Here is a 57,671-nt window from a genome sequence, read left to right on the forward strand (position 1 = left end):
GTATTTCTGGGATTAATCCCTTTCGTTTTTTCAAAAAGGTTTTACCAGTTTTAACATTTGCTTTTAGCAGTCGTTCAAGTGCTGCAAGTATTCCTTTGAATATTGAAGCGCAAACACAGTGGATAGGTGTACCACAATCCATTGCGAGTTTTGCAGCTTCTTTTGGGGCAACAATTGGACAAAATGGTTGTGCTGGTCTTTATCCAGCGATGCTTGCGACCATGATTGCACCCTCTATGGGTATTAATCCTCTTGATCCTACTTGGATTGCTACGCTTATTGGTGTTGTAACATTGAGTTCTATTGGTGTTGCTGGTGTGGGGGGAGGTGCTATTTTCGCTGCATTGATTGTGTTACCAATTATGGGGCTTCCTGTTACTTTGGTTGCTGTACTTATCTCTATTGAACCGCTAATTGATATGGGACGGACTGCTCTAAACGTGAGCGATTCAATGATAGCTGGAACGGTCACTAGTCAAATATTACGGACAACAGATAAAAGTATTTTAAAAAAATAATTTTAGGTTATATTTTTTTGGGCTGTAAAACATCTGTAAGAGATATTTGCGCTGAACCAGGTTGTAGGGGTTTTTGTTGGTTGGGATGAGGAGCCCAACCAGAGAGCCAGATGAAAGAAAAATGTGCACGAATACGTCCATCAGGATCACTAAATTGTTGTGCATAGATTTCAGCTGCGCGGAGAAAAAAACGTTTGGATACAGGGCGTCGTGAACGATTGATGAGTGCATTTTGCATTCCCATAGCTTTAAGATCGTGCATAAGGTCAAACATTGTATTATAACGTATTGTGATATCTTCAACGTCTGCTACAGGCAGGGCAAAGCCAACACGCTGTAAAAGAGCGCCTGCATCACGAATGTCGGCAAAAGGGTAGATCCTAGGGCTTGCTCCACCATAAATTTCACTTTCAGCTTGCAGCAGGCTTTCCCGCAATTCTCTTAATGTACCAGCTCCTGCCATAACAGCAAGAAATAAGCCATCTGGTTTAAGGGTATTTTTTATCTGGCTTAGAACACCAGGGGTATCATTGGTCAATTGTAATGAAAGAAGTGAAACAATAAGGTCACAGTAACTTTGAGGTAAATCAAGAAATTCTCGATGACGTAAATAGAATTTTTTATCATGGCTTTGATAAAGCGTATCGGTTTCAATGCGTTCTATGGAACAAACTTTTCCAGATTTCATTAAAGCTTGCGCAGCAAGGTCTGTATGGCTGTGTAAATCAAGAGCTAATGTAAAGAGGCGATCAACAGTGCTAAGGCGTTTATAGAGATCTTCTGCCATGTGAGAGAGTAAAAAGTCACATCCTTTTTTTGCTTTTTGAAAGGCACGTTTTCGGAATTGTTCAATGCGGTTATGATCAAAAATTAAAGGATGCGACATATTGTGGAACACTTTCGATCTATGAAAGAATATATTTTGAAAAGGTTCATTATTTGTGCAAGCTCTGTCAAGTTTATAATATGAAAGAAAATAAATTTATAGAAGGTAAGAGTTTTTAAAGGAATTAAAATTATAAATTGAGGAAATACAAAGGAACTTTTGTTCTGAGGGAAACTTGTAAAAGCCTAAATTTATAATGTTGTATTTTCGAGAAGCGGCGTTAAATAGCGGGGATATACTAAGTAAGTTCGTTGAACGCTTGAAAACGATGCTTTATCCACCAATTTGTCCTGGATGTAAGCAAAATGTTTCTACTTATGGTACGATTTGCTCCGAATGTTGGAAAGACCTTCAATTTATCACGAAACCTTATTGTCCTGTTATGGGGACTCCTTTTGTTTGTGATATGGGGGATGGTTTTCTTAGTGGTGAAGCACTCCGTAATACTCATCCTTTTTCACGTGTTCGCTCAGTCATTGTTCATAAAGGGCTTGCACGAACTTTAGTAACGCGCTTAAAATATGGTGATCATATAGAATTGGCATCATTTATGGCCAATTGGATGATGTTTGCTGGACGCGAGGTTATTGATGATTGTGATGTTATTATTCCCATTCCATTGCATTTTCGTCGTTTTTGGGAGAGGCGTTATAATCAATCTGCTGAGCTTGCACGTTATATTGCAGCATCACAAAAAAAGCTTTTAAAACCGAGTTGGCTTGTTCGTTGTCGGCATACCCGTCCGCAGGTTAGTCTTTCTTCAAGAGAGAGAAAACTTAACGTAAAAAATGCTTTTAAGGTTTCGCATAAAGTTAAAAAATATCTCAAAGGATGTTCTGTTTTGCTGATTGATGATGTATTTACAACGGGTGCAACAGTTACAGCAGCAGCTGCTGCATTAAAAGATGCAGGTGCACGACAGGTTGATGTGCTAACATTTTCGCGTGTTCTCAAAGAAGATTCTATTTTTCCCTCTTCTTAAGAGGAATTTAAAATGAATATTATTAAAAAATATTGGAGGATAATACTATGAAAGAGATAATAATTTATACACGCCCTAACTGTCCTTATTGTACAAAAGCACGTGATTTGCTTAATAAAAAAGGCGTAAAGTATACAGATATTGATGCTTCCACATCCCTTCGCCAAGAAATGGTACAGCGTGCAAATGGACGTAATACATTTCCACAAATTTTCATAGGTGATTATCACGTTGGCGGTTGTGATGATCTTTATGCTTTAGAGGCTGAGGGAAAGCTGAATTCTTTATTACAAGGCATATAATATTTGTAAATTACATATCCTTACGACCTTTTTGCGAGAAGGAGATAGTTAACACCCATGTCTTTTGAGCGATTCCAGCTGTCATTTAAAGGGTTATAAGTAATACCTATCTCATCAATGACAGTCAGAGCGTTTTTTGATAAGAAATTTTTAAGTTCTAGAGGTTTTAGGAATTTTTTATAATCGTGGGTTCCTTTAGGAAGCCAACGTAGAATATATTCAGCGCCTACAATAGCAAGCCCCCATGCTTTCCATGTGCGGTTGAGTGTTGAGACAAACATCAACCCTTGTGGTTTCAACATTTTTGCTGTAGCTGCTATGAAGAGATTAACGTCAGCGACATGTTCAACAACTTCCATATTAAGGATAATATCAAATTTTTCTCCTTCATTGGCAAGTACTTCTGCTGTCGTCGTGCGGTAATCAATGGAAAGGTCATTTTGAGCAGCATGGTTTTTTGCGACTTCAATATTTGTTTGTGCAGCATCAACGCCTACAACCATAGCACCAAGACGTGCCATTGGTTCAGATAACAAGCCTCCTCCACAGCCAATATCAAGAATTTTCAAATTGTGAAAGGGCGTAAGTGAAGAAGGGTCACGATTAAACTCTAAACAGATTTTTTCTCTGATGTAAGCAAGGCGTGTTGGGTTAAATTGGTGAAGAGGTCGAAATTTTCCTTGTGGATTCCACCATTCTGTAGCAATACGTGAAAAGTGATCAATTTCACTTTGATCAATAGTTGTTTGTGTTTCATCGATCATGTTGCCTTCCTTTTATTTTTAATGATCAGGTCAAGTAGATTTTATACAAAGTCAAGAGAAATTAATATAATCATAATGAAACTTGCACAAATGATAGATATTCGCTATGTCGAGAAAATGGTTAGTTGATACAGCATCTAATTCTCATTACTGTTTGAGATAAGAGATGTAAAGGTAAGAGTGTTATTAATGGCGCGCATTGTCATGAAATTTGGTGGAACATCTGTAGCAAACATTGAATGTATTCATAATGTTGCACGGCATGTCAAAAGAGAGGTTGATGCAGGCAATGAGGTTGCCGTTGTCGTATCTGCGATGGCTGGTAAAACAAATGAACTTGTTCAGTGGACGAGTGATGCTTCCTCCATGCATAGAGATGCTCGTGAATATGATGTTGTGGTTGCTTCTGGTGAACAGGTTACTTCAGGATTGTTGGCTTTGACACTTCAAGAAATGGGGGTGAATGCACGTTCATGGCTTGGTTGGCAAATTCCTATTCATACAGACAATGCGCATGGCCGTGCACGTATTACTAATATTGATGGATCTTTTTTAATCGAGTGTTTTCAGGAAGGTCAGGTTGCCGTTATTGCTGGTTTTCAGGGGTTAGCTCCGGATAACCGGATTTCTACCTTAGGGCGTGGGGGATCAGATACAAGTGCTGTTGCTATAGCCGCTGCTGTACAAGCTGATCGCTGTGATATTTATACGGATGTGGATGGTGTTTATACAACGGATCCACGTATAGAACCGAAAGCGCGTCGTTTACCAAAAGTAGCTTTTGAAGAAATGCTAGAAATGGCTTCTCTTGGTGCAAAGGTTTTACAGGTTCGTTCTGTTGAATTAGCAATGGTTCATAAGGTTCGTACCTTTGTGCGTTCAAGTTTTGAGGATCCTGATGCGTTAGGCATGGAGGATTCAATGAGTTCTTCTGGAACACTTATTTGCGATGAGGATGAAATTGTGGAACAACAAAATGTTACTGGTATTGCTTTTGCCAAAGATGAAGCACAAATTTCCCTTCGTCGGCTTGCCGATCGTCCAGGGATTTCGGCAGCAATTTTTGGTCCCTTGGCTGAAGAACGCATTAATGTTGATATGATTGTGCAAAATATTTCTGAAGATGGCTCAAAAACTGATATGACTTTTACTGTACCATCATCAGATGTAGAAAAAGCCGTTACACTTCTTGAGAAGAATCGCAAAGAAATTGGATTTGATGTTCTCCAATTTGAAGGCGATCTCGCCAAGGTATCTGTGATTGGTATTGGAATGCGTAGCCATGCAGGTGTTGCCGCTACAGCATTTAAGGCTTTGGCTGAAAAGGGTATTAACATTCAAGCAATTACGACTTCAGAAATTAAAATTTCTATTTTGATTGATAGTGCTTACACTGAACTTGCGGTTAGAACATTACATGCTGTTTATGCTCTTGATAAGGGATAAGTATTTTTTAGTTTCAACAAGGTTTCAATAACATAAAGCTTTAATATATGTTAATAATTTTTGTTAAGAACAATTTATATTTTTAACTTAAATAGAATATTTAATACAGCAAAACTCTCTCATTTTAAACTTGTTCATGATGAATTTAAAAATGGTCACTTATACATTACAAGAGAAAGATGTTTGGGTAAAAAACTGTTTAAGAAGGGATAAAAAATATGCCGTCTATAAACGTTTTAGAGCCTATAGAGAGGGATGGAGAAGTCTTTACGATAAGCCTTAATGGAATAAGGAGCAGTGCACAGTGTTTATTCAAAAGATGCATGTTGCATGAGGGACAGCCCCGTCAATACAGATTTAATATTATAAATCTTAGAGAAATTAGAGCTCATTAGATTAGTGATGGAATTACCAAAAGTAAAATTGATGATGTATTTTCTATAGATGTTTAGTTTATCTTCAAATGATTGTTTATGACTTTATATGTATCTTGAAAAGTTAATTTTTTCCATATTATGAGGCAATAAAAAAATCTATCTCTATAGACAATATTTATGTTTACGCTATACGTTATAAAATTACTATATCTTATGCGTTTATAGCTTCTTCAGAAGTACTTTTCATAAAATTATGTAACTATAGATCAAAATTAATGATAATGTTACAAGTGTGTTGCTTTTATTAATTAAATTTTTTTCATGTCTATTTCTCTTTTTTGAATTATAATTAAGATTTTCAAAGTTTTTGATACCTCCATATGTTCTTTAGGTTAACTTTCTTCCCTTAACTACTCTATTATAAGTATTTTCTGTGTCATACTGCCAACCACGCATGAAATACATTCTTCCGTTTTTTCAGTATATCGTGCTAGTTTCTTTATCGTGTTTACATATTTTGCAAATGGTGGTCTTTGTAAGCAAAACTCTTCTTGTGAGAAATATAGCCATATTATTTTACTCTTTTTGTATTTTATGTGGCGTTGTATAAATTCGAAAGTCTCGGAAATATTGCTTTTTAAATTATCTGTGAAGAGTATTTTATGGTATCAAGAAATATAGAGCGAGCTCTTTAAACAAAAAGAAAATAAATATCAAATAAGAGCGCGAAAAGGGGAGAACAACGATATACATGCTCTATTTTTCCACCAATCATATGTTTTAGAATAGTCTAAATGACTAGGGTTTTCTTTTTTCCCGCGAGTTAATTACGTAAACTAGAGTGCTTCCTATGGAAGCATGCTTCAAGTTTAATTCTTTCATGGAGTGAGACAAGTGATGTGTCGATGATAAAAAACGGGAATATTTTTATCCAAAAATAATGTGCTTTTAAGAAGATAAAAATTAAAGTTGTTTAGAATACCGGCAATAAAATCAATAACGAGGAGGGTGGTTTATTGGGAAAAATAAGCCATGGAATTACTTAACTGATTATTGAACTTTGCTTATTCTTATCTTTTTCTTATTATTAAACATAAGATATTGATTTATAATAATTAAATTCTTCTTTATAGTGAATCATAGTCCCAATAAAAAACAGCTTTTCTGAAACCACGAAGCCTTTATTGAAACAATTAAAACCATTTCTGTGTATATCATGAGTGGAGCTGGTACATGAGTAAAAGATTATTGAAGAAAGGAATAAAAATATCTCTTATGATTCCTCTCGAGTGTCAAAGGTTGTTGCAACATTAGAGGCTAGTAAATAGTATGATGACGTTAGTTTTCTCCTTCATAAGTGTAAAGATGAGGCGAGACAACGGATTTTACATTAAATATCGTCCGAATCGAACAAATGGGCAAAATTACTTTTTAGAATTTCTGCATAAAAATGTATTTTCAGTTAGTTTGTTAGGAACTATGAGAAATTCCTTTATTGCGCTTAATATAAATAAATCCATATCCCAGACCGATAAGGGCAGATAAACCAGAGCCACAAAGGACCCCAATTTTTGCCGCATCAAGCAGAATAATATCTTTAAAAGCGAGCATTGAAACAAAGATAGACATTGTAAAGCCAATTCCTGCTAAAAAACCAATGAGTAAAACACCTGTCCAGGTCATATGAGGGGGTAGGCGGCATAGTCCTGATTTTACAGCTATATAACTGGCAGTGATAATACCAAGAGGCTTACCGATGAAAAGACCAATGACAACACCCAGAACAATCAAGAATGATTTGTCAGAAGAAAGATCAAAGTTTGCAAAACTTACTCCTGCATTTGCGAAGGCAAAAACCGGCATGATAACGTATGCAACCCATGGATGCAATGCTTTTTGAACACGAGTTACTGGGGCAATCATGGCCCGTTGTCCTTTGCGCATCTTTTTTAATGCTGTTGAAATATGATGCAGATCTGTTTTTGTATTTTTTTCTTGAAGAATTTGCATAGCGTTACTGAGCATGGTGAGTGGCGCTACAAGAGTACGGGTAGGAAGAACGGGAGTCATCATCCCTAAGATTACGCCAGCAAGCGATGGGTGAACGCCTGTTGCCATTAAACCCCACCAAATGATTGCACCAGGTAAAATGTAAAGCCATGCTGATGCAAGCCCGATCCACTGAAAAAATAGTACCAAAGCAATACCCGCTCCTGCAATCATTAAACCGCTAGGATCAATGTTTGTTGAGTAGAAAAAAGCAATAATAAGAACAGCGATAATATCGTCAATAATCGCTAATGATAGAAGAATAATATGAAGATTAGAAGGAATTTTTTTTCCTAGAAGAGCAAGAATACCTAGAGCAAAGGCAATATCTGTTGCTGTTGGCACAGCCCAACCGCGCATATGTCCCTCGTTAAAATTGAAGATAAAGTAAATAATTGCAGGAACACAAACGCCCCCTATTGCAGCAACAATTGGTAAGATTGCTTGTTTAAAATCGGCAAGAGCACCTTCATGAATTTCTCGTCGAATTTCCATTCCTGCGACGAGAAAGAAAATAGTCATAAGGGCATCATTAACCCAGAAATGTAAATCCCATGAAAGAGTGAAATGACCCAAATTAAAGCCAAGAGGTGTATGCCAAAAAGATTCATAGAAAGCAGCATATTTAGAATTGGCAAAAATAAGTGCAGAAGCAGCAGCTAATAAAAGAACAACACCACTAAGAGCTTCAATATGGAGAAAACGCTCGATAGCAGAAAGCGCTTGATTGGTGACACGAGAAGCGCGATTAGGCAGGCGATTTGAAGATAAACCAGACATGAACAACTCCAAGCATCGACAATTTTAGATTCTATATTCTCTGTATAAATAACTCTGTATGATACCTTCTGTATCATATAAAAGAAAAAAGAGGAATAAAGTTCTTAATTTATAGACAAGATCATCATGTTTAAAGCACAAAATGTTTAAGGCGATGCTTCATTTTTAATAGTAAGATGTACTTTGCTTAAAGCCTTGGATAGATCATTTTGTAGAGCAGATTCGAGATCAACTATTGCGAGACCTTTATTATCTTTTGCTTTAATTTTCACGATCAATGTTTGTGGATTTTTAGCAAATTCTCCTAAGGATTTTGAAATTTTTTCTGCTTCGTCATGATTTTTTAGCAGAATTTTTGGGGTCTGCGTCATCATTAGATAGAAATCGTCATAAAGTTCCTTTTTAAGATCATGTTGGCTGTCATTAAGATTTTGCGCAAGATAAGAAAAAAGCTTATCAATGAAACCTGCATCAGTATATTGTATATCAATTTCATTGATGCCAAGATCTTGAGACGCAGCAATCATTATATTTTTCTGACCAGAAAAAAGCTTTTCATCAACATCAATAACCTTAGCCGAGATGTTCCCAGATCCAACGTTTTTCATATTGAAAGACATTGTATCAAGAAAGAGCATACGTTTTTTTTCATCGTAAGAAATATCAATTTTTCCTGAAACATTAAAGCGCTCAAGATTGATTTTTTTAAGCAAATTTAAGTCTTTTTCATTCATTTTTTTAGGTAAAATTGAAAGATTGTTGAAAGAAATAAGAAGTTTTTTTGGTATAGGCTGCTTCCATAAGCTTTGTTTGAATTGGAATGACTCAAGTGTTTCTTCAAGCTCTGGTGCATCAAAGGCGAAGTTACTCACTTCTGCATCAGTTAAGGTAATGTTAGAGAAGTTATTTATAATAATATCATGCAGAGCTTTTTTTTCAGCTACAGAATTATTTTTTTCTCGTGCATTAAGGTAAGCGTCAAACAATTTTTGAGGTGTTTGTTTGAACGATCTCATTTTAAAGCCGGATGTTTTAAATGCACCAATAGCCAGAGAAGTGTATTTCTCTTTTCCTTTGAAAATATCAGTTATTAGATTTTTTAGAGAAATAGAACCAGTAATGTTTTTTACTTGATTGACAGAATTAGCTTTTCCTAGAAGAATAGCATAGGCATAGTTTATATCAATATCATGTGCTTCTATTGCATCACTTTTAGTTATCATATGCATCTGTTTGTCATCATCTATAATGATCGCTTTAAGGTCCATATTTTTGATGCCAATAGAACGAATCCGACCATTTCTAAAATCAGAAAGTCGGAAATTTTTGACTTCAAACGTTTCTGTTCGTTCATTTGGATTGTCTATAAAAAGTTGTATATTAGGAGCAACGATTGAGGAAAGCTCAATGCGCATAATTGACTGCAAAAGGCGCGACGTGATTGTACTATCCTTTTCCTTTAAAAAGACGCTATTGAGAGAAATTTGGGGTATTTTTATACGAATATTATTAAGCTTATCGTTATATTTTAAATCAACATTATAAAATGTAAAAGTTCCGGGAATAAAGGAAAGAGGAGGACGGGCAGAAATGGCACCAATTTTAAGTGATGTACCAGCTGGAACGGGTAATGTCACATTCTTCAAGTTGACTTTACCTAGAATGCTTACTTCAGATGTTTCGGCTTTTATGGCACGACGGGCTATTTCTTGTCTTACAAAACTGTCAAGATAGGGTTTTGCGATATAAAATCCACCAACAATTATAATTGCCAAGATAGCAACAAATCCAATAATGCAAGTGAGCCAATATCTGAGGTTACTTTGATACCCACTATTAAGATTGACCATTCTTTCTTCTTTCATTTTTATCACTCTGTGAATTGAGAGTGAAGATAAATTCTTTTAAGCAACGACAAAGGTTTAAATATAGCGTGTACCAGTTTCAACAATTATCTACGCTCTATATTAGAGTTATTCTCATCTTTTTTGCAATATAGCTTTATCAACTTTTATCAATTTTCTTTGGGTTCAGCACTTTATAGAAAAGCACGCATAATAAGGAGAGGTGAGTTTATGCGCATCATAATTTTTTATCACTTTAAAATTATCCTAAAATATTCCGATGTCTGCTTTTATCTTGCTGCTGTTTATAGGAATATTTAAAACATAAAAGATATGTTTTTGTTCATTATAATTTAATGGGGAGAAGTGAGTGTTATGACAGAAAATCAAATAATGGCCTTTTCGATCATTGGTCTCATGATGGTTGTTTTTATTTGGGATCGATTTCGTTATGATCTTGTTGCTATTTGTACATTATTAATAGCTTGTGCCCTTGGTCTTGTTAGCCCGAAGGAAGCGTTTAGCGGTTTTAGTAATGATATCGTTATTATCGTGGGGAGTGTGTTTGTTGTCAGTACTGCTGTATCTCGCTCTGGTATAATGGAATTTATTATTCAACGGATATGGCCCGATGTGAAATCGGTGCGTCTTCAATTAGCTTTTTTGGTTCTTTCTGTTGTCGTATTATCAATGTTTGTTAAAAACATTGGTGCTTTGGCGATTATGCTTCCGATAGCTTTTCAGTTTGCACGTCGTTCTCAGGTTTCTCCTTCTGTCTTTTTGATGCCCATGGCCTTTGGTTCTTTGTTGGGAGGGCTTATGACACAGATAGGAACATCTCCTAATGTTGTTATTTCAGCGATGCAAGAGCGTTTAGCAGGAACACCTTTTACTATGTTTGATTTTACACCAGTTGGTGCGGTTATTGCGACGGCTGGTGTTGTATATTTGGTCTGTTTTTATTGGCTTTTGCCTGTGCGTGTGCGTTCAGGTGTATCATTTGATGATGCCATTGATATCCGTAATTATGTTGCAGAAGCGCATATTCCAATAAATTCACCGATTGTGGGGAAAAATATTGTTGATTTGGTTAAGCCATCAAGTGGTGATGTTATGGTAATTCAAATTATCAGAAACAAAGTATCTATTTCACCATTACCAGATTTTGTTTTGTCTGAAAATGATATTATTTTGCTGGAAGGGTCACATACAGGGTTAGATAGCGTGATGAACTCTGCTCGTTTAGAGTTTTCTAAGGGGCGAACTATTGCTGCAGGTGATAAGGACAGTGACATTGATATTATTGAAGCAGTCATTACCCATAATTCACCTCTTATTGGTATTAGTGCGAAAGAGTTTTCCCTATTTGATCGCTATAATGTAAATTTACTTGCGTTAAGTCGTCAACATGAAAGGGTGCGGGGAAGACTTGATGATATTATTTTCCATCTTGGAGATGTGATTGTTTTGCAAGGACAGGATGCAATTATTCCCAATTTATTAAGAGAATTGAAATGCTTGCCCCTAGCAAAACGAAATATTGTGTTTGGAAATTTACGACATGGTTTCATCTCTTTAGCTGTTTTATTTATAGCAATTATTTTTACAGCTTTTCATATTGTTCCAGTTGCTTTTTCTTTCTTTTCTGCTGCTGCTGCAATGGTGATCTTTCGTGTTTTGCCCGCGCGTGATCTGTATCAGGCATTAGATGGTCCAATACTCGTACTATTAGCGGCTCTTATTCCAGTGAGTGAAGCGTTAGAGAAAACAGGATGTACGGATCTCATTGGTCAATGGCTGAGCCAATTGGCAATATTTTTCCCGCCATCTGGTGCTTTAGCGCTTATGTTGGTGACAGCTATGTTGGTTACGCCATTTTTGAATAATGCAGCAACAGTGATGATGGTAGCACCAATTGCGTCAAGTTTTGCTCATTCCCTTCATTATAAGCCTGAAGCTTTTTTGATGGCTGTTGCAATTGGTGCGGGATGTGAGTTTCTTACACCTATTGGACATCAAAGTAATATGCTCGTGATGGCGCCAGGAGGATATCGTTTTAGTGATTATCCACGTTTGGGTGCTCCATTGGCGGTGTTGATCGTTATTATTGCTGTTCCAATGCTTATGTGGGTTTGGCCCTTACAATAGGATATTTTTAGAAACTTTAAGGATCAATTACAAAAGGTTGTTAATCGTATGAAGATAAGTTGAAGGGATACACTTTATATAAAGAGCTTTAACTGAAGATTTGGAATTATACCACACTTTAATCATGGCGCTTCGGTATTTTTGATACAGATAAAAATTTATTTATTGGGTTTTAAGGGACTTTCATGGAAATTTACCTTTTTTCAAGAAGTGGTTTTTCTATTATAATTCTATAATCCAATACAACCAACGATTGCGGTTGAAGACTTTAAAAGATTATCTCTCTATATAATGGGGAGAAAATCTGCTTGAGATGATAGGCAATCATGATAAATATTAAGGCAGTGAATTTTTCATAAGACTCAATATATGTAAAAGCTGTAATATGTACAAACAGGGTGCTTATATCATTTTCGATTAAGACTGTTGCAAAAATCCGATTGAATTGGCTACATGTTGATTTAAAATAAATAAACGAGCAATTTAAAGATTTTTAGTTAATTAGGACTACCATCTTTATCCATTTATGCGTAAAAGCACAGATAAAGTAACTTTTTTCAAGGTATGATATATGTCGTATGATAGTTTTATTGCTGAAGTGAATGCAGAATTTCGTCAGGAAAAGGCGCTTGCTTTTTGGAGACGGTATGGTTTTTCAATTATTGGAGCAGTTATTCTTTTTATATTCATGATAGTTGCTTATCAAGTTTATCATCATACGCAAATAAAGAAAGCTGGTTATATTGGTGATGCATTTGTAAAGAGTCTTGATCTTGCGAATACACGTGATTTTGATAAAGCGATAAAGCAATTAGAAACTGTTAAAACCTCTCATTTTGGGGGGTATCCTTTTCTTGCTCGTTTACGTGAGGCTTCTTTACTCATGGAGAAAGGTGATATTATTAAGTCAGTGGAGATCTTTGATTCTGTTGCAGCGGATGAGAAAGCACCGCAGATTTTGCAGAAAGTTGCAAAAATTCGGGCGGCTTATATTCTGGTTGATACAGGGACATTAGCTGATGTTGAAAAGCGCATCAAAGATATGGCAAGTGATACCGATCCTATGCGTATGTCTGCAAGAGAAGCTTTAGGCTTAGCTGCCTATAAGGCGGATAAAATGGATGAGGCGGTTTATTATTTTAAAAAAAATTCTGAAGAAGGTGCTTTGGGTTCAAAAATAACAGATCGGGCTCGAATGATGCTTGAGCTTATACAAGCTGAGGGCAAGGCAAATAAGGAATAAATCGATGAGCCTTACCATTGCTATCATTGGTCGTCCCAATGTTGGGAAGTCGACACTATTTAATCGTTTGGTTGGGCAAAAATTGGCTTTGGTTGATGATAAGCCTGGTGTAACACGTGATCGGCGTATTCATGCGGCAAAACTTCAAGATCTACGTTTTGATGTGATTGATACGGCTGGGCTGGAAGAAGCAGGTGATCATACACTCGAGGGGCGTATGCGTTCTCATACAAAAGTTGCAATTGATGAAGCGGATCTTATTTTATTTGTATTTGATGCAAAGAGCGGAATAACACCAAGTGATTTAAATTTTTCTTCATTGGTTCGCAAATCAGGAAAGCCAATTGTGCTTGTTGCCAATAAGTCTGAGTCAAGAGCGGCAACAGGAGGAGAGTATGAGGCGTGGTCATTAGGTTTGGGAGAGCCGTGCCCAATATCGGCTGAACATGGTTTGGGACTTAGTGATCTGCGTGATGCAATTATAGATGCTGTTGGGTCAGAGCATGCTTTTGGCAACAACAAAGAAGAAAATAGGATGATACAGCCTGCATCTGTTGGTGATGATGTAAAGGATTTGGAAGAAGAGGAGCTTATTTACGATGAAAGTAAGCCCATTAGGATTGCGATTGCGGGGCGTCCCAATACAGGAAAATCCACTCTTATTAATAGTATGTTGAAACAAGAGCGATTGTTAACAGGACCAGAAGCAGGACTCACGCGTGATTCTATTTCTGTAGATTGGGAATGGCGTGGTCGTCATATTAAACTTTTTGATACTGCGGGTTTACGTCGAAAATCGAGAATTCAAGAAAAATTAGAAAAACTATCTGTTGCAGATACTTTGCGTGCTATTCGTTTTGCAGAAGTGGTGGTCATTGTTTTTGATGCAACGATACCTTTTGAAAAGCAGGATTTACAAATTGCTGATCTTGTGATTCGTGAAGGGCGTGTTCCAGTTATTGCTTTCAATAAGTGGGACCTTATTGAAAACAGTCAGACTACATTGATTGATTTGCATGAAAAATGTGCTCGATTTCTTCCTCAAGTTCGTGGTTTGAGAGCCGTTCCTTTATCAGGACAATATGGTCAAGGGATTGATAAACTGATGGAAAATGTCATGATGATGCACCGTGTATGGAATCGTCGCATTTCGACGGCTAAATTGAACCAATGGCTTGGAACTGTTGTGGCACATCATCCACCTCCTGCGGTTTCTGGACGTCGACTTAAGGTTAAATACATCACACAGGTTAAGACACGTCCTCCTGGATTTATGATTTCTTGCTCGCGTCCCAAAAGTATGCCACAGTCGTATTTGCGTTATCTTGTCAATGGGTTACGTGAAACATTTGATATGTCTGGTATACCCGTTCGCATATCATTACGAGCCTCTGATAATCCTTTTGCGACACGTTCCAAGAAGAAATGATAACTCTTTAATTTTTTGAGTGAATGAAATCTATACTTAAGAATCTTAAAAGTAAGTTTTTTCAATGATCTTTCTTTTCATAAAATTAAAATTTTATTTGCTAAAGTTTTAATTTTATTGATGATCATTTATTTGCATGTCATGAGAAGAGTGTGATAGGGAGTATTTAAGAAAGAGTACATAATCCTCTTAATGGGTTATTTAAGTGCAAGAATAGATGCAATATGAGGGTAGGGGAATATAATTATGATGCTTGTGTGAAAAGCAGTATTAGATTATCGTTTCATAAAAATAAAGATTATGAATAAGCGCTTTTGCTTACGATAGTTTTGTCTGAATAAAAAGCAAAAATACTTGCTAAATCTACCGATATTCAATTGTAAAGAGCGAAGTTCATAAAAGTGGATTAAAATTGTATAAAGTGGTATGGTAATCGTATTTAAATTTTATTGTGTTCTATTGGCTTAATCTATTTGAAATTTTAGATTTATTAATATCTTGTATTTAAAGGAACTTCTCTTAATACCCTCAAGCTCATTTCGTGATGGGGCCTGTAATGGCATATGTAAAATACTTTGCGAATAGGATCATATAGAAACCATTGATTATTATTTTCATAAAATAAAAAGTGCAAGTTTATTTGAATAAAAGGTGTAAACTAACGCTCTCATACTGTTTTTTAGCTTTCTATGTTCTCTTTCAAAACTAGGATTGATATAACATTGGGAGCCGGAAAATAAGATGGTATCAGTTGACACCTTTCGTTAAGCGTAAAAATGGTTGTTCTATGAGTTTTATATTATTCACGGGAACTTTTGTTATACATTCACGGGTGCTGTCGTGAAATCGGTTTAGGTGCTCAGAATATCTTTTTAAGAAAGCATGTAAATTGAAAAATACGTTATTTCTGCAATAAAATTTATACGATAACTTGTGATAGATTTCTTTTAGTATCTTGACGAATAAATTCGGGAACAATATGATGCACACGGTTTTATGAAATGTATTCTTACGTTGCTTTTTAATTAAGGAGCCAATGATGGCGATGGGCGAGAAACCCGTTATGAGCCGTAAGGAGGCTGAAGAGGAAAAGCAAGGAGAGTGTCTTCATTCAGAGGATTTGGAATGTCGTAGTAGGAATTTAAGCGTAGCTTTAGTGCGCAAGCAAGCATTAAAGAAGCGGGAGCATAAGAATAAGCGGGAAAAATCACAAGGAAGGATGGCAGGCGCAATTAAGCTTTCCAGTGAGTTTCTGGCAAGTGTTATAGTTGGTATTGTTTTGGGGTTGGGGTTTGATAAGTTAGCAGGTTCATGGCCTTGGGGATTAGTATTTTTTCTCTTCTTTGGGTTTGCTGCTGGTGTATTGAGTATTCTTCGGTCTGTGGGGTATGTTTCCTCCAGTCAATTAGGAAAAAAAGGCGCATTGCGCCAAAAACAAGATAAAGGGGCCAATGAGAGGTCCGATAAATGAGGTTGAAGTGACAACGCACGCTCCAGATCCTATTCATCAGTTTGAGGTTTCAAGGCTGATTAAGATTTCCATAGGAAATATGGATTTATCGTTTACAAATGTATCATTGTTTACAGTCCTTACGGTTGTTGTAACTTCTATTTTTCTCTTCATTTCGTCATCGAGTCGTGGATTGGTTCCAACGCGGATGCAGTCTCTTTCGGAAATGGCATATGAATTTGTAGCATCGACTCTGCGGGAATCATCTGGTGTGCAGGGGATGCAGTTTTTCCCTTTAGTTTTTTCTCTGTTTACTTTTATTTTAGTTGCTAACTTTATTGGTCTCTTTCCTTATTTTTATACGGTTACATCTCAAATCATGATCACGTTTTCGTTAGCAATGGTGGTGATTTTGACGGTGATTGGTTATGGCTTTTATAAGCATGGGGTCAGTTTTTTGAAACTGTTCGTTCCCAGTGGAGTTCCTGTTGTGGTTTTGCCTCTGGTGACAATGATTGAGGTTATTTCTTTTCTCTCCCGTCCAATTAGTCTTTCTCTTCGTCTTTTTGCGAATATGCTTGCTGGTCATATTACGCTTAAAGTGTTTTCTGGGTTTGTTGTTTCAATGATTGGGGTAGGACTCGTAGGTGTGGGTGGTTCGGTTTTACCGCTTATTATGACTGTAGCAATTACTGCACTTGAGTTTTTGGTCGCATTCCTTCAGGCTTACGTCTTTACGGTTTTAACTTGTATGTATCTTAATGATGCAATTCATCCAGGACATTAATAAAACTGGCGGTTATTCCGTCGAATAATGCAATTTCGCTTTAAAGGAGAATAACATGGAAATGGTGCTTGCAGCAAAATATATTGGCGCTGGTCTTGCTTGCTTTGGTATGGCTGGAACAGCTTTAGGACTTGGTAATATTTTTGGTAGCTATCTTTCTGGTGCATTACGAAATCCATCAGCAGCAGATAGTCAGTTTGGACGTCTCGTCTTTGGTTTTGCTGTAACAGAAGCTTTGGGAATTTTTTCATTGCTCATTGCTTTATTACTTCTTTTTGGGGTTTGATCATCATCAAAAGGGTATATCTGTTCTTGCATGAGGAAAGATTTACCCTTTTAGCTCTTAACCAGAGAGATGCCAGAGAGATGTCAGTCAGTTATCATCGGTTATAGAGGGCTTTAATAAGCTATTTAAAGGATGAAAGAAGATGTTTGTTTCAAGCGCTTATGCACAGAACACTGAAACGTCGATAGAACATATTAAAAAGGTGGCAGAGCATGCAAATCGTGTGTTTCCGCCTTTTGATTTTGTGCATTTTGGTTCGCATTTTTTCTGGTTGGCAATTTCTTTCGGTCTTTTTTATCTTTTTATCTCTCGTGTAATTGTACCACGTATTGGTGGTGTTATTGAAACACGGCGAGATCGAATCGCATCTGATTTAGATCAGGCAATGCGCATGAAGCAGGAAGCAGACATTGTCGTTGAAACTTATGAGCGGAAATTAGCAGAAGCGCGTTTGAATGCGCAGGCTATAGCGCAGGTAGCTAGTGAAGAATTAAAAGAAAAGGCAGAGCTTGAACGGAAAGAAATTGAAGAGAGTTTAGAGAAAAAACTCGCAGATGCTGAAAAACAGATAGCAAAAATTCGGGATAAAGCGATGCAAAATGTTGGTTCTATCGCTGAAGAAGTAGCTCTTGAAATTGTGAAAAAATTGATTGACGTTGATATTAGCAAAGAGGCTGTTCGTTCAGTTGTTAAAACTGCGGATTATTGAGGAAGACAAAGATGACTGATACTTTTTGGGCATTTGTTGGGTTAGTTCTTTTTTTGGCTCTTTTAGTCTATTTCCAAATTCCACAAAGGGTTATACACCATCTTGATGCGCGTGCGAAGCGTATCAAAGATGAACTGGATGAGGCTCTGCGTCTTCGTGAAGAGGCACAGGAAATATTAGCTGAATATCAACGCAAACATGCAGAAGCAGAAAAAGATGCGCAAGAAATTGTTGCAGCAGCAAAGCATGAAGTTGAATCTATTATTGCTGAGGCCCGTGCAAAAGCAGAAGAATATGTAAAAAACCGTAATAAATTGGCAGAACAAAAAATCGCTCAAGCAGAAGCGGATGCAATACGCATGGTTTCTTCATCGGCTATTGATTTGGCAATTTCTACAGCACGTACCCTTATTGCAAGGGAAATAGATTCTAACAAGGCAGATGAACTTATTAAAGAGTCTCTTGAGAAAGAATCGTTTATCAAAATGAAAACATATCTTAATTAATGATATTTGAGAGATAAAGAACACTCTCTTTGGTTGCATAATTTTCTCAGTATTAATTAATAAAAGTCATAAAAAAGAAAAATTTATCTTTATTGTTTTTACCAGTTAATAGGCTCTTTGATTTTAAATGACAAGTTTTGAGAAGTCTGCAACTGATTGTGTAACAATGTGAGTGCGTTTGAGAAGAGCAAGACGGTTAGCACGAACATCAGGTTTTTTATCATTCACCAATACTTTTTCAAAAAATATATCGATCAATTTTCCAAGTGGCGCTAGCACACTGAGTGCAAATGATAAATTTGTTGCATTGATGGGAGCAAGACCCTTTCTTTCTACTTCACAGATTGCATGATAGAGCTGCTTTTCTTCTTTCTCGATAAAGAGCTCAGGATTAATTTCATTCGCTATTGTTGTGCTTTTTTGAAATTCATTTTCAAGAATATTGGCAGTACGTTTTACAGAGGCTACAAAGTTCATTCCATCATGGGTATTGATAAAAGCGATAAGCGATTCGACACGACGTGCAACCAATAAAAAATCATCAGAATCTTTATTTAAAACGGCTTCAAGGGCATCGTAACGAGCGCCTTCCTCTTTTAGATAGATTTTCAAACGGTCATGAAAAAAGAATAACAGATCTGATAAAATATATTCTGTTTTTTCTGGAAGCAGATTCTGCAATTGTGAATTTTCTCTTTGAGAGATTTCATGTTTGTTTTTTTGTTGTAAGAAAAGATTCGTTGCTAACTGAAACAGTGGCATAAGATTGATTTTCCAATCTCGCGAAAGTACAAGCCTAATAATTCCCAATGCTGCTCGTCTTAACGCATAGGGATCTTTTGAGCCCGTTGGTTTTTCATTAATGAGCCAAAAGCCAACGAGCATGTCAATTTTGTCGGCGAGCATAACGGTTATAGCAAGTGGTTCTTGTGGAAGACGATCTGTTGGACCTTGAGGTTTATAATGGTCTTCGATTGCTACAGCTACGTGAGGATCTTCCCCTTGAAGAAGGGCGTATTTTTTCCCCATAACACCTTGTAGTTCAGGAAATTCTCCGACAATTTCTGTTTGCAAATCAGCTTTTGCAAGGATGGCTGCACGTTTTGCTAAAAGAGGATCTGTTTGTATCAAAGGGGCAATTTCTTGTGCGAGTGTAGCAATGCGTTCTACCCTTGCACCTTGCGTACCCAATTTAGCATGAAAAGTTACATTCAAATGATCAAGTCGCGCCATTCTTTGATCGAGAGGTTTTTTTATATCAAGTTCAAATTTTTTTATAGAAGATTCCAATTGTTGAAGATCAGGCAAATCACGCTGATCAGTTTGCCAAAAATGAAGTGCATCGGAAAGACGGGCACGGACAACCTTACTATTTCCTTTCGAAATTTCTTTGCCTTCATCATTTGCAAGAATATTAGAAACGAGAATAAAATGATGAGAAAGTTTTACGTTTTCTCCTTGTTTACGGGTGACAAAACATTTTTGATTGGCTCGAATGGTCAAGCGAATAATTTCTGGAGGAATATCAAGGAATGATTTTTCAAAATCACCCATCAGGATAACAGGCCATTCAACAAGAGCAGCAACTTCTTCTAGGAGAGGATTATCTTGAACCAGTTCTAAACCGTTTGCAAAGCAGAGATTTTGGGCATCAGCTAAAATAATATTCTTTCGTCTCTCGGCATCCAGAATGACTTTATGAGTTTCAAGTTGAGTAACATAATCATCAAAGCGGCGCACTTGAAATGGCTTTCCATCACTTAAGAAACGATGACCATAAGTTAAATTATTGCTTTTAAGAGAACCAATTGTAAATGGAATAACATGTGTTTCACCAATTTCTGGTCCGAAAATACAAAGAATGTTTTGTAAAGGTCGAATCCACTTCAAAGTACCACTTTGTGCTGAATCTTTTCCCCAACGCATAGATTTCGGCCACGGAAAGTTGCGGATAATATCCGGTAAAATATCGGCAATAATTTCTTCTGCTGCTCGACCTTTTTTAACAATTTTAGCAATATAAAAATGACCTTTTTTATCATCATGTCCAATATGCGCTTCAGAAATATCGTTTAATCCTGTTGCACGTAGAAAACCATCAATTACATGCTGTGGTGATTTTATACTGGGACCTTTGCGTTCTTCATGGATATCTTTTGAGCGTGTGGAAAGTCCGCGTATGTCCAATGTTAGCCGACGAGGTGTCCAATATTCACGAGCAGCTTCATAGATCAATCCAGCATTCACAAGTTGATCTGTAACAGATTTTTTAAGATCAGCAGCAGCTTTTCGTTGCATACGTGCGGGGATTTCTTCACTGAAAAGTTCAAGAAGAAGATCAGACATTAGGCTTCTCCAGTGTATATTTGTCCAGCTTCTGTGAGTAAGAAGGCTTCCCCACAACGGCGCGCGAGATTACGAACGCGAAGAATGTAATTTTGTCGTTCGGTTACAGAAATAACGCCACGTGCTTGCAAAAGGTTAAAGATATGGCTCGCTTTAATACATTGATCATAGGCAGGAAAAACACAGCGATGGAATACATTTTCTTTATTTGGTTTTCCAGCATCAAGAAGTGCGCTGCATTCGCGTTCTGCATCGATAAAGTGCTGATGGAGCAGTTTTGTATCAGCAAATTCAAAATTATAATATGAGTATTCCTGTTCTGCCTGTAAAAAAATATCTCTATAACTTATTTTGTTGTCTCCCTCCAAACCATTAAAGTTAAGGTCATAGACGTTATCAACCCCTTGGATATACATCGCTAGACGCTCAAGACCGTATGTGAGTTCCCCTGAAACTGGAGCGCATTCAATGCCGCACACTTGTTGAAAATAAGTAAACTGAGAGACTTCCATTCCATCGCACCAGCATTCCCATCCGAGCCCCCAAGCACCAAGAGTGGGACTTTCCCAATCATCTTCAACAAAGCGAATATCATGCAGTTTTGTATCAAGCCCGATAGCTTGTAGCGACTTTATATAAAGTTCTTGTAGATTGAGCGGAGAGGGTTTGAGAAGCACTTGGAATTGATAATAGTGTTGTAAACGATTTGGATTCTTACCATATCGGCCATCTGTTGGACGTCGAGAGGGTTGGACATAAGCAACTTTCCAAGGGCGTGGACCTAGAGAGCGTAATGTTGTTGCTGGATGAAAAGTCCCAGCTCCGACTTCCATATCGTAAGGTTGCAAAATTGCACATCCATAGTGTGCCCAATAATTTTGCAAAGTTAAGATTAGTCCCTGAAAAGAACGTTTGGGGTTAAGATGTTCAGGCAGTTTCACGCTTTATACTCTTTATATTGGACTAAACAAAAAACCAAAGTAATTTTAGTTTCTCTATTTATTATTTCATGTGGTTTATGGTTAAGCATCATTTATTGCAAACCAAATTTCAACTTTTCTTGAATTTGTTCAGAATTTTCTGGTTTTCCGTCAATTGCGTGGTTCCATTGAAAGATTGCTTCACGTTTACGTCCAACTTTCCAATAGGCATCCCCTAAATGATCATTCAGTGTTGGGTCCTCAGGTTGTAATCTGACAGCATTTTCTAATATTTGCACTGCTTTATTATATTCTTTTAGTTTATAATAAGCCCATCCTAAAGAATCGAGAATATGACTGTTGTGAGCTTGCAAAGCAGAAGCTTTTTGCAGCATACGGAGCGATTCTTCAAGCTTCTCACCACGTTCCACAAGGGAATAGGCTAAATAATTAAGAACTTGCGGTTGGTTTGGGAAAAATTCAAGTGATTTTCGCAAGTCAATTTCTGCTTTTGGCCATTGCTTTAAACGTTCAAAAGCAATACCACGTTGATAAAAGAGTTTCCAATCGTCCTGCTGAAAGTTTTTTATCTTTGTAATAGCGTAGTCTAGAGTTTTAATGGCCTCAAGAAATTTATTGTCCTGCATATAAAAAGCAACGAGTGTTATCAAAATATTACGATCATTGGGAAATTTTTTATTTAACAATGTGAGTAATTTTATTGCTTCTTTGTAATTGTTGTTATTGGCAAGAAGGAATGCAAGATGAAGTTGTCCATCTTTATAATAAGGAGATTTAGGGGATAAAGCGCGATAAAGTTTAATTGCTTGATGTGGATCGTTCAATTTAGCAGAAATGTGTGCGAGCTGAAACAGTGTTGCGTCATTTTGAGGGTATAATGCGAAAGATAATTGCTTAAAAATACGTGCAATTCGCCCTGAGTTTTTGTAGTTGAGGGCTGTTCCAAAATTATATAATACCTCGGCTGCTCCTTGTTGAGGTGTTTTAATAACTCTCTCTAAGAAAGCATTTTTTTCAATTTTTTCTCGAAAGTTTTTAAGGACTTCGCGACCTGACAACATTTGTTCGCCATGCTGGATTGTTTGAAGAGCTTGGTTGCGCATACTATGGCGCAATTGGAATGAGGCATAGGCTATGATAATACGCTCATAAGTATTAGGAGCGATAAGAGTTCCCTGTTTGTTACTCAGTGCTTTAATGAAATATTTTTTTGCATCCTTTGGCCGTTCTGCAAGGTCGCTCATAAGTGCTAGATGATAAGATATAAAAAGGTCATACCAGACAGGACCTTTGAGTTTCTTAAGATCAGCGATTGCTTGAGATTTTTGTCCAGATCCAAATGTAATCCAAGCGCCGATGAGTTCAGGTATTGGATTATTGGACGTAGGAAGTTCTTTTAATTGGAGAAGAGTCTTGGCATTCTTATAGTCTTTTTTGATGAGACTTTCTACTGACAAAGTTAAGGAAACAAAGGGAGTTATAACATCGTTCTCTTTGAGTTTTTGGGCTTGTTGGACAGCTTCTTTAAAGTTTCCGACCGAGAGCATAGCTTCAAGGAGCTCTTTTTGTGTTTCAATGTTATCAGGTTGATAAACCAGTGCTTGTTTAAAATAATTGATAGCAAGTTCTGTTTTATTTTCATGATTTGCAACCCTTCCAGCTAAATAAGCACCTGTAAATGAGCTTGTATGAGTTGCTGCACTTATTTTACTGTAGGTGGGGGATGGCATCAGCATGATACCCACGATAAAAAGGGCAAAAAGTCGAGATACCGTTGCAGAGCACATGGAGCTAATCCTTTTCAAGATAATCAATTGATGGTGTTGTTTATAGATCATATCTCATTACTTTGTTGAGAAATACTGCGATTCTTGCAAAGAATTCAGTTTACGCGTGAAATACAAAATTCAACAGTCTCAACGAGAGCATTGTAAGCAAGATTTTCATTCATGGGAACAAGAGCATCAATTGCATATTTTCCATAGATGCGTGCTTGTTCTATTGTATCTGTGATACTATCATACTTTTCCATTAAGTGTTGCGCGTGTGCAAAGGATTCATCATTATTATTGCCATCTTCAAGCGCTTTTTTCCAGAAATCTTTTTCTACCATATTCCCACGCTCATATGCGAGAATAACAGGCATTGTGATTTTTCCTTCTCTAAAATCATCCCCTATATTTTTTCCTAAGTTTTGAGCACTACCGCTATAGTCAAGTGCATCATCAATTAATTGGAAAGCTAAACCTAAGGATGTTCCATATTCACGTAATGAAGAACGCTCTTTATTTCCATAGCCAGCAATAATGGGTCCTACTTCAGCGGCTGCTGAAAAAAGTGCTGCTGTTTTTGCATTGATGATTTTGAGATATTCTGAAGGGCTGGTTTTTATATTTTTTGCGGCAGAAAGTTGCATAACTTCTCCTTCAGCAATAATTGCAGCAGCGTTGGCTAGGACAGAGAGCGCTTCTATGGAACCGACATCGACCATCATTTTAAAGGCCTGGCCCAATAGGAAATCACCAACAAGTACACTTGCTTGATTCCCCCAAATCATCCGTGCTGTAGATTTTCCACGTCGTAAATTACTTTCGTCAATCACATCATCGTGTAGTAATGTTGCTGTATGCATAAATTCAACAGCTGTTGCGAGTTTTATATGCCCGTCACTTTGATAACCGAACATATGAGCAGAAGCGAGCGTAATCATTGGGCGTAATCGCTTTCCACCTGATGAAATAAGATGGTTAGAAATTTCAGGGATCATCTCAACCTCTGATTTTGCCATAGAGAGAATAAATTGATTTACGCAATCCATATCTTTTTGAGTAAGATTGACAAGAGATTGAAGAGAAATTTGATTATTTCTTATTTGTTTTAGTTTGATAGCTGCACTCAATGTGTTTACTCCTAGAGTATTGCAATGGACATATATAAAAATTACTTTATTCATTAGCATAAAGGGGGTTTGGTTTTGACTCAAGCTTTTGATGTCGTTTAAAAGTGTTAGCTTGGAATGTTATTGGCAAGAAATGTTCTTTAGCGAGTGTAATCTTATTGTTATGAAATAATAAAAAATTTAAAATAGCAGCTGAATGGCAAAAATGCAGTTTATAAAGATGAACATTAGGCTTTTAAATGAATAAAGCAGCGAATCAAATTGGTGAAACAATTGACAGTTTTCACCGCGGAAAATTTTATTTGGTTCAACCCCATAAATATGGTCATCGTTCTGGAATGGATGCGATGTTATTAGCTAGTTTGGTTCCAAGTGATTTAAAGGGCAAGGTTGTTGATTTAGGGGCAGGTGCTGGAGCTGCAGGGTTGGCTGTTGCTTCGCGTTGTCTGAAAGTTCATGTTACCTTAGTTGAACGTTCAGCTTTTATGGTATCTTACGCTCAAAAAACGCTTATGCTAAAACAAAATAAACAATTTGCTAGCCGAATTTGTTTGCTAGAAGCAGATGTTACCTTCAAAGGGAATGCCCGTATAAGAGCAGGTTTGATAGATAATAGCTTTGATTTTGCGATTATGAATCCACCTTTTAATAATCCCACCGATCGTAAGACACCTGATAAACAAAAATCTGAAGCACATGTTATGTCTGAAGCGATGTTTGATAACTGGTTGCGGAGTGCAGCAGCCATTGTTAAGCCAGGTGGATACTTAGGGCTCATTGCGCGTCCACAATCGCTGACAGATATCTTGCGTGCTTTAGAAGGGCGTTTTGGTGGTATTTGTATAATTCCTGTGCATGCACGTGCGAAAACAGCAGCAATTCGTCTTTTATTTTACGCAAAACGAGGAAGCAGAGCAGCTTTATCTGTTTTGCCGGCATTGGTTATACATGAAGGTAATGACCATACTTTTTCACCACGGGTTGATGCAATTAATAATGGATATATAAGCTTGTGGGAACTTTTCTAATAGTATCTTGTGTTTTTTAGTTTATTATTTAGAGTCCAAACTTTGTTATTAGGGAGGTTTGACTTTGGGTGAAGTTATATTTCTGCTTGTAATGTGGGGATTGATTGGCGCTTTTGGATATTATCGCGTTCTTCCTTTTTGTTGTCCTTTCCTATTTAATTGTTCTTAATTTATAAGGAGATTTTGTTTTGATGGATTTTATTAAAAGTTTTATTCCACGCCGTTTTTCTTCCGATAAACTTGAAATTCCTGTGGTGCGCCTTCAAGGAGCAATTATGGATTCATCAGCGTCTATATCTCGTACTCTTTCCCTCAGTAGGTGTGCAAATCTTTTAGAGAAGGCTTTCGGACACAAAAAGTCACCGGCTGTTGCACTTATTATTAATTCTCCTGGTGGTTCACCTGTACAGTCGCGTTTTATCTTCAAGCGTATTCGTGATTTGGCAGAAGAAAAAAATAAAAAGGTTCTTGTGTTTATTGAAGATATTGCAGCATCCGGTGGTTATATGATTGCTTGTGCGGGGGATGAAATTTTTGCAGATCCTTCTTCAATTGTTGGTTCCATTGGAGTGGTTTCAGCTTCCTTTGGTTTTCCGGAACTTTTGAAAAAAATTGGTATCGAACGGCGTGTCTACACAGCAGGAAAGAACAAAGTTACATTAGATCCATTTCAGCCAGAAAAAAAGGCGGATATTGAGCATTTGAAATCTCTCCAACTTGAAGTGCATCAAACTTTTATCGATTTGGTTAAAGAACGGCGTGCTGAAAAATTATCAGATGATTCGAATCTCTTTACAGGAATGTTTTGGAGTGGAAAACAAAGCGTTGAGCTTGGTCTTGTTGATGGATTGAATGATGTACGTTCTGTTATTAAAGAGCGCTTTGGTAATGATGCAAAACTTCGACTTATTACGCCTCCAAAAAGTTTTTTAGGACCTAAAACGCCTTCAGGAGTGACGGCACATACGGTTTATACAGTCATTGATAGTGCATTGATGGCAGCAGAAGAGCGAGCACTTTGGCAGCGTTATGGTTTGTGATGGAAAGGATCATTCAAGCCAGAGAGATTTTTATCTAAAAACAGATGCTAGAAGAAAAAAGGCTTGAAATGATACGAATGAGAACATGTCGTTTGTTTTGTATGAGAACTCTTTATATTTATTGTTTTTTAGAAAACGATTAAGAATATTCCAAGCTGTTTATAGTGCTAGTGCTAAAAGTGTGGATAAAAGGGGGGAATTTGTAAAAGAACCCTATACAGGTTAATATTACGTCATATGATGCCAAATGTACAAGCTTCGTTCCAAAGACATTCCTATTTATTTACACCTATTAAATTGAATTTAGCTCTACATGTTGTGGGGCAACGTGCTGATGGGTATCATTTAATAGAAAGTTTGGTTTATTTTAGTCTTAGCGGTGATTGTCTACACTATGCACCTTGTGAAAATAATCAGTTTGTTTTGACGGGGCCGTTTGCAAAAGGACTTGTTTCTCATTTAGACAATTTGGTTATTCGCGCACGGGACTTTATGCATAAGACTTTTCCGGAATGTGCTCAACCTGCTTTTTTTCGGCTTGTAAAAACATTACCTGTTGCTTCAGGCATTGGTGGCGGCTCAGGTGATGCAGCTGGGGTTATCAGCATGTTGCGTCAACAGTGGAATCTTGATTGCCCTTACGAAGAATTAGCAAAAAAGAGCTTAGTTCTTGGTGCTGATGTTCCCATGTGCCTTTGTGCATTAGAATATCAGCAGCCGCTTTTGGTCAAAGGAATTGGTCAAGAGATGATACAAATAAAAGGAGCCTGTTCTCTTGCAATAGTATTGGTTAATCATGGACAAGAGATTTCAACACCAACTGTTTTTAAAGCGTTAGAGAAGCGTCATAATCCTTCTTTAAAAATTAATACAGACGCTTTAAAAAGTGTTGATTCATTGGTTAAAGCTTTACAAGAAACGCGTAATGATCTTTTTTCTCCTGCATTAAAAATAGCACCTCAGTTAGCTGAAGTGTTATCTATATTAGATGAATGTGGAGCTCTTTTTTCCCGTATGTCTGGAACGGGAGCAACTTGCTTTGGCATTTTTAAAAATAAACAAACGGCGCAACAAGCAGCTCTTTTTATCAAATCAATGCACCCAAATTGGTTTGTAAAACCTATCATGACTTTAGGAAATATTTGATAAATAAATATAAAAGCTTTTATTTCATCATGATTTTATTATACATAATGAAAGAGGGGAACCAAAGAAATGTGCTTTTTATCTTTTGTGTAAGAGTTCGCAGAATATTTGAAGAGCCATTTAAAACTGTAATGCTTGCAAAAAATGATCAGGCTACAGAAATAGATGTATGTTTGTTGTATGTGTGATTTATCAAAGATGTTTAATTTGCCGCTTCAACCAAATTTTTCGTGCGAATTGGATTTGCAAAAACAGGGTTTTTTTCATATAGCAGGTGTTGATGAAGTAGGACGGGGGCCTCTCGCGGGACCTGTGGTAACAGCAGCCGTTATCTTGGATAGAGATCGTATTCCTAATGGGTTAAATGATTCAAAAAAACTTTCTTTTTTCCAACGAAATAGACTTTATCATGAAATTTTGCAAAGTGCATTAGCGGTTTCAGTCGCCAGTCTTTGTGCTCGTACAATTGATCAATCTAATATTAGAAAAGCAACTTTAGAAGCAATGCGTCGCTGTATTATAGGATTAGCCATTCCAGCCCACTATGTCCTTGTTGATGGGCGTGATATTCCTTCTGAGTTGTCCTGTTCTGCAATGGCGTTGATTAAGGGCGATCAGCGTTCAGTTTCAATTGCAGCCGCATCTATTATTGCGAAAGTAACGCGTGATCGGATGATGGAATGTGCAGGACAAGTTTATAAAGGGTATGGTTTAGAGAAGCATGTAGGTTATGCAACGCTAGCGCATCGTACAGCTCTTGATAAATATGGACCAGTTATAGGGTTACATCGTTATAGTTTTGCACCACTAAAAGAGTGTAAAAAAGGTAATTAAAATCAGTTACTTATTACAAGAGTAAGGGGTTTTATAATCATTGATTCTATTATGTTTTTTGAGTGTCTATCCCTAACCTTTTTGAAGCTTTTTTATCACTTATTCCTATCTATTTTTTCCAGATATAGAATCAGATATTTCTAACATGGGCTTAACTCTTATTTGTTATTAACCGTATAGCGATGATATACGACAAGGGGTGGTAATGGCAATTGTGAGTTTTAAACATAAGGGCTTAAAATTATTTTGTACAACAGGTTCCACAAAAGCTATTTGACCAGATCATGTAAAAAAATTCGCGTTATCTTAACGGTTTTAACAAGTGCTACTACGCTTGAAATATTGAGAGAGCCTGCCTTTAAAATGCACCATCTTAAAGGTGAACTTATAGAGTACTGTTCTATATGGGTGAATGGAAATTGGCGTGCTACTTTTCGCTTTATAGGAACAGATGTGGAGCTTGTTGATTATCAAGATTACCATTGAAGAAAGGAATGAAAAAAAATGATGCACAACCCCGCACATCCGGGTAAAGTTCTGAAAGTAGCTTTCTTAGAAGAAATGGGGATAACAATACAAAAATTAGCTGATCATGTCCATATGACAAGAGCTTCTTTATCAAGAGTGATTAACGGACATGCTTCTATAAGTACCGAGCTTGCTGTTAAATTAGAATTAGCTGGTTTTAGTAAAGCAAAATTTTGGTTGGATATGCAAACAAACTATAATTTATGGCAAACAATGCAACAGGCACAACCACCTATTTCTCCTCTGGTTTCTGATACATCTCAAACGCCGCTTTGATTTCGTTAATAATTTTGATAGCAATTTAGTTTGTTAAGCGGTGCTTTGTGAGGCTAACTTTTTTGGAGCTTTTTGATTGCTTCAAGGGAAAGTTTTTACGGTCTGCACTCTTTATATCAAGGGATGCCATTTTATCTTCGGTTCAACCAAAAAGCGCTTTCATTTGTGAAACCGTAGCACCAGCATTGGCAGTATGTTTTGCTGCTAATTTTTGCAATCCGTGCGCTGATTTTTTAATACCCGCCGCATTACATGCTTCACGAAAGAGGTTGCCAAAACTTTCTTTGATAAGCTTATTTCCATCTTTACCACAAATGAATGTTTCATCACCTATGGGACCAATTTTAAGGGTTGCCTCTAGTTCTGGTAAAACAAGCCCGTATAAAGAAGAAGGTTAATCCAGATGCGTTCATGTGTACCATGTGACCAACGGTGATAATATTTGTCTATGTCCTATTCTAGCCAAGGCAGTAATCCCTCGTTGTTAAGAGATTTTGGTGCTTTTATATTAAAGGCAGGATTTTTATTTAAAAGGGCATTATCAACCGCCTAATTAAAGAGACCGTTTAAAGAGGTCAAAAAATGTTTTGCTGCTGCGAGAGTATGTCGCCTTCTGTCTACGGCGTCAAGGATATGGTGTCTTTCTATACTTTTATATGCACGATCAGCAATATGTTTAGAAACATTATTCAGAATTCGATATTTAACTTTTTTAGTAGATTCTGATTGATTATGCCATTGCATGCTTTGTAAATACTGATGCAATAACCAATTGAAAGAGCCTTTTGTAAGTCTGGTTATTTTCTTGGAGATGCCATTTTGCACTTATTTAATAGCCAGTGTATATTTGCTCTGATGGAAATCAAAGGACTGTCATAAATTTTAGCATTTCTATAAATTTTAGCTTTTCCACTAATAAATGTAGCACCGGAAACTTGTGCATTGGCAAAAACACATGCGTTTTCATAAATATCAGAAATGTTATCAATATAAGCATCACCAAAAACCTTGGCATAACCATAGACTTTTGCATCATCACCTACCCAGCAATTACCATCATGACTTAGGTTGTCTTTTTTTGTATAAAGCCCGCCAAGATCACCTGCTTTAACAGCATCAAAATCCCTTAAAGCACGAATTCGGTGAAGAGTTTTTCCATCAACCTCAGTTATTTCATCAGTCAGTTCATATTTATTTTCCATGGTTTATTTCCTTGATTTGCGTACAATCCACCCGTAGCGTGAATCATGCATTATTTAAAAGTTGTTAGGAATGGGGAGAGGGCTAGAGGTTGTAAATGCCCCCCATATGTAAAAAGTTTGTAAGTTTATTTTTTAAAATGTGCTTAATTTCATATTTCCAATCAGACAATTGAGTGAGAGCTAATGCGAGTTGTCCTCTATGACACATGTATACATTGGCTTCAAAACAGGTGATTGCAACGCGCTTTTTTAAAAAAATTTGATATAATTTGTTTATTGCACAAGAATTATTCTTGAGAGTTGTATTTTGATAATCTTCAAAAAGGCGGTCATAATCTTTTTGTGTTTTCAAATTTCTTCGTTTTTCAGAAGCAATTCCAAGTTCAGGCATATGCATATATTCAATATCAATGTTGCTTACAGCTTTCTCTAATTGTCTTTTCGAAAATCCGAGGTTTCTACTTATTGAATTTTTACGAACATCACACAAAAGTTTAATATTATTTTTGATCAGTTGATTGAGATAGTCCTCAGAGGATTTTCTTTCATAGCCAATGGTAAAAAAATAAAGCTCTCATCTTTAGCAGGCTGTATGATGATATTTTTGATGTTACACACATTTAATTTCCTTAGTAAATGGGTGGGGGCTCTATGAGCGCCTCTTTCCAAAAGGATAAATCCTCTAGTGATTATCATAGTGTTGTGGAACAATCAGGCATCAAAGCGGGTGATGGCGGCTTTAAGATCAACGTTAAAGATAAAACAACGCTGACCGGAGGCATCATTGCCAGCACCGCGCCGGCAGATAAAAACAGCCTGACCACAGGAAGCATTAGTACTAGTGATATCAGCAACAGTGCGCATGCTCAAGCTAGCAGCCAAGGGTTTAGCATTTCTGGGAATGACACGATAAAAAACATTGCCAAAAATGCTTTAAGTCACGGCAAAGCCCATAATGGAGCGGAAGGATATACAAATCCGCTATCAGCGGTGCACCATCATCCTCACTGATACAACTGGACAGAGGGCGATGGGGCAAGATGCTGGACAAATCATTGGCTCTCTCTCTCAACCACAACACCGCAGCAGTCCACTAGGGCTGTCGCACCGATAGATGCCATATTGCTTGAGGGCATCGTTCATAATCGCTTAGACATGATCAATGATTTATCGGATGAAGGTCTTGGATACTGGGACAAAGTGCGCGAAATGACAAATGTCAAAGAGCATCCAGTAGGTGAGGTTGAGCATGATGAAAATGGCAATGTCCTCTATTTAACTGATGAAAATGGAGAACCTATATAAAGACAGTGATGGAGAATATATTACTCTGTATCACTTTTTAAAAGCTGAAGATGAGCAGCCAGCATTTACAAGTTGGTTCTGATGGCAACAGGCGTATGTTCTAAAATGGCATTTTTAACACATCCGATGATGCTGCGTGTTATGCTGTCCAATTTGCTGACAATGATCATGGTCCCCTTTATTTTACATACTTCCCACAAGCTAAAGACTGGGAAGTGGAAATAGGGATAGCGATTTTTCAGAAGCTTCTGGAAAGTAAACTTTTTTTGATTGACCAATTCAACCAAGAAATTTCAGGATACAATGTATCTTTATGGCAATACAGGATTGCATATTGATGCCCATAGTTGTGGCAGTTTGACAGGCTTTAATATGCTGAATTCTTTCAAACAAGAAGGTATGCACGGGATAGCCGACAACACGAATATCAATTTCTATAGACCAGCCTTTAATGTTTTAGTTGCATCTGGTCTGTTAGGTTATGTGAGTGATGGCAAACAAACTACTATTGGCTTTGATGGGAATAGATATGACTTTGTAAGCAGAATTATTGGTGTATACCTACGAGACAATACCTGCTGGTAGTAACGTTTGGAAAGAATGATTGAGAGTGGCTACAAATCCCATAAGTTCCCATACCTGTCTTGGAGATGCGGGCCAAGCATGTCGGTATATTTACGGCTCATCCAATCGAGTACAAGTCCTTTTAAGGAGGAACAAATGAAACAAACTCTAAAATTATTAAGCGCTGTAACTTTGTTCAGTATAGCCGGATGTCAATTTAACAAACCTCCTCTAGGAGAGGTGACAGCGTGGAAGAAACTAGGAGCAGATTTTACAGAGGTAGGAAAAGCCTTGTTAGAATGTGGAATGCCAACACCTTATTATACCGATCCAGAAAGCAGAAAGCTAAGTAACAATGCATGGGCAACAATTCATGCGTGTATGGTTCAATCAAGTTTCCATTATGAAAATGAACATGAGGGAGGATGGTGTTATACTTTTAGAGACGAAAACCTTCCCATTTGTCGTCCAGGCACTGTCATACCACAGCGAAGTGTCAAGAAGCGCTTAAATAGCCCTTATTGTAAAAAGCATTCAGAACAACTTGAATGCAAACCTTAGGTCTTGCTTCAGCAGAGAAAGCCTTGAATTTACACCAAATAAAGCTCTAGGTTGATGAGCTTGAGAAAGCCTTGTCCGTCCTTACGTGACAAGGTTTTTTTTATGCCGCGTCGTTATAACGTTGCTGCTTTGCTTGCTCGATGACATTGATAAGATCTGATTGCAACCAACGCGATAAAAAACCAAATTTTAAAGGTTTTGGGAGAGAGCCATTGGTTACATGACGGCGGAATGTTGAAACACTCATATGAAGCAATTTTGCACTTTCACGGTCTGTTAAAAGAATATCATTTTCTGTCATAATAATTTCCTTTCACTATAAAAAAATGGTAACAAATCATAAGCATTTATTAACCATATTTTTGTTCATTTTTGAAGGTATTTTATTTATAGAAAACAATATTTTATCATATTTTTTCTGATGTGATAAATTATGACTCTTATTGAGAAAGAATGAGAGAAAAGAGAGCTAAAGTTATCCACAGATAAGGGGGTTATTCACCCCATATCTTAAGATTGACCTGTGACATAAGCCGCCCATTTATCCATATAAACGCGGCGCTGTTCTAGATAATCAGTCCGACGATAGGCACGCTCTACTTGTCCTCCTACTGTATGATTTAGAATAGTTTCAGCGACTTCATAGGGAGCATCGGTTGTTTCAGCGAGCCAATTGCGTAAACTAGAGCGAAAACCATGGGGGCAGGCTTCAATTTTATTTTTTCTCATATACGTAGCCATACATTTCTCAGCGAGGGGACCACGAACTCTAGCAGAAAAAAAGAAATCATTACGAGAGAGCAAGCGCGCTTGTTTTAGAATTTCTAATGCTTCTGTTGATAGAGGCACGCGAAATTCTGTTGTAGCATCACGCCTTCCTTTCATATTCTCAGCAGGAATGGTCCATATATTCTCCTCAACTTGATCTTTATGAATATGACGTAAAGGATTGGTACGAACGCCTGTAAGAATAAGCAAACGCAAAGCCAGTTGTGTTATGGTTGATGCTTCACAGAGTGTTTTATAAAAAGTAGGCACATCTTTCCAATCCATGGCTGGTAAATTTTGCGTTTTATGACGTTGTTTACCTAAGAGCGCGCGTGCTTTTTCTGTTGCTTGTAAATCAACATTCAATCCTAATGCAGCCGCATGTTTGAGACAAAGATTGAGACGAATAAGAGCTCTATAAGCAGTTCCAGCTTTTGAATGCCAAATAGGGGCAAGTGTATTGCGTATCTCTGTTTGAGTAATCTCAGAAACGGGAAGACAGCCTAGTTTAGGGAGAATATGAAGGCGTAATGGTAAAAACCAATCCCCATCTTTACCATCATTTTTTAATTTAGCTTTACGACTTTCAAAAGCATCCAACGCGATATCTTTTAAATAATGGAGATTACTTATTGCCTCACGCTTTTGTTTTTCACGTTCTTTAATAGGATCACGACCTTCACGAAGAACAGAACGCCACCCAGTTGCCAATTCACGAGCTTGTTTTAAAAAAACATCTTGCAACGCTCCCAAGCCCATTTCACGGCGCCGCCCATGAATGGTAAAACGGTAAATCCATTGAGCACCTCCATCTTTACACTTATGAAGTAACAAGCCGGCACCATCATTATATTTACCAGCTCGTGGGTGTTGCGACAGCCCTTGCATTAAGACGGTTCATAAGAGCCATTTTTAGTCCTTTCTTCTATAGTTTTTACCCATACGCCAGCCCCGCTTGTGATGTGCAAGCAAGCGGTTTTGATTGATTCAAGATAAACAGATTTAAAATGAGAGAATCCTACAGTATTAGTTTTTTCATTCAATATGAAAACAATAAGTTATCCTTATAAATCAATGTGATGTAGCAGGATGAAGATGTTTATGCAAAGAATCTAAAAGTTTTTTTGCGAGTGTTTGAATAAGTCCTTTGTTTTTCTGAATTTTAGATACAAAATACTATTGCTAAAGTACTAAAAGTAGATCATGCTGGTAAATAGATGAAACTTTGATGGCGCTTTGTTTTAAAAAAGGCAATATTTGATTTCACTGTTTGCGCTGGCATTGATTTTGCAATAACAGATAATAGTTTATTGTATGCAGAATACTGTTATTCAGATTTCGGTAAAAAGAAATTTATAAAGAATATTATCATTAACAGTTATGCGAAAATTTAATGAAAATGAATCCAACTTTAATACACATAATTTTAGTGTGATTTATTTTACAAATTCTCATGGAATGCAAAATTAAAAGTTTAAGAAGCCTTATTTTCAAAAATTCTTTATTTTTTTGTGAGTGTGTCATTTTTGCTACAGATCTTTCAAAAAAGATGCTCTATATACATTTCATTTTGGATATTTGGAGAGATTTTATGAATACAAAACGTTTAATAACAGCGTCTATTTTTTCTTTAATTTCAGCGTCTACAGCACTAGCTGCTGATGTTATAATTCCTCATCAGCCAGCATCATCGACTTCTTCTACCATTATCGCGCCTACTTTTTCATGGACAGGTCTTTATTTAGGTGTTCAAGCGGGTGGTTTTTCGAGCAAAGCTGATATGGCTCTTGTTGGTCAAGAAAAGAGTTTACCACTGGATAAAGAGTTCTCTCCTAAACTTTCAGGTTTTGCAGGTGGTTTTTATGCAGGTTCTAATATTGATCTCGGTGACAACTTTATTTTTGGCGTCGATACGGATTTAATGATATCTGGAAAAAAACACACAAAGACCATTACTATAGGTGCAGCTGATAACACTACAGTAGAAAATGCAGTCGTAAGATCCCGCAGATCTGCAGAAACACCAGCATCAGCGTCAACAGTATCACAAACGCTAAGTTCACAATCGCAAGTATCTGGAAAATCAGCTGCGCCAAAACCAGCAGAAGGAAAGGTACAAAAGTTGCAAGGGGAAGCGAGCACTAACGCTAATCCAAAAACAACAGAAAATACCGTATCATCCACCACACCACAAACGTTACCAAACTCAACAATAGATACGTCAGCACAGGGATCAGAATCAGCAAAAATAGTATCAGGAGCGTCATCAGTAAGGTCAACTCCAACAGCAGAATTAAAGGCAAAAGTGCAATTAGTACCATCTTCATTAGCAAGATCAGACACAGGAGAGACATTGGTAAGCCGAGTAAGTGAATCAAAACCAGTTTCACTGAAACCAGCATCCTCCAACCCAGAGGCAGGAGCACCAGAGCAGTCAAAGTCGCTCGTATTGGCAAAATCAGCTACAGGAGAGCAACCGTCAAAAGTAGGGAGAAGTGGATCAAGCGTTTCTGTGCAATCAATGCCTGTACAACCAGCTGTAACAAAACAAATACCATCTATCCCATCAACAGGATCAGAATCGAGTAAACCAGCAGAAAAAACACCTACATCGGTGCAACTATCAGCAGTAGAAAGAACAGTATCGAGCGCACCACTTGTACTAGCGAGATCAAGATCATCCTCTGGTTCAGAGACAAACGCTTCTAATGGAACAAGCGGAGCCCAACGGGGAGGTTATCATAGTTCTTCCCATGGTAGCGGAAATGCTAATCCGCATGGTGCACCTCATGCAGCTGGGCATGGCTCTGGCGCTCATGCGCATGGTTCTAATCCACATGCTTCTAGTTCTCATGGTGGACAGAATATGGCTGGACACGGTGCACAAAATACACAAGCGGTGGATAAGAATGATTCCAGTGTATATGGTATAGAACAAATAAAAAAGATGGCTTCTGAACTTGGTCTTGATCAAGAGTATGAAGTTGAAACGTTAAGTCATACTTTCAAACAAAATTGGGGTGGTGCTACACGGGTACGTATTGGTTTTGCTGCTGATCGCTTTATGCCTTATCTTGCTGGTGGTATTGCTTATGGGCAATTCCAAGACACTGTATCAATATCCGTTAAGGATGAGGATGGAAGAGTCGTTTCTTCTAAGAACTTAGCTGATGAAACAAAAACCATGATTGGTTACACACTTGGTGGTGGCGTTGATTTCTCGCTTCTGGATAATGTGATTGTACGTGCAGAATATCGTTACTCTGATTTTGGTAAAAAGAAATTTGCAAAGGAAAAACTTGAAGTTAACTACAAAACCAATGATTTCCGTGTTGGTGTAGCTTATAAATTCTAATTTTTTAAAGAGTAAATTTCTAAGAGGCTCCACTGTCAGTGGAGCCTTTATTTTTTAAAAGATCACTTTTTGGTTTCTTTTCTTGTGAATTTCATGATAAAGCCCATAGAGTGTGATGATATATTTTCCTGATCGCTGCTTAATACGAATGATAAGCTCGGCTTTCCCTATAGATAAAAACCAGAGTTGCAGGGTTCAGGGAAGTTATGCAAAAATGAAATCGTAAAAGTGGACAGGGATATTTCACAATGGCTGTGAAAAATGAAACAATAGATTATTCAAAAACTCTTTATCTCCCACAGACAAATTTTCCTATGCGTGCAGGGCTTCCGCAAAAAGAGCTTGAATTGATGGCGCGTTGGGAAGATATGGGGCTTTATGCGCAATTGCGCCAACAAGCAAAAGATCGTCCATTTTATATTCTTCATGATGGTCCACCTTATGCAAATGGTCATATTCATATCGGGCATGCTTTAAACAAAGTTCTAAAGGATGTGGTTGTCCGGTCATTCCAAATGCGCGGTTTTAATGCAAATTATGTTCCTGGTTGGGATTGCCATGGGCTTCCAATTGAATGGAAAATTGAAGAAAAATATCGAGCACAAGGAAAAAATAAGGATGAGGTGCCTCTTAACGAGTTTCGTCAAGAATGCCGTGAATTTGCACAGCATTGGGTGACCGTTCAAAGTGAAGAATTTAAACGCCTTGGTGTTGTGGGAGATTTTAACACGCCTTATACTACAATGGCTTTTCATGCAGAAGCACGCATTGCCAGTGAATTGATAAAATTTGCTATGTCAGATCAGATTTATCGTGGTTCCAAGCCAGTGATGTGGTCTGTTGTGGAGCGTACGGCCTTGGCAGAGGCTGAGATTGAATATCATGATCATGAATCAGAGGTGCTTTGGGTTAAGTTTCCTGTTTTTGAAGCAAATTCTGATGATTTATATGGTGCTCATGTCGTCATTTGGACAACAACACCGTGGACAATTCCAAGCAATCGTGCAGTGAGTTATTCTTCGCAAATTTCTTATAGTATTTACGAAGTTGAAAGTGCTGAAAATGATTTTGGTCCTCAAGTGGGAGAAAAGCTTCTTTTTGCAGACGCTTTAGCGATGAGTTGTGGAGAAAAAGCCAAACTTGTTTTGAAGCGTTTGCGTGTTATTTCTTCTGAAGAGTTGAAAGCTCTTGTTCTTTCTCATCCACTCAAAGGTTTAGCTGGAGGGTATAATTATAAAATTCCATTGCTTGATGGTTCGCACGTAACAGAGAGTGCTGGTACAGGTTTTGTCCATACAGCACCAAGCCATGGGCGTGAGGACTTTGAAATTTGGAATGATTATAAGTCCTTACTGGAGCAAGCGGGGATTGATTCATCTATACCGTTTCCTGTTGATGATGCAGGGTTCTATACGAAAGATGTTCCAGGTTTAGGACCAGATCGTGAAGGAGGACCTGCACGTGTTATTGATGATAATGGAAAAATGGGTGACGCCAATAAAGAGGTCATTAACGCTTTAATTAAAGCAGATCGATTGTTTGCACGGGGGCGTTTAAAGCATTCCTATCCCCATAGTTGGCGTTCAAAAAAACCCGTTATTTTTCGCAATACACCACAATGGTTTATTTCAATGGATAAAGATTTTGGGGATGGTTCAACTTTACGTAGTCGGGCTTTGGAAGCTGTTTCAAAAACGCGTTTTGTGCCATCTTCTGGACAAAACCGCCTAGCTTCTATGATAGAGGATCGTCCTGATTGGGTTCTTTCTCGTCAGCGTTCTTGGGGGGTTCCTATTTGTATTTTTGCGAATGAGGATGGTGTTATTCTAAAAGATGAAGGTGTGAACGAGCGTATTTTACGGGCTTTTGAAGCAGAAGGGGCAGATGCATGGTTTGCTGAAGGAGCACGTGAACGTTTTTTAGGTGAGCGTGCACATGAGCCTTGGGTACAGGTTTATGATATTTTGGATGTTTGGTTTGATTCTGGAGCAAGCCATAGCTTTGTGTTAGAAGATCGGGCTGATTTGAAATGGCCTGCTGATGTTTATTTTGAAGGTTCAGATCAACATCGCGGATGGTTCCAATCTTCTCTTTTGGAAAGCTGTGGTACGCGTGCTTGTTCTCCCTATAAAGCCGTGATCACACACGGTTTTACTTTGGATGAGAATGGTAAGAAAATGTCTAAATCTTTAGGCAATACGGTTGTTCCGCAAGAGATCATTAAAACATCTGGAGCTGATATTTTTCGTCTCTGGGTTATGACAACCGATTATTGGGAAGATCAGCGTTTAGGCAAAAAAATTCTTCAAACAAATGTGGATTCATATCGTAAACTACGCAATGCAATTCGTTGGATGCTAGGAACTCTAGCACATGATGATGGGGAAGAAATATCTTATGGTGCACTGCCGGATCTTGAAAAATTTATATTGCATAGGCTTTTTGAACTTGATCAGTTGATTAATCGCGCTTACGATGAATTTGATTTTAAAAAGATTATGCGTGCATTATTGGATTTTTCAATCATTGAGTTATCGGCATTTTATTTTGATATCCGCAAGGATTCTCTTTATTGTGATGCGCCTTCATCAAAAAAACGCAAGGCCTCCTTGCAGGTTGTCCGTGAGATTTTTGAGCGTATGGTAACATGGCCTTCTCCAATGTTGCCTTTTACTATGGAGGAAGCTTGGTTAGAGCGTTATCCAGAAAGCCAATCGGTGCATTTGGAACAATTTCGCTCTGTACCAGAAGAATGGCAAAACCAATCTTTGGCTGAGCGTTGGAAAAAAATTCGGCAGGTCCGTAAAGTTGTGACAGGTGCTTTAGAGCTTGAACGTGCTAATAAGCGTATTGGATCCTCTTTGGAAGCTGCGCCTATTGTTTTTATTTCCAATCTGGTTTTACGAGAGGCATTAGAAAATGTGGATATGGCGGAGATCTGTATTACCAGTGCACTCACAATTAGGCAGGACACGATACCTTCCGATTCTTTTACTTTGAATGATGTTGAAGGTGTTGGTGTATATCCAGAGAAGGCATTAGGAAAAAAATGTGCTCGATCATGGCGTTATACACAAGATGTTGGGAGTGATCCAGCTTATCCGGATGTATCTGCTCGTGATGCAGCTGCTTTGCGGGAACTACAGATTCTTGGTAAGATTTAAAATTTTAAATCAAGGGAAAGGAGTACAAGTATATTTCTCATATTGATGAATATAGTTTTTTGTGGTACAAAGTAAATTCCGTTGTTTTTTCTGCAGGGGGGAAATTTGTGTATGGACCGTTCTCTCATAAATAACGGGAATATTAATCAGCCATATACTTAGGAAATGGAATAGGCAGTGAGAAAACGTGAAGTAAAAATATTTCCAATAGGAATTTTAGGGATGTGCTTTGTTCTAACGGGATGCAATTTATCCGCTCCTACCTATGGTACCAATAAACCGGTTTCGATACAGTTTTTTGAAGATGTTGCTAATATTACTTCATTAACACCAACAAATAATAGCAGCCAGATTGTTATGAAACCTCATCCAAAACTTGTAATACCAAGCCCTAGTTCACGCAGATTTTTGCCGGTACCACAACAAGATAGATCTGTCAATGAAATGGCAGCATCGAAGAAGAATCAAGGAAATACTCCTTTTCCTCATAAAGGATCGTCAGTTAATGGCGCTGGTTCAGAAAACCCTTCACAGTTGAATGCGAAGCAACGACAGGAATATTTACGTCGTCAGAGAGCACAAGTTGGAAGTTCAAAATACCGTCGCTATCTCACTGAACCACCTTTAAGTTATCGCCAACCGGCAAAAACCGCACCTATTGGTCGATAAGGGAAAGACAAAATATTTAAAGTAAAGTATTTTTCCAATTACTTATGATACTAAGCTCTCATTCATGCACAGTTATAATGCTGTTGGAGGAGGGGTGTTATTCTCATGAAATAGCAATATGACAACAGCATCGAGAGAGTACTTCATGCGTTTCCTAACAAGAAATATTTCTCAAGTTCATTTTGCAACATCGTTCATGTGGATAGTATAACGTAAAATCTATTGTGCTCCACTATCTTGATGCTTAGGAAGGAGAAAGCTGATACCATCATTTTATTTTCCAGACTCTAGTTGCGACAATTCTTGCATTTGAGAGCCTTCATAAGAGACATTTTTAGTCTTTTCTACAACGTTCTTTATCCAGACGATAATCCCCCGCTTATGATGTGCAAAAAAGTGATTTTTATTGCTTCAATGTAATTTGAAAGAGAGTATATCTATGATATGTTGGAATTTATATTTTATTATACAAAATAATGAATTATTCTTATGAATGAATGTATCATCTAATAGAAGCAATATGCAGGATTAAAAGAGAGAAAAATGCTTTGAAATAGCTTTTACTATATATGTCAGAAGAATTAATAGTTTTTTAAGAGTGAAAGTTATGGAAGAAGAATTGTTTTTAGTATCGCTTTTGTACAAAAAAATCTTTAAGTAATTGAGCAGCTTCTTTTTCTTTAAAACCAGAATAAATCTCAGGTTTGTGATGACAGGTTGGTTGCTGATAAAAACGTGGACCATTTTCTATAGCACCCCCTTTGGGATCATTTGTTGCGTAATAGAGACGACGTATGCGTGCAAATGAAATGGCAGCAGCACACATAGCACAAGGCTCAAGTGTTACATAAAGATCGCAATCAGGAAGCCTTTCGTTTTGCAATGTTTCGCAAGCCATACGGATTGCGCGTATTTCTGCGTGTCCTGTAGGGTCATATGCAGATTTTATAAAGTTACCAGCGCGTGCAATAATAGCTTTTCCACGTGTAATGACAGCACCTACGGGAACTTCATCTTTTTTTGCAGCCTCTTGTGCTTCTAAAAGGGCTATTTCCATGGGCGTCAAAGTCATAATATTCTTTCTACTGAAGGTATAGAAAATCTAAAGGTTATCTCGATAAGGAATGCTATAGAATGAATAATTTATTACGCTTTTATAATGAAAAGAATACCTCTATTTTTTTTAAGAGTTTAAAACAAACTTGCAAGTCGGCAGATACATTATTGTCGTTAAAGGATAGAAAATGATAAATGATTATGCTACTTCATTTTTCAGGATAAGCGGTATGGTGCATGTGAATAATTTTCTGAACATACTTGCAAAGATTGGTTTGAAACGCAAATGAATGAAAATAATGAGAGTGAACGAATTGCTAAAAGGTTAGCGCGTGCTGGTATTGCTTCGCGTCGAGATGCAGAAATGATGATTGTTGCAGGTCGTATTTCTGTGAATGGTAAAGTCGTGACAACGCCTGCTTTTAATGTTAGCCGCTCTGATGTTATTAAAGTTGATGGCAAACCTTTACCTCCTATAGAACGAACGCGTTTATGGCTTTACCATAAGCCAGCAGGTCTTGTCACCACGAACCGTGATCCTGAAGGCAGACCTACAGTATTTAGTAATTTACCAAAAGGAATGCCGCGTGTTCTTTCTGTTGGAAGGCTTGACATTAACACGGAAGGGCTTTTGCTTTTAACCAATGATGGTGGCTTAGCGCGTGTATTAGAGCTTCCTGTAACGGGGTGGGTCCGCAAATATCGCGTCCGTGCTCATGGAAGAGTAAAACAGAGTGCGCTGGATAACCTTAAAAATGGTATTGCGATTAATGGTATTTTTTATGGTTCGATTGAAGCATCAATTGAACGTGAACAAGGGTCGAATGTATGGCTTTCTGTTGCGTTGCGTGAAGGAAAAAATCGTGAAATAAAGAATGTTTTAGGGGCATTGGGATTATCAGTTAATCGATTAATCCGTGTATCCTATGGTCCATTTCATCTCTCTGATTTAGAAGAAGGAGCCGTGCAAGAGTTAAAAGGGCGGATGTTACGAGATCAGTTGGGGGAGCGTTTGATTATGCAAGCCAATGCAGATTTTGATGCTCCTATTCTGAAACCCTTTTCAAATTCTGCAGTTGTTGCAGAAAAGCAAAGCCAGAAAGATCTTTCTGTTGCAAATGATGGTTGGGTTTTCTCAAGTGAAAGGGCGATACGACGCCGACCAAGAGATGGTTCTGTTGAACATAGTCGCGCGCAATTAAGTACAAAGTCTCATGAGAATGTAAAGAAGGAGAAAAGTGAAGAAGGAAAAGCAGAGCGTTTTTTACCGCGTTCTCGCCGTGCTAATGTTTGGATGGCTCCTGGTGCGCGTCCCCAGAGTGCACGTAGAAAGCCTTCCTATAGTGAGGAGAAATCGCATGATCATAAGAGCGGTTTGGATGGTAAAAAATCCTTTCATCGAGGCAAGGAAAAACTAAAAGAAAGTCCGTCACACAAAGAGAAGAGGGGAAGTTTTGTTCAAAAACGTGGCAAAACATCTTATGATGAGACGCACCCCTTTGGTAAGAAAGATCGCTTTTTAAAGGATAAAGAGAACATGATAAAAGGTGGTCATGATGAACATTCTTTTGAGAGAAAGAAAAAATCGTTTGGTGGTGCTATGAAAAAATCTAAACCACATAGGGACGGTGCAAAAACTTCGAAGCGATTTGGAGGTCCACGTGCGGATCATAGGCGGTAAATTTGCTGGGCGTGTTTTGTTTTCGCCTGTTAATCAGTCGATTCGCCCAACGAGTGATCGTACACGTGAAAGCCTTTTTAATATTCTTTCTAGCCGTGAAGAAGAATTTTGGATCAATAAACGCATTCTTGATCTTTTTGCTGGTACTGGTGCTTTAGGCATCGAAGCACTTTCGCGTGGAGCAAAGGCGGCTGTTTTTGTTGAAAACTCGGTTGAGGGGCGTGGGTTGCTTCAAAAAAATATAGAAGCCTTTGAATTACAGTCGATAGGACGGATTTTGCGTCGTGATGCGACCAAACTTGGCAATATTGGCACAATGCTTCCATTTGATGTTATCTGCGCTGATCCTCCCTATAGCCGTTGTTTAGGTGAACGTGCTTTCGTAGAAGCTTTGCGAGGGGGGTGGGCAAAAGCTGATACACTCTTCATACTTGAAGAAAAGAAAGATACAATGATTCATTTACCTGATGTCTTTTATTTAGATGATGAGCGGTTTTATGGTGAGACAGCAATACGTCTCTATAAATTACGATCGCTTACATCTTGAGAAAGTTCTTGTTTTTATCCGATAGGATGAAAAAATGCTTCTTCACAGTTTTCTTCATTTTATATGGTTTTTAAAAGGTTAAGCAGAAAATCAATAAAAGATTCTAATGTTAAAGGAATTGATGAATTTTTATTAGCTTTAATACAGAAGGATGTTTTTTCTCCAATAGGATATATATTCCTCGATAATAGTTATGATCTTTTTTATCTAATTTCTTTCTGCCATACCTTAATCATCACATTTCATCAGCAGTTGAAAGCTTTAAGCTATGCAGTCTGCATTGATATCTTATATGATGCGTAACTTCTATTTTTGCTATTGTCTAAACTTAAAACAGATATTTTTTATTTAAGGTAGACAATAGTGTTCATTTATCCTGAATATTTGTGTGTTTAGTTTAGTAATATCGCTTGTTGAGTTAATCATTACATATTAAGTAAATCTGAGAGTATTAAGTATCTTATCGTTGTGCAGCTTTAAGGATACTTTTTTATATTATTCTTTATCACTAAAGATAAGTAATTTGTAAAAAAGGGGAGATTATCGTGTTTAATTGGATATATAGTGAAGAGATTAATACAGAAGCAAGTGCTGAGCAAATTTGGGCTATATGGGAAGATGTGGCATCATGGCCTTGCTGGGATAGTGAACTTGAGTGGGTAGAACTTTCTGGTCCTTTCAAAGAAGGCGCTATAGGACGCATGAAACCTAAAAAGGGACCTACAGTAACTTTTACACTTGATAAAGTTATAAAAAATGTTTGTTTTTCTGATTATGCTAAACTTCCTTTTACACGTATGAGTTTTAATCATGAATATATTTGTTCAACAAAATCGGGTTCTTCAAATAACAAAATTCGTCATACTGTAACCATGTCTGGTTTATTTTCTCCTTTCTTTGGAATGATTATTGGGTCAAAAATTAAGTTACATCTTCGCGATGCAATGATTGAAATGAGCAGACGTGCTCTTACTGAAAACAAAAGCATCTCGTAAGGGGGGCATTTATAAAGAAGTTAATACCTTAAAAAAGGTGCAGAAATCTTAGCCTTGTTAGAATGAAATCAGTTATGAGTATATAGCAAATCGATGAGCTATGATCTGTTTTTTAGTTAGTCGTTGAAATCGTGTCAAATCATCTGAGAAAATTAATTTTGCACCAAAGATCTTATAAAAGCCATTGAATTTTATTCAATATATAAAAGCTTATAAGGCGCGCATTTTTACTGAAAATAAAGAAAGTTGTAGAAGCTTATTTCTGCTCTTGTGAATCTGTAGGTTGATATTGTCATGATATTTGCCAGTTTCTAATGTTGCGATAGTTTTTGATTTGAGAGCATTCATAAAAGACATTTTGACTCCTTCTTAAATAGTTTTTATTCATACGCCCCTTACTGATGATATGCTCGCAAATAGTTGTGATTGATTCAACATGAATAGGTTCGAAACGGAGAAAATTTAATGATATTTGATTCTTTTATGCAAATTACAAAATGATCAATTATGATTATAAATCAAAGTGTTTTTTTGATTAAAAGATTATAAGAACAGATAATTTCTTTGATTACTTTTCTAGAGAGTGCAGTTCTAAAAGGCTCTAGATGATAAAATAAAACCTCCCTTAATTTTCGTAAAAATTAATCTCGTATCGTTGTATGTATTTGGTTTAAATGTTTAAAAAGCGATTTTTTAAAATGCGCACAGATATCCCAGTTTCTGCAAATATTTTTGTATCTATTAAAACAATTATGAGCGATAAACTTGCCCAAATTAATTGGAAGAATATGCTTATTGTAGATTGAATTGAACAATAGATACAACATTGAGTTTTATATAAAAGTTTTATTGATTATCGTTTTATAACAATATTACGCTTCTTTATTTTTTAATGGAAGGAAAAGAGGAAGGAGTGTAGTTCTTAAATCAAAATCTATCCAGTATTTTGGGATTTTTGTTTCAGGAAAAAGAGTCTATTAAGTTATATCTGTTTAGTAACAAAATAACCAGTTAAGGATGAGGCATGAAAAATGAGATGCTCTTGATTAGACGCATTAGAAACGAGAGAGAATGTTATGATTATAACTTATTTCTGATAAATATAAAAAATGAGTTCTTTGTGATATCACGCTTATGAGAATAAAGAAGCTAATGACTGCTCATTTTGTTGAAGCAATAACGCAAGAAAAATTTTTTTATTCCGTTTATATTTTTTTGTTTACAAGATTGCCATCTTATTATGAGAGAGTTTATAGAAGCAAAGAAGTATACACAAATATAAGGCATTTTCTTGATTCTTGCTTGGAAATTAAAGAATGCTATAGGAATGAAGGAAGTTATTTGACTATCCAGAGGACATAAGGCTTGTGACTTAAGTCATTTTATACTTTTCGAATTTTTGAGGATTTTGGCTTAAATTCAAATGTTATTGTTAGGCCTTTTGTTAATTGCCAAATTTTCGGTTGATTTGATTGTCAGTACAGATTGGATTATCTAAAATGATAAGGGCCCATGAGAAATCTTGAAACTAAAGAGATTTTACGGCATATACAGCATATTACGTCTTTTCATAAAGAAGCTAAAAGGGAAATGATTTAATGCATTAAAAAAAAGAATGCATGAAATATGCATAATCTTATGAATAAACACACAAGAGTTATATTCTGATTTGTATAAATTTGTCAGAATGCTTATCAATGTAAATAATAAAATATTTTAGGGAGTCTATGATGACTGACAAAAACCAGATTGAGAAAGCAGTTTCGCTGGTTGAAGCAGCAAGGCGTTCTGGGGCAGATGCTGCTGATGCTGTTATTGTTCATGCTCATTCTACCAGTGTATCAGTTCGTTTTGGGAAAGTTGAATCGACAGAAGCAGCAGAGAGCAATGATTTTACTCTAAGGGTTTTTGTTGGAAAAAAAGTAGCAAGTGTTTCTGCTAATTTAGGATCTTATCCGCAAGAACTTGCGGAACGTGCTGTTGCGATGGCTAAAGCTTCTCCCGATAGTTTATTTGAAGGTTTGGCAGATAAAGAGTGTTTGGTTAAGCATCCTAAAGATCTTGATCTTTTTGATGATTTTGTACCTAGCAGTCATTTTTTAACAGAAGATGCTTTAAAAACGGAGGCAGCAGCTCTTGATATTAAAGGTGTAAGCAATTCTGGTGGCGCTGCAACAGCTTATGGCCGTAGTGGGTTTATTCTTGTGACCAGCGATGGTTTTTGTGGAGCCTATCGCTCAAGTTGTTTTTCACGTTCTTGTAGTGCTCTTGCAGGTGAAGGAACACAGATGGAGCGGGATTATGATTATACAACAGCCTTACATTTTTCTGATTTAGAGGCAGCAGAAACTGTGGGAAAGAATGCAGGGCTTGGTGCAGTTCGACGTTTGGGTGCAGTTCGTGCGGCAACTGGGGGCGTTGATGTTATTTTTAATCCGCGTACGGCTCGTGGAATTGCAGGGCATATCGCATCTATGGTCAATGGAGCCTCTGTGGCTCGAAAAACGAGTCTTTTACAGAATTTCTTAGGTAAGGAAGTGATGAAGCCTAATGTTAATGTAACCGATCAACCTTTGCGATTACGTGGAAATGCTTCTCATCCTTTTGATGGAGAAGGGGTAGAGGGACAAACACTCAATATTATTGAAAATGGTATTTTAAAAAATTGGCTTCTTTCATCATCTACAGCACGTGAACTGGGACTTAAAACAAATGGACATGGTGTGCGTTCAGCATCATTAGTGCAGCCGACCAGTACAAATTTTGCTATTGAACCGGGTTTGGTATCGCCTTGCGATATGATAAAAGATTTGCGAAATGGATTTTATGTGACCGAATTATTCGGTCATGGCATTGATTTTATTACTGGTCAGTATAGTCGTGGGGCTTCCGGTTTTTGGATTGAAAATGGTGAAATTGCTTATCCGGTGAGTGAAGTAACGCTAGGCTCTGATTTGCTTCATATGTTAGCACATTTAACACCTGCCAATGATATTGATCGGCGTTATGGTACAGCAGCTCCAACATTATTAATTGAAGGGATGACACTTGCAGGAAAATAATACGCATCATTCTTCTGATTTAAATCTTTTGCGTGACGTTTGTCGAGAGGCAGGAGATTTAGCAATGCGGTATTTTGGATGCACGTTGGATGTCTGGATTAAAGAAGGTAATTCCCCGGTCAGTGAAGCAGATTTTGCTGTTGATCATTTCTTGAAAGAGAAGCTTCTAGGGGCACGTCCAAATTATGGATGGATTTCAGAAGAAACAAAAGATAATCGAGAAAAACAAGATTATTATGAGCGCTCTTTTGTTGTTGATCCTATTGATGGAACGCGTGGTTTTCTTTCTGGCAGTCCTTATTGGTGTATTTCGGTTGCCATTATTGAGAATGGGCGTCCTATTGTGGGCGTACTACAATGTCCGGCTCAAGGAGATGTTTATACAGCTGTAACGGGTGGAGGGGCAACATTAAATGGGATAAAACTTCCTCGTTTAGCCTTTCAGGTTCATCGAAAATATAAAATTTCACTTGATAAATCGCTCGCACAAAAATTACCAGATGATTTCCTCAATCAAGTTAGTCTTTACCATTATCTTCCTTCTCTTGCTTATCGTATTGTTCTTGTTGCTCAAGATGAAATTGATATCGTATTAGTTCGTCCAAATTGTCATGAATGGGATATTGCCGCTGCTGATCTTATTTTGCAGGAGTGTGGAGGGTGTTTTTTATCGCTTGATGCTTCTTTACTATCTTATGGAATTGAACCTTACCAATATGGACTTTTAATTGCTGGTAAAAATAATTGCTGTCAAGATATGATAGATGTTGTTCGTCAAACAAAGTTAGTTTAATCACGTAAAAGCATGCTAAAATAATCTAAATAATATAGAGGCACATATGACTGAAACCAACGAAAAAAAACAATATTTACATCTTGTATTTGGTGGGGAATTAAAAAATCTTAACAGTAATCAATTCAAGAATCCCGATGATTTAGATGTGGTTGGTATTTTCTCAGATTATAAATCCGCTCAAGAAGCATGGCAGGCAAAAGCGCAAAGCAGTGTAGATAATGCATTACAACGTTATTACATTGTAGATTTGCATCAGTTTCTTGATGCTGAGTTAGGCGATGCAGAATAAAGCTTGAATATTTGGTTATTATAGCCTGTAGATTGCTGCACGCTTTTGTTTAGTCGTCCTTTTCATAGGTACTTTCTTCGAGTAAAATAGAACGTCGTAAAAAAGAATATGCTTGTTGTTTAAAATTCATATGTTTTCTTAAAAAAAACATCTCTCAAGGCACCCAAACCCATTTCATAATAGTGTTCGTGCAAGGTATAAAATCCATTGTTGCACCACCATCTTTGCGCTTAATAAAAATGCAAGACAGTTCTATCAACCTATTTGCAACAGCAATATTATCATGACAGCGATCACTCGAAGTTTATGATTATATTGTGAATAGTCGCTCTGCTCTTGAATGGGTATGAGACATTAATGCGTTAAGATTAATACAAAGAGTAGCATTATTAATGATACGAATTACTACTCTATTGAGATTATTAGCACTCCCTACTTATCCATTGGAATTTTTTCAACGAGTTATTACTATAAGCTTAGAAACCATGAAAGTTGTTAGAAACTTACCAAAATTAGAAACTTAGAGAAACTGAATAGATTTATAAAGTTAACTTACCTCATAAGGGCTTCTTGAGTACTCGTTTAAAACTACAATCTATAAGTTAGTCATTTTGTGTTGATTATATACAATCTTAAAAGGAATAAGATATCATGCAACCTCCTGAAAAGAGAGGATTTAAAATTTTGAAAACTCTTATTTAAATTGCTGTAAGACTTTTAAGAAATTCTCTATTAAACAAGATTAGATTTTTCTGGATTACCTTTAAGAGATGATATCACAATTTAAAATGAGAACTCTATACCATTCAAAAGTTTTTTTTAAAGATTTGTTTGACATATTCATTTTATTGAAATGAAACAATAGAGATTGAGCTTCCTTTTAAACATATTTTATTTATATTAGGTTGTAATGTCTATATGGATTATTTTTTGAAAAATTGACAATACCTAACATATGTAAAAATAAGTTTTTTTCTCTAAAATACCAACGTGTACAATTCAAAGCCTCACTAAAATCATAAGAAGTATTTATTCAGTGAGCTGAAAAAATATGTCATAGGTTGTATGGTATTTATCATTTATATTTTCAAAATTATAATTGATTGAAAAATAGTTTTGTTATTTTTGAGTAAGATTTTTATAGGGTGCAGAATGAAGTGATAAAATTTAATTAAAAGAGATTTAAATAATGTGTATATGTTATTTTTATAGGAAAGTTTTAAAAAAAATATGGTGATAAAATTGCATTTTTTGTCCTTTATATATTGAATTTTCTCATGGATTAAGCGTTTTTTATTTAAGATATGGATGATATTAAAAAAATACGGAAGCAACCACTAGTGTTGATGAATTTTTTAACAAAATAAGCATATAGATATCTTAAAATAGCTGGATGAGGTGATTTTAAATGGTAGAATTAAAGGCACATACGGCTCTTTTAAGCTATCGGATAATTGGTTTTTGCTTATGTCCTGTTATTCCTTTTTATTTGTTCTTTCGTGCTATTCGTGGAAAAGAAGAGTGGTGTCGCAAAAAAGAGCGTTTAGGTAAAAGTTCTCATGTACGCCCCCAAGGTTCATTAGTTTGGTTGCATGCAGCAAGTGTTGGAGAAACACTTGCACTTTTTCCACTTGTAAATTATATTTTATCATTGAAAATCAATGTATTAATGACAACAGGGACTGTGACCTCTTCTACTCTTGTGAAAAAACATTTTGGTAATAGGTTGATTCATCAATATGCTCCTTTGGATTTAGATTTTGCAGTGCGCCGTTTTATTAGTCATTGGAAGCCTGATCTCGTCTTGATTTGTGAATCAGAAATTTGGCCCCTTCGTATTAAAGAACTTGCAAAAATGCGTATTCCGCAGATTTTGGTTAATGCCCATATGTCTGAACGTTCTTTTAAAGCTTGGCAAAAACGACGCGTTCTTGCCAAACATATTTTTAAGGATATTGATTTGGCGATTGGTCAAAACGAAAGAGATGTAGCTTATTACCATAAACTTGGCGTAAAATCTGTTACGTTTTCTGGTAATCTCAAGGCTGATGTTTTTCTGGTTGAAAATCAAGCATTGCTTGCACGTTATCGTAATGCTATCGGCAATCGCCCAGTTTGGGCAGCTGTTTCAACGCATGAAGGGGAAGAGGAGATTGCTTTTGAGGTCCATAAGATTGTTAAAAATTATTTGCCAGATTTATTGACAATTATTGTGCCTCGTCATCCTGAACGTTCAGAAGATCTTATCAGAAAATGCGATAATAAGGGGTTAAGTTTTATTCGTAGGAGTAGAGATGCTGTTCCAAGCATGAATACCGATATTTTATGGGGAGATACCATTGGAGAAATGGGGCTTTTTCTTCGCTTATCGAAAGTTTCTTTCGTTGGTAAATCGTTATGTGGAAATGGTGGACACAATCCATTGGAATTGGCTTTACTTGGTTCCGCTATTTTGACAGGGCCCCATGTTTCAAATTTTCAAGAGATGTTCAAACAATTTCTAACGCATGATGCAGCATATATGGTTCAAGATACAAAACAGCTTGCTATTCAGGTGTATAAGCTTTTAACAAATGAAACATTGCGACAAGAAATGGTTGATAAGGCTCATGAAGTGGCGACAGGTATGGCAGGTGCACTTGAGCGCACATTAAAGATTTTAGATCCATTTTTACAACCCCTTGTAATACAAACAGGTTTACGTCAGCGTCAGGGTAGATATGCATATTAGCGCCCCCCATTTTTGGTGGAAAAATAAAAGCTTTTTGCGTTTTGTATTAGCCCCAGTTTCATGGGGGTATGGTTATTTTTCAAGTCGTTTTATGGCAAGACAGCCTCCCGTGATTAATCTGCCTGTTTTGTGTATTGGAAATTTTACATGTGGTGGTGCGGGTAAAACGCCGGTTGTTATTGCTTTTACCAAGGTGGCTAAAGAACTTGGTTTTGTACCTGGTATTGTATCTCGTGGTTATGGTGGATCAGTTAAAGGGGTACATCTTGTAAATGAGAAATATGATACTCCACACAATGTTGGAGATGAGGCACTTTTACTTGCACGGCATGCTTTTGTAGCTGTATCACCTAATCGTTATGCAGCGGCGCAACGGCTTAAGCAAGAGGGATGTAATCTTATTTTAATGGATGATGGATTTCAAAGTCGCCGTCTTTATATGGATTATGCGTTACTCGTTGTTGATGCGATGCGCGGTTTTGGTAATGGAGCTGTCTTTCCAGCAGGACCTTTGCGCGTACCATTAAAAACGCAGTTTTCTTTTATGGATAGTGTTTTATTGATTGGTCACTCCGATATGCCTGATAATGTTGCTTTTCTTGTTTCGCGTACTGGAAAGCCTTTATATCGTGCTCATCTTAAAGCCAGTGCTTCTGATGAGGTTTCAGGAAAATCATTTTTGGCATTTGCCGGTATTGGCAATCCAGATAAATTTTTTAAATCTATTAAAGAATTGTCTGGTCATGTGGTGCAAACTTACATATATCCAGACCACTATTTTTTCACAGATGAAAATTTAAAAAGCCTTATACAAAAGGCTAAAATGCACAATTTATGGCTCGCAACAACAGCTAAAGATTATACCCGTATACAGACAATTCACACGCAAAAAGATTTGAAAAATCTTATTGTCTTTGATGTGAATGTCGATTTTGTTCAAAAAGACTTCTGTCGCATGGTTCTTGAGGAGGTCATGTCCCGCTTTAGAAAACGTTCCCTTGAGTTTTCTTGTCTAAAAGGCAAAGGCTAAATTTATAGCTTTCAAAGGCTTATTTTTCTTTTGTTTTTAACAATTGCTTGAGATATGGGTTGCACTCAAGTTCACGTTGATAGGAGATTTCACAACTAGCATATGCTTCTTGGCGGTGATGATTCCAATATTTTAAATCATCTATAGGGATTTTTTGCCCGCTAACAGCACAAATAGTATAGGTACCATATTCTATAATGTCATATCCGTTATTAGAATAATGAATTTTTGCTTCGCGTTCACTATCGGAAAACATTATAACTCCTTTTTGCTTGATACAAGAGATTCAAGAAAAGTGCCATAAAATATATTATAAAGTCGAGAGTTAATTTAAAAATATTTTTCTTGTCAAAATGATGAAGAGTTTATTTTCTGCCAAAAAGCCGTTCTATATCTGCCAATTTGAGTTCAATATAAGTAGGGCGTCCATGATTACATGTACTTGTATTAGGTATTGCCTCCATTTGCCGTAATAGTGTGTTCATTTCTTCGGGGCGTAAAAGGCGCCCTGACCGTATTGAGCCGTGACAGGCCATCGTTGCTGCAACATAATCAAGCATTTCTTTTAAATTATTTGTTGTATCATACTCAGCGGCCTCATCTGCGAGATCTTTAATAAGGGCTTGGACGTTGATTTCTCCTAACATGGAAGGTGTTTCACGCACAACAATTGCTCCTGGTCCAAATGGTTCTATTCCTAATCCAAATTTTTGCAAAGCATCTTTATGCGTTAAAAGACATGTTGCATCCTCTTCAGAGAGTTCTACAATTTCAGGAATAAGTAATAACTGTGAAGGAAGCGGTTTGGAATAAAGTGCATTTTTGAGTGCTTCATAAACCAATCGTTCGTGAGCTGCATGCTGATCGACAATGATCAAACTATCTTGTGTTTGGGCGATAATATAGTTTTTATGGATTTGTGCTCTGGCCGCTCCTAATGGATAAGATAACTCTTCTGATGAAGATGTAGTGCTTGGAATGTATGCATCCCCACTTGGTGTATTTAAGCCCTCCATAATAGGAGCGGCATCTTCTTTTAAATCAAAAGAGCTAGTACTATCCAATGGTTTTTGGACCATTGAAGCGCTGGTAAAATGATGAGGCTGTGAACTGTAAGAAGAGGACAGGTGCGTGTTCTTAAAATTGCCTAATGGTTGTTGTGCCAATGATTGTTGTGCCAATGATTGTTGTGTTTGAAATGCAGCAAGCATTGCTTCAGAACGGGTTGAGGTAGGACGAATACCAGATTGCTGCAATGCTTCACGAATAGCTCCAACAATCAAACCACGAATTAATCCTGGATCACGGAATCGTACATCAGCTTTGGCTGGGTGAACATTAACATCTACCTCAGCAGGTGGGAGATCAATAAAAAGAATAGCGACAGGATAACGATCTCGTGTCATGACATCAGCATAAGCACCTCGGATAGCGCCCCATAGAAACTTGTCACGCACGGGACGCCCATTAACATAAGCAAATTGATGAAGGCTGTTATTTCGGTTGAAAGATGGTAAACAGGCAAAACCTGTTAAGCGCACCGCTTCGCGTTCAGCATTCAGCGCAATGCTATTAGGGGCAAATTCTTTTCCCATAATTTGCGTAATACGTTGTAATTGTCCTTGAATATTATTTTCTGTAGCAGACAGTTCCATAGATGTTCTGTCTAATCCTGAAAGAGAAAAGCGGATATGTGGAAATGCAATAGCAATTCGCTTAATCATATCGCTAATAGCATTTGTTTCAGCCCGATCAGTTTTCATAAATTTTAATCGTGCCGGCGTGACAAAGAAAAGATCACGAACTTCAACAATTGTTCCAAGATTTGCAGCAGCTGGTTTGGGTCCTACAATTTTTCCTGCAGTAACGGAAATTTCAGCAGCGCTCTCAGCATCTTTTGTTCGTGAAATGAGTTTAAGTTTAGCAACAGAACCAATAGAGGGGAGGGCTTCTCCTCTAAATCCAAGGAAGCAGATATTGTGTACGTCATCGGTAATCTTTGAGGTACAATGGCGAGAAACTGCTAAAGTTAACTGATCTGCAGGAATTCCATAACCATTATCACTCACCTTTATAAAATTTTTTCCACCATTTGCTGTAATAATTTCAATGCGTGTTGCACCAGCATCAATAGCGTTTTCAACAAGTTCTTTGACAACATTTGCTGGTCGTTCAATAACTTCACCGGCGGCGATTTGATTAATAATATTTTCGCTAAGATGGCGTATAATCATAATAAATTCTAACAGGAATCTTAAGGGTTCTATAGAAAATTATGATAACATCATTTGCGCGACATTCAAGAACAAGAGAGCTGAGAGGTATTATTTTTACAATACCTCCTATTTTATTTTATGTTAACAAATCAGTTGGAAAAAACATAAAAATAGTTTTTATCACTTTAAAATAGCTTGCACCGATTTATCATCTAGGTCAAAAAAGAAACAATGTAAAAAGGGAAGGCAATATATATGGCGCGTATAAGCGGTATTTTAGCAGATAGTGATATACAAGCTTTGATTGAGAATAACGTTCTCAAGGCTCAGTATCCATTTGATAGATCTCAAATACAACCAGCAAGCCTTGATCTTCGTTTAGGGGAGAAGGCTTATCGTATACGTGCTTCTTTTATGCCGGGCCCTAATACAAAAGTTTTGGATAAGCTTGAACGGTTAAAGTTGCATGAGTTTGACTTACGAGGTGGAGCCGTTTTGGAAACGGGGTGTGTTTATATTGTTCCTCTTTTGGAAAGTTTAGCGTTACCAGAATTTTTATCTGCTGTTGCCAATCCCAAAAGTTCTACAGGCCGATTAGATATTTTTACACGTGTCATTACGGATAATGCTCAGGAGTTTGATAAAGTTTGTGCTGGTTATCATGGTCCACTTTATTTGGAAATTAGTCCACGCACATTTCCAATTTTGGTGCATACAGGCTCACATTTATCACAGCTTCGGTTTAGAAAAGGGCAAAGTTATTTAAATGAAATAGAGTTGCACACTTTGCAAAGGCAAGAAACACTGATATCGGATGATTTTCCTAATATTAGTGTTGGTGGTATTGGTCTTTCCATTAATTTAAAGGGAGACGAAAACGGGCTTATAGGTTATCGTGGTAAACATCATACAAGTGTTATTGATATTGATAAACGTGCTGTTGCCCACGTTTTAGATTTTTGGGAACCTCTTTTTGATCGTGGTCAGAGGGAGTTGGTTCTTGATCCTGATGAATTTTACATTTTAGTTTCCCGAGAGTCTGTTCATGTGCCTCCACTTTATGCCGCAGAAATGACTCCTTTTGATCCTTTAGTTGGTGAGTTTAGGGTGCATTATGCAGGCTTTTTTGATCCAGGATTTGGGCATAAGGAGGCGGGTGGAAAAGGAGCAAGAGCGGTTTTAGAAGTGCGGAGCCATGAAGTTCCTTTTATCTTAGAGCATGGTCAAATTATTGGCCGTTTGGTCTATGAGCATATGCTTAATCGACCATCAACCCTTTATGGACATGATGTTGGATCACATTATCAAGCACAGGGTTTAAAGTTGTCCAAGCATTTTAAATGAGTTGGGAACCACGAATTTTGATAACATGTATGCAGAAAGCGTATTTTAGATAAAAGAAAATTTTATCCTTCATAAAACCGGCACTATGCATTTTATTTTCAGTTTTCAAAGTTATGGTTTTGTATTTGAGAGGGTATGAGAGGCATTTTTACTTCTTTTTTAAAGAGGTTTTATCTATACAAACTCCATTTATGATGTGCAAAAGAATAGTTTTGGTTATTTCATCATGACAAAATCTACAATGAAAGAATTTTACTATATTCAATATGTTATTCATATTTATTATTATAATAAATCAATAGGTTAATAAAATTCAATATAACAGTAGCGTATTCACTTTTCAAAGTAAATATGCGAGATTGGATGCTACACTTGGCGCCATTTTTCTAGAGCTTAAATGACCAGTATATTTTATTTCGTATAAAAATTATCCTTAAGAGCCAATAAATAAGTTTTTCACTACAGTTTAGTAACAATTTTTTTAAACATTGTTTTAATTTTAGTAACTCATTTATAGCCTCAAGATATAATATTGCTAGAAAATTATTCAATTAAATATGAAGAGCTTCTATTAGTATGAACATTAAAAGTTTTTTTATGCTTTATGTGAATTAGACACTGTATATTTTTATAAACTTTCATGAACAAGTAACAGGTCTCAGTTTTGAATATTGATATAAGAAGATTTATGGATGTATGCGACAGCTTTATTTACAGTATTAATAAAGGATTTTTTCATCTTTTGGAGGAGGTTATGGTTTATACTTAATGACACTCTATATTCTTAATAAC

At 37.0% G+C, this 57,671-nt stretch carries 48 protein-coding genes and 3 pseudogenes (1 of these 51 only partly in view); 34 read left to right on the plus strand and 17 right to left on the minus strand.

Features of this window, described 5'->3' with window-relative positions; translation table 11 throughout:
* Positions 1-518, plus strand: partial view of an L-cystine transporter gene (locus ACFIJZ_RS03030; RefSeq protein WP_375631009.1) — the final stretch only. The gene continues 838 nt to the left of window position 1, outside the view; 518 of the gene's 1,356 nt are visible here — the last part of the coding sequence; its start codon lies off the left edge, out of view; it ends in the stop codon at positions 516-518.
* Between the two features lie 7 nt (positions 519-525).
* Here ACFIJZ_RS03030 and ACFIJZ_RS03035 read toward each other — a convergent pair whose 3' ends face one another.
* Positions 526-1,404: a methyltransferase gene (locus tag ACFIJZ_RS03035; protein ID WP_375631010.1), complete on the minus strand. Its 879-nt coding sequence runs from the start codon at positions 1,402-1,404 to the stop codon at positions 526-528.
* A gap of 196 nt (positions 1,405-1,600) precedes the next feature.
* Here ACFIJZ_RS03035 and ACFIJZ_RS03040 point away from each other — a divergent pair, with 196 nt between their 5' ends.
* Together ACFIJZ_RS03040 and grxC are read left to right on the plus strand one after the other, a co-directional pair.
* Positions 1,601-2,386: a ComF family protein gene (locus ACFIJZ_RS03040; RefSeq protein ID WP_273790388.1), complete on the plus strand. Its 786-nt coding sequence runs from the start codon at positions 1,601-1,603 to the stop codon at positions 2,384-2,386.
* Positions 2,387-2,433: 47 nt separating this feature from the next.
* Positions 2,434-2,688 carry a glutaredoxin 3 gene (gene grxC / locus ACFIJZ_RS03045; protein WP_375631011.1) on the plus strand — a complete coding sequence of 85 codons (255 nt, stop codon included), beginning with the start codon at positions 2,434-2,436 and terminating at the stop codon, positions 2,686-2,688.
* A gap of 20 nt (positions 2,689-2,708) precedes the next feature.
* Here the strand turns inward: grxC and ubiG are convergent, their stop codons facing one another.
* Positions 2,709-3,452: a bifunctional 2-polyprenyl-6-hydroxyphenol methylase/3-demethylubiquinol 3-O-methyltransferase UbiG gene (ubiG, locus tag ACFIJZ_RS03050; RefSeq protein WP_375631012.1), complete on the minus strand. Its 744-nt coding sequence runs from the start codon at positions 3,450-3,452 to the stop codon at positions 2,709-2,711.
* A 189-nt stretch (positions 3,453-3,641) separates the two neighbouring features.
* On the opposite strand from ubiG, the gene ACFIJZ_RS03055 reads away from it, so the two are divergent.
* Positions 3,642-4,898, plus strand: a complete 1,257-nt coding sequence (locus ACFIJZ_RS03055; protein WP_375631013.1) for an aspartate kinase — start codon at positions 3,642-3,644, stop codon at positions 4,896-4,898.
* 1,847 nt (positions 4,899-6,745) lie between these two features.
* Here ACFIJZ_RS03055 and nhaA read toward each other — a convergent pair.
* A complete protein-coding gene (gene nhaA, locus ACFIJZ_RS03060) occupies positions 6,746-8,104 on the minus strand; it encodes a Na+/H+ antiporter NhaA (RefSeq protein WP_273790392.1) in 1,359 nt (452 codons plus the stop codon).
* A 146-nt stretch (positions 8,105-8,250) separates the two neighbouring features.
* Positions 8,251-9,969 (minus strand): hypothetical protein, encoded by a 1,719-nt coding sequence (locus tag ACFIJZ_RS03065; protein WP_375631014.1) that lies wholly within the window; start codon positions 9,967-9,969, stop codon positions 8,251-8,253.
* 354 nt (positions 9,970-10,323) lie between these two features.
* On the opposite strand from ACFIJZ_RS03065, the gene ACFIJZ_RS03070 reads away from it, so the two are divergent.
* The 8 genes from ACFIJZ_RS03070 to ACFIJZ_RS03105 all read left to right on the plus strand — a co-directional run bounded on the left by ACFIJZ_RS03070 (position 10,324) and on the right by ACFIJZ_RS03105 (position 18,506).
* Positions 10,324-12,096, plus strand: a complete 1,773-nt coding sequence (locus ACFIJZ_RS03070; RefSeq protein WP_375631015.1) for an SLC13 family permease — start codon at positions 10,324-10,326, stop codon at positions 12,094-12,096.
* A gap of 571 nt (positions 12,097-12,667) precedes the next feature.
* On the plus strand, positions 12,668-13,339 hold the full coding sequence (locus ACFIJZ_RS03075) for a tetratricopeptide repeat protein (protein WP_375631016.1): 672 nt from the start codon (positions 12,668-12,670) through the stop codon (positions 13,337-13,339).
* Between the two features lie 4 nt (positions 13,340-13,343).
* A complete protein-coding gene (gene der, locus ACFIJZ_RS03080; RefSeq protein ID WP_273790396.1) occupies positions 13,344-14,768 on the plus strand; it encodes a ribosome biogenesis GTPase Der in 1,425 nt (474 codons plus the stop codon).
* A gap of 1,039 nt (positions 14,769-15,807) precedes the next feature.
* Entirely contained in the window at positions 15,808-16,239 is a 432-nt protein-coding gene (locus ACFIJZ_RS03085) for an AtpZ/AtpI family protein (RefSeq protein WP_375631017.1), read from the plus strand.
* A gap of 7 nt (positions 16,240-16,246) precedes the next feature.
* Positions 16,247-17,005 carry a F0F1 ATP synthase subunit A gene (locus tag ACFIJZ_RS03090; protein WP_273790444.1) on the plus strand — a complete coding sequence of 253 codons (759 nt, stop codon included), beginning with the start codon at positions 16,247-16,249 and terminating at the stop codon, positions 17,003-17,005.
* Positions 17,006-17,060: 55 nt separating this feature from the next.
* Positions 17,061-17,291, plus strand: a complete 231-nt coding sequence (locus ACFIJZ_RS03095; protein WP_005773968.1) for a F0F1 ATP synthase subunit C — start codon at positions 17,061-17,063, stop codon at positions 17,289-17,291.
* A gap of 142 nt (positions 17,292-17,433) precedes the next feature.
* Positions 17,434-18,000, plus strand: coding sequence for a F0F1 ATP synthase subunit B (locus tag ACFIJZ_RS03100; RefSeq protein ID WP_273790398.1), 567 nt, complete (start codon positions 17,434-17,436; stop codon positions 17,998-18,000).
* Positions 18,001-18,011: 11 nt separating this feature from the next.
* On the plus strand, positions 18,012-18,506 hold the full coding sequence (locus ACFIJZ_RS03105) for a F0F1 ATP synthase subunit B (RefSeq protein ID WP_273790399.1): 495 nt from the start codon (positions 18,012-18,014) through the stop codon (positions 18,504-18,506).
* 123 nt (positions 18,507-18,629) lie between these two features.
* Here the strand turns inward: ACFIJZ_RS03105 and glyS are convergent, their stop codons facing one another.
* From glyS to ACFIJZ_RS03125, 4 genes are all read right to left on the minus strand, one after another.
* Positions 18,630-20,852, minus strand: coding sequence for a glycine--tRNA ligase subunit beta (gene glyS, locus ACFIJZ_RS03110; RefSeq protein ID WP_375631018.1), 2,223 nt, complete (start codon positions 20,850-20,852; stop codon positions 18,630-18,632).
* A complete protein-coding gene (locus ACFIJZ_RS03115) occupies positions 20,852-21,793 on the minus strand; it encodes a glycine--tRNA ligase subunit alpha (RefSeq protein ID WP_375631019.1) in 942 nt (313 codons plus the stop codon). The genes glyS and ACFIJZ_RS03115 overlap by 1 nt, the downstream gene beginning before the upstream one ends.
* Positions 21,794-21,885: 92 nt before the next feature.
* Entirely contained in the window at positions 21,886-23,580 is a 1,695-nt protein-coding gene (locus tag ACFIJZ_RS03120; RefSeq protein WP_273790402.1) for a tetratricopeptide repeat protein, read from the minus strand.
* Positions 23,581-23,675: 95 nt separating this feature from the next.
* Entirely contained in the window at positions 23,676-24,752 is a 1,077-nt protein-coding gene (locus ACFIJZ_RS03125) for a polyprenyl synthetase family protein (RefSeq protein WP_375631020.1), read from the minus strand.
* Between the two features lie 179 nt (positions 24,753-24,931).
* Between ACFIJZ_RS03125 and ACFIJZ_RS03130 the strand changes: the two genes are divergently transcribed.
* The 6 genes and pseudogenes from ACFIJZ_RS03130 to ACFIJZ_RS03155 all read left to right on the plus strand — a co-directional run bounded on the left by ACFIJZ_RS03130 (position 24,932) and on the right by ACFIJZ_RS03155 (position 29,544).
* Entirely contained in the window at positions 24,932-25,720 is a 789-nt protein-coding gene (locus ACFIJZ_RS03130) for a tRNA1(Val) (adenine(37)-N6)-methyltransferase (RefSeq protein ID WP_375631021.1), read from the plus strand.
* 191 nt (positions 25,721-25,911) lie between these two features.
* Positions 25,912-26,760 carry a S49 family peptidase gene (locus tag ACFIJZ_RS03135; RefSeq protein WP_273790405.1) on the plus strand — a complete coding sequence of 283 codons (849 nt, stop codon included), beginning with the start codon at positions 25,912-25,914 and terminating at the stop codon, positions 26,758-26,760.
* Between the two features lie 237 nt (positions 26,761-26,997).
* Positions 26,998-27,906 carry a 4-(cytidine 5'-diphospho)-2-C-methyl-D-erythritol kinase gene (locus ACFIJZ_RS03140; protein ID WP_273790406.1) on the plus strand — a complete coding sequence of 303 codons (909 nt, stop codon included), beginning with the start codon at positions 26,998-27,000 and terminating at the stop codon, positions 27,904-27,906.
* A gap of 165 nt (positions 27,907-28,071) precedes the next feature.
* On the plus strand, positions 28,072-28,740 hold the full coding sequence (locus ACFIJZ_RS03145; protein WP_375631022.1) for a ribonuclease HII: 669 nt from the start codon (positions 28,072-28,074) through the stop codon (positions 28,738-28,740).
* A 205-nt stretch (positions 28,741-28,945) separates the two neighbouring features.
* Positions 28,946-29,226 (plus strand): annotated as a pseudogene (locus ACFIJZ_RS03150) (type II toxin-antitoxin system RelE/ParE family toxin).
* A gap of 18 nt (positions 29,227-29,244) precedes the next feature.
* Positions 29,245-29,544, plus strand: a complete 300-nt coding sequence (locus ACFIJZ_RS03155; protein WP_273790446.1) for a HigA family addiction module antitoxin — start codon at positions 29,245-29,247, stop codon at positions 29,542-29,544.
* Positions 29,545-29,597: 53 nt separating this feature from the next.
* Here ACFIJZ_RS03155 and ACFIJZ_RS03160 read toward each other — a convergent pair.
* From ACFIJZ_RS03160 to ACFIJZ_RS03170, 3 genes and pseudogenes are all read right to left on the minus strand, one after another.
* Positions 29,598-30,390 (minus strand): annotated as a pseudogene (locus ACFIJZ_RS03160) (integrase); the annotation flags it as partial.
* Positions 30,342-30,746 carry a hypothetical protein gene (locus ACFIJZ_RS03165; protein ID WP_375631051.1) on the minus strand — a complete coding sequence of 135 codons (405 nt, stop codon included), beginning with the start codon at positions 30,744-30,746 and terminating at the stop codon, positions 30,342-30,344. The pseudogene ACFIJZ_RS03160 and the gene ACFIJZ_RS03165, both read right to left, overlap by 49 nt.
* Positions 30,747-30,828: 82 nt before the next feature.
* Positions 30,829-31,236: a DUF488 family protein gene (locus ACFIJZ_RS03170; RefSeq protein ID WP_375631023.1), complete on the minus strand. Its 408-nt coding sequence runs from the start codon at positions 31,234-31,236 to the stop codon at positions 30,829-30,831.
* Positions 31,237-31,397: 161 nt separating this feature from the next.
* Between ACFIJZ_RS03170 and ACFIJZ_RS03175 the strand changes: the two genes are divergently transcribed.
* The 4 genes from ACFIJZ_RS03175 to ACFIJZ_RS03190 all read left to right on the plus strand — a co-directional run bounded on the left by ACFIJZ_RS03175 (position 31,398) and on the right by ACFIJZ_RS03190 (position 33,176).
* Positions 31,398-31,757, plus strand: a complete 360-nt coding sequence (locus ACFIJZ_RS03175; RefSeq protein WP_375631024.1) for a hypothetical protein — start codon at positions 31,398-31,400, stop codon at positions 31,755-31,757.
* 111 nt (positions 31,758-31,868) lie between these two features.
* On the plus strand, positions 31,869-32,051 hold the full coding sequence (locus ACFIJZ_RS03180; RefSeq protein ID WP_273790410.1) for a hypothetical protein: 183 nt from the start codon (positions 31,869-31,871) through the stop codon (positions 32,049-32,051).
* Positions 32,052-32,321: 270 nt separating this feature from the next.
* Entirely contained in the window at positions 32,322-32,636 is a 315-nt protein-coding gene (locus tag ACFIJZ_RS03185; RefSeq protein WP_375631025.1) for a hypothetical protein, read from the plus strand.
* A gap of 135 nt (positions 32,637-32,771) precedes the next feature.
* Positions 32,772-33,176: a hypothetical protein gene (locus tag ACFIJZ_RS03190; RefSeq protein ID WP_375631026.1), complete on the plus strand. Its 405-nt coding sequence runs from the start codon at positions 32,772-32,774 to the stop codon at positions 33,174-33,176.
* A gap of 100 nt (positions 33,177-33,276) precedes the next feature.
* Here the strand turns inward: ACFIJZ_RS03190 and ACFIJZ_RS03195 are convergent, their stop codons facing one another.
* Both ACFIJZ_RS03195 and ACFIJZ_RS03200 read right to left on the minus strand, forming a co-directional pair.
* On the minus strand, positions 33,277-33,477 hold the full coding sequence (locus ACFIJZ_RS03195) for an AlpA family transcriptional regulator (protein WP_004860538.1): 201 nt from the start codon (positions 33,475-33,477) through the stop codon (positions 33,277-33,279).
* A 209-nt stretch (positions 33,478-33,686) separates the two neighbouring features.
* Positions 33,687-34,854, minus strand: a pseudogene (locus ACFIJZ_RS03200) (tyrosine-type recombinase/integrase).
* Between the two features lie 681 nt (positions 34,855-35,535).
* Between ACFIJZ_RS03200 and ACFIJZ_RS03205 the strand changes: the two are divergent.
* The 3 genes from ACFIJZ_RS03205 to ACFIJZ_RS03215 all read left to right on the plus strand — a co-directional run bounded on the left by ACFIJZ_RS03205 (position 35,536) and on the right by ACFIJZ_RS03215 (position 41,132).
* Entirely contained in the window at positions 35,536-37,299 is a 1,764-nt protein-coding gene (locus ACFIJZ_RS03205; RefSeq protein ID WP_375631027.1) for an outer membrane beta-barrel protein, read from the plus strand.
* Between the two features lie 248 nt (positions 37,300-37,547).
* The gene (gene ileS, locus ACFIJZ_RS03210; protein WP_375631028.1) at positions 37,548-40,463 is read left to right on the plus strand and encodes an isoleucine--tRNA ligase; all 2,916 of its coding nucleotides are present in this window, start codon (positions 37,548-37,550) and stop codon (positions 40,461-40,463) included.
* 177 nt (positions 40,464-40,640) lie between these two features.
* Complete coding sequence (locus ACFIJZ_RS03215) at positions 40,641-41,132, plus strand: hypothetical protein (protein ID WP_375631029.1); 492 nt, start codon at positions 40,641-40,643, stop codon at positions 41,130-41,132.
* A gap of 625 nt (positions 41,133-41,757) precedes the next feature.
* Here ACFIJZ_RS03215 and ACFIJZ_RS03220 read toward each other — a convergent pair.
* Positions 41,758-42,204, minus strand: coding sequence for a nucleoside deaminase (locus ACFIJZ_RS03220; RefSeq protein ID WP_273790416.1), 447 nt, complete (start codon positions 42,202-42,204; stop codon positions 41,758-41,760).
* 270 nt (positions 42,205-42,474) lie between these two features.
* Here ACFIJZ_RS03220 and ACFIJZ_RS03225 point away from each other — a divergent pair, with 270 nt between their 5' ends.
* The 3 genes from ACFIJZ_RS03225 to ACFIJZ_RS03235 all read left to right on the plus strand — a co-directional run bounded on the left by ACFIJZ_RS03225 (position 42,475) and on the right by ACFIJZ_RS03235 (position 45,411).
* Positions 42,475-43,869, plus strand: a complete 1,395-nt coding sequence (locus ACFIJZ_RS03225; protein ID WP_375631030.1) for a pseudouridine synthase — start codon at positions 42,475-42,477, stop codon at positions 43,867-43,869.
* Positions 43,850-44,416, plus strand: coding sequence for a 16S rRNA (guanine(966)-N(2))-methyltransferase RsmD (gene rsmD, locus ACFIJZ_RS03230; protein ID WP_375631031.1), 567 nt, complete (start codon positions 43,850-43,852; stop codon positions 44,414-44,416). Before ACFIJZ_RS03225 ends, rsmD begins: the two co-directional genes overlap by 20 nt.
* A 545-nt stretch (positions 44,417-44,961) precedes the next feature.
* Positions 44,962-45,411 carry a hypothetical protein gene (locus tag ACFIJZ_RS03235; RefSeq protein ID WP_375631032.1) on the plus strand — a complete coding sequence of 150 codons (450 nt, stop codon included), beginning with the start codon at positions 44,962-44,964 and terminating at the stop codon, positions 45,409-45,411.
* A 210-nt stretch (positions 45,412-45,621) separates the two neighbouring features.
* On the opposite strand, the gene ACFIJZ_RS03240 is transcribed toward ACFIJZ_RS03235, so the two are convergent.
* A complete protein-coding gene (locus tag ACFIJZ_RS03240) occupies positions 45,622-45,768 on the minus strand; it encodes a hypothetical protein (protein WP_273790420.1) in 147 nt (48 codons plus the stop codon).
* Between the two features lie 1,373 nt (positions 45,769-47,141).
* Between ACFIJZ_RS03240 and ACFIJZ_RS03245 the strand changes: the two genes are divergently transcribed.
* The 5 genes from ACFIJZ_RS03245 to lpxK all read left to right on the plus strand — a co-directional run bounded on the left by ACFIJZ_RS03245 (position 47,142) and on the right by lpxK (position 53,319).
* Positions 47,142-48,473: a TldD/PmbA family protein gene (locus ACFIJZ_RS03245; protein ID WP_273790421.1), complete on the plus strand. Its 1,332-nt coding sequence runs from the start codon at positions 47,142-47,144 to the stop codon at positions 48,471-48,473.
* Positions 48,460-49,266 (plus strand): 3'(2'),5'-bisphosphate nucleotidase CysQ, encoded by an 807-nt coding sequence (locus ACFIJZ_RS03250; protein ID WP_273790422.1) that lies wholly within the window; start codon positions 48,460-48,462, stop codon positions 49,264-49,266. The genes ACFIJZ_RS03245 and ACFIJZ_RS03250 overlap by 14 nt, the downstream gene beginning before the upstream one ends.
* A 46-nt stretch (positions 49,267-49,312) precedes the next feature.
* The gene (locus ACFIJZ_RS03255) at positions 49,313-49,558 is read left to right on the plus strand and encodes a DUF4170 domain-containing protein (RefSeq protein ID WP_273790423.1); all 246 of its coding nucleotides are present in this window, start codon (positions 49,313-49,315) and stop codon (positions 49,556-49,558) included.
* Positions 49,559-50,966: 1,408 nt separating this feature from the next.
* Positions 50,967-52,289, plus strand: coding sequence for a lipid IV(A) 3-deoxy-D-manno-octulosonic acid transferase (gene waaA, locus ACFIJZ_RS03260; protein WP_375631033.1), 1,323 nt, complete (start codon positions 50,967-50,969; stop codon positions 52,287-52,289).
* Positions 52,279-53,319: a tetraacyldisaccharide 4'-kinase gene (gene lpxK, locus ACFIJZ_RS03265; protein WP_375631034.1), complete on the plus strand. Its 1,041-nt coding sequence runs from the start codon at positions 52,279-52,281 to the stop codon at positions 53,317-53,319. Before waaA ends, lpxK begins: the two co-directional genes overlap by 11 nt.
* 19 nt (positions 53,320-53,338) lie before the next feature.
* Here the strand turns inward: lpxK and ACFIJZ_RS03270 are convergent, their stop codons facing one another.
* Positions 53,339-53,575, minus strand: coding sequence for a DUF2093 domain-containing protein (locus tag ACFIJZ_RS03270; RefSeq protein ID WP_273787833.1), 237 nt, complete (start codon positions 53,573-53,575; stop codon positions 53,339-53,341).
* 109 nt (positions 53,576-53,684) lie between these two features.
* Positions 53,685-55,553, minus strand: a complete 1,869-nt coding sequence (mutL, locus tag ACFIJZ_RS03275; protein ID WP_375631035.1) for a DNA mismatch repair endonuclease MutL — start codon at positions 55,551-55,553, stop codon at positions 53,685-53,687.
* Between the two features lie 237 nt (positions 55,554-55,790).
* Between mutL and ACFIJZ_RS03280 the strand changes: the two genes are divergently transcribed.
* Positions 55,791-56,879, plus strand: a complete 1,089-nt coding sequence (locus tag ACFIJZ_RS03280; RefSeq protein WP_375631036.1) for a 2'-deoxycytidine 5'-triphosphate deaminase — start codon at positions 55,791-55,793, stop codon at positions 56,877-56,879.
* Positions 56,880-57,671 lie beyond the last annotated feature (792 nt).

It is taken from the genome of Bartonella sp. CL70QHWL (genome assembly GCF_042194855.1).
Lineage (GTDB): Bacteria > Pseudomonadota > Alphaproteobacteria > Rhizobiales > Rhizobiaceae > Bartonella.

Excerpts from the sequence above, each read along its gene's own strand:
- ACFIJZ_RS03035 (WP_375631010.1), bottom strand. The coding sequence starts at position 1,404 with ATGTCGCATCCTTTAATTTTTGATCATAACCGCATTGAACAATTCCGA.
- ACFIJZ_RS03040 (WP_273790388.1), top strand. The coding sequence starts at position 1,601 with ATGTTGTATTTTCGAGAAGCGGCGTTAAATAGCGGGGATATACTAAGT.
- grxC (WP_375631011.1), top strand. The coding sequence starts at position 2,434 with ATGAAAGAGATAATAATTTATACACGCCCTAACTGTCCTTATTGTACA.
- ubiG (WP_375631012.1), bottom strand. The coding sequence starts at position 3,452 with ATGATCGATGAAACACAAACAACTATTGATCAAAGTGAAATTGATCAC.
- ACFIJZ_RS03055 (WP_375631013.1), top strand. The coding sequence starts at position 3,642 with ATGGCGCGCATTGTCATGAAATTTGGTGGAACATCTGTAGCAAACATT.
- nhaA (WP_273790392.1), bottom strand. The coding sequence starts at position 8,104 with ATGTCTGGTTTATCTTCAAATCGCCTGCCTAATCGCGCTTCTCGTGTC.
- ACFIJZ_RS03065 (WP_375631014.1), bottom strand. The coding sequence starts at position 9,969 with ATGAAAGAAGAAAGAATGGTCAATCTTAATAGTGGGTATCAAAGTAAC.
- ACFIJZ_RS03070 (WP_375631015.1), top strand. The coding sequence starts at position 10,324 with ATGACAGAAAATCAAATAATGGCCTTTTCGATCATTGGTCTCATGATG.
- ACFIJZ_RS03075 (WP_375631016.1), top strand. The coding sequence starts at position 12,668 with ATGTCGTATGATAGTTTTATTGCTGAAGTGAATGCAGAATTTCGTCAG.
- der (WP_273790396.1), top strand. The coding sequence starts at position 13,344 with ATGAGCCTTACCATTGCTATCATTGGTCGTCCCAATGTTGGGAAGTCG.
- ACFIJZ_RS03085 (WP_375631017.1), top strand. The coding sequence starts at position 15,808 with ATGGCGATGGGCGAGAAACCCGTTATGAGCCGTAAGGAGGCTGAAGAG.
- ACFIJZ_RS03095 (WP_005773968.1), top strand. The coding sequence starts at position 17,061 with ATGGAAATGGTGCTTGCAGCAAAATATATTGGCGCTGGTCTTGCTTGC.
- ACFIJZ_RS03100 (WP_273790398.1), top strand. The coding sequence starts at position 17,434 with ATGTTTGTTTCAAGCGCTTATGCACAGAACACTGAAACGTCGATAGAA.
- ACFIJZ_RS03105 (WP_273790399.1), top strand. The coding sequence starts at position 18,012 with ATGACTGATACTTTTTGGGCATTTGTTGGGTTAGTTCTTTTTTTGGCT.
- glyS (WP_375631018.1), bottom strand. The coding sequence starts at position 20,852 with ATGTCTGATCTTCTTCTTGAACTTTTCAGTGAAGAAATCCCCGCACGT.
- ACFIJZ_RS03120 (WP_273790402.1), bottom strand. The coding sequence starts at position 23,580 with ATGTGCTCTGCAACGGTATCTCGACTTTTTGCCCTTTTTATCGTGGGT.
- ACFIJZ_RS03125 (WP_375631020.1), bottom strand. The coding sequence starts at position 24,752 with ATGCTAATGAATAAAGTAATTTTTATATATGTCCATTGCAATACTCTA.
- ACFIJZ_RS03130 (WP_375631021.1), top strand. The coding sequence starts at position 24,932 with ATGAATAAAGCAGCGAATCAAATTGGTGAAACAATTGACAGTTTTCAC.
- ACFIJZ_RS03135 (WP_273790405.1), top strand. The coding sequence starts at position 25,912 with ATGGATTTTATTAAAAGTTTTATTCCACGCCGTTTTTCTTCCGATAAA.
- ACFIJZ_RS03140 (WP_273790406.1), top strand. The coding sequence starts at position 26,998 with ATGATGCCAAATGTACAAGCTTCGTTCCAAAGACATTCCTATTTATTT.
- ACFIJZ_RS03145 (WP_375631022.1), top strand. The coding sequence starts at position 28,072 with ATGTATGTTTGTTGTATGTGTGATTTATCAAAGATGTTTAATTTGCCG.
- ACFIJZ_RS03155 (WP_273790446.1), top strand. The coding sequence starts at position 29,245 with ATGATGCACAACCCCGCACATCCGGGTAAAGTTCTGAAAGTAGCTTTC.
- ACFIJZ_RS03165 (WP_375631051.1), bottom strand. The coding sequence starts at position 30,746 with ATGGAAAATAAATATGAACTGACTGATGAAATAACTGAGGTTGATGGA.
- ACFIJZ_RS03175 (WP_375631024.1), top strand. The coding sequence starts at position 31,398 with ATGAGCGCCTCTTTCCAAAAGGATAAATCCTCTAGTGATTATCATAGT.
- ACFIJZ_RS03190 (WP_375631026.1), top strand. The coding sequence starts at position 32,772 with ATGAAACAAACTCTAAAATTATTAAGCGCTGTAACTTTGTTCAGTATA.
- ACFIJZ_RS03195 (WP_004860538.1), bottom strand. The coding sequence starts at position 33,477 with ATGACAGAAAATGATATTCTTTTAACAGACCGTGAAAGTGCAAAATTG.
- ACFIJZ_RS03205 (WP_375631027.1), top strand. The coding sequence starts at position 35,536 with ATGAATACAAAACGTTTAATAACAGCGTCTATTTTTTCTTTAATTTCA.
- ileS (WP_375631028.1), top strand. The coding sequence starts at position 37,548 with ATGGCTGTGAAAAATGAAACAATAGATTATTCAAAAACTCTTTATCTC.
- ACFIJZ_RS03220 (WP_273790416.1), bottom strand. The coding sequence starts at position 42,204 with ATGACTTTGACGCCCATGGAAATAGCCCTTTTAGAAGCACAAGAGGCT.
- ACFIJZ_RS03225 (WP_375631030.1), top strand. The coding sequence starts at position 42,475 with ATGAATGAAAATAATGAGAGTGAACGAATTGCTAAAAGGTTAGCGCGT.
- ACFIJZ_RS03240 (WP_273790420.1), bottom strand. The coding sequence starts at position 45,768 with ATGTCTTTTATGAATGCTCTCAAATCAAAAACTATCGCAACATTAGAA.
- ACFIJZ_RS03245 (WP_273790421.1), top strand. The coding sequence starts at position 47,142 with ATGACTGACAAAAACCAGATTGAGAAAGCAGTTTCGCTGGTTGAAGCA.
- ACFIJZ_RS03255 (WP_273790423.1), top strand. The coding sequence starts at position 49,313 with ATGACTGAAACCAACGAAAAAAAACAATATTTACATCTTGTATTTGGT.
- waaA (WP_375631033.1), top strand. The coding sequence starts at position 50,967 with ATGGTAGAATTAAAGGCACATACGGCTCTTTTAAGCTATCGGATAATT.
- lpxK (WP_375631034.1), top strand. The coding sequence starts at position 52,279 with ATGCATATTAGCGCCCCCCATTTTTGGTGGAAAAATAAAAGCTTTTTG.
- ACFIJZ_RS03270 (WP_273787833.1), bottom strand. The coding sequence starts at position 53,575 with ATGTTTTCCGATAGTGAACGCGAAGCAAAAATTCATTATTCTAATAAC.
- mutL (WP_375631035.1), bottom strand. The coding sequence starts at position 55,553 with ATGATTATACGCCATCTTAGCGAAAATATTATTAATCAAATCGCCGCC.
- ACFIJZ_RS03280 (WP_375631036.1), top strand. The coding sequence starts at position 55,791 with ATGGCGCGTATAAGCGGTATTTTAGCAGATAGTGATATACAAGCTTTG.